Annotated in this window: 60 protein-coding genes and 1 tRNA gene (2 of these 61 cut by a window edge); 8 read left to right on the forward strand and 53 right to left on the reverse strand. The window is 68.8% G+C overall.

What is annotated here, in order from left to right:
* On the reverse strand, positions 1 to 17 hold the 5' end (the start) of the coding sequence (locus EZ216_RS15325; RefSeq protein ID WP_135250656.1) for a lipoprotein-releasing ABC transporter permease subunit. 1240 nt of this gene lie to the left of the window's left edge; the window shows 17 of its 1257 coding nt (coding positions 1-17); its start codon is at positions 15 to 17; its stop codon lies beyond the left edge, outside the window.
* Positions 18 to 79: 62 nt separating this feature from the next.
* Here EZ216_RS15325 and EZ216_RS15330 point away from each other — a divergent pair, with 62 nt between their 5' ends.
* On the forward strand, positions 80 to 1030 hold the full coding sequence (locus EZ216_RS15330) for a phosphoglycerate mutase (protein WP_135250657.1): 951 nt from the start codon (positions 80 to 82) through the stop codon (positions 1028 to 1030).
* Positions 1027 to 2739 (forward strand): single-stranded-DNA-specific exonuclease RecJ, encoded by a 1713-nt coding sequence (gene recJ / locus EZ216_RS15335; RefSeq protein ID WP_135250658.1) that lies wholly within the window; start codon positions 1027 to 1029, stop codon positions 2737 to 2739. The genes EZ216_RS15330 and recJ overlap by 4 nt, the downstream gene beginning before the upstream one ends.
* Positions 2740 to 2743: 4 nt before the next feature.
* On the opposite strand, the gene EZ216_RS15340 is transcribed toward recJ, so the two are convergent.
* Entirely contained in the window at positions 2744 to 3055 is a 312-nt protein-coding gene (locus EZ216_RS15340; protein ID WP_135250659.1) for a hypothetical protein, read from the reverse strand.
* 195 nt (positions 3056 to 3250) lie between these two features.
* Positions 3251 to 3529, reverse strand: coding sequence for a hypothetical protein (locus tag EZ216_RS15345; protein ID WP_135250660.1), 279 nt, complete (start codon positions 3527 to 3529; stop codon positions 3251 to 3253).
* A 98-nt stretch (positions 3530 to 3627) separates the two neighbouring features.
* Between EZ216_RS15345 and EZ216_RS15350 the strand changes: the two genes are divergently transcribed.
* Entirely contained in the window at positions 3628 to 4590 is a 963-nt protein-coding gene (locus EZ216_RS15350) for a delta(1)-pyrroline-2-carboxylate reductase family protein (RefSeq protein WP_135250661.1), read from the forward strand.
* Positions 4591 to 4594: 4 nt separating this feature from the next.
* On the opposite strand, the gene dcd is transcribed toward EZ216_RS15350, so the two are convergent.
* From dcd to EZ216_RS15380, 6 genes are all read right to left on the reverse strand, one after another.
* Positions 4595 to 5161, reverse strand: coding sequence for a dCTP deaminase (gene dcd, locus EZ216_RS15355; protein ID WP_135250662.1), 567 nt, complete (start codon positions 5159 to 5161; stop codon positions 4595 to 4597).
* A 37-nt stretch (positions 5162 to 5198) separates the two neighbouring features.
* Positions 5199 to 6485, reverse strand: a complete 1287-nt coding sequence (gene guaD / locus EZ216_RS15360) for a guanine deaminase (RefSeq protein WP_135250663.1) — start codon at positions 6483 to 6485, stop codon at positions 5199 to 5201.
* Between the two features lie 25 nt (positions 6486 to 6510).
* Positions 6511 to 7581 carry a BMP family ABC transporter substrate-binding protein gene (locus EZ216_RS15365; protein ID WP_135250664.1) on the reverse strand — a complete coding sequence of 357 codons (1071 nt, stop codon included), beginning with the start codon at positions 7579 to 7581 and terminating at the stop codon, positions 6511 to 6513.
* Between the two features lie 74 nt (positions 7582 to 7655).
* Positions 7656 to 8429 carry a type III pantothenate kinase gene (locus tag EZ216_RS15370; RefSeq protein WP_135250665.1) on the reverse strand — a complete coding sequence of 258 codons (774 nt, stop codon included), beginning with the start codon at positions 8427 to 8429 and terminating at the stop codon, positions 7656 to 7658.
* Positions 8430 to 8439: 10 nt separating this feature from the next.
* The gene (locus EZ216_RS15375; protein ID WP_135250666.1) at positions 8440 to 9375 is read right to left on the reverse strand and encodes a hypothetical protein; all 936 of its coding nucleotides are present in this window, start codon (positions 9373 to 9375) and stop codon (positions 8440 to 8442) included.
* 70 nt (positions 9376 to 9445) lie between these two features.
* Positions 9446 to 10120, reverse strand: coding sequence for a helix-turn-helix transcriptional regulator (locus EZ216_RS15380; RefSeq protein WP_135250667.1), 675 nt, complete (start codon positions 10118 to 10120; stop codon positions 9446 to 9448).
* Between the two features lie 123 nt (positions 10121 to 10243).
* Here EZ216_RS15380 and EZ216_RS15385 point away from each other — a divergent pair, with 123 nt between their 5' ends.
* Positions 10244 to 11209, forward strand: a complete 966-nt coding sequence (locus EZ216_RS15385) for a response regulator (RefSeq protein ID WP_135250668.1) — start codon at positions 10244 to 10246, stop codon at positions 11207 to 11209.
* A gap of 26 nt (positions 11210 to 11235) precedes the next feature.
* On the opposite strand, the gene secA is transcribed toward EZ216_RS15385, so the two are convergent.
* Positions 11236 to 14034 carry a preprotein translocase subunit SecA gene (secA, locus tag EZ216_RS15390; RefSeq protein ID WP_135250669.1) on the reverse strand — a complete coding sequence of 933 codons (2799 nt, stop codon included), beginning with the start codon at positions 14032 to 14034 and terminating at the stop codon, positions 11236 to 11238.
* A 113-nt stretch (positions 14035 to 14147) separates the two neighbouring features.
* Positions 14148 to 15092, reverse strand: coding sequence for a M23 family metallopeptidase (locus tag EZ216_RS15395; protein WP_205959686.1), 945 nt, complete (start codon positions 15090 to 15092; stop codon positions 14148 to 14150).
* A 45-nt stretch (positions 15093 to 15137) separates the two neighbouring features.
* Here EZ216_RS15395 and EZ216_RS15400 point away from each other — a divergent pair, with 45 nt between their 5' ends.
* Positions 15138 to 15446 (forward strand): hypothetical protein, encoded by a 309-nt coding sequence (locus tag EZ216_RS15400; RefSeq protein ID WP_135250670.1) that lies wholly within the window; start codon positions 15138 to 15140, stop codon positions 15444 to 15446.
* A 50-nt stretch (positions 15447 to 15496) separates the two neighbouring features.
* On the opposite strand, the gene EZ216_RS15405 is transcribed toward EZ216_RS15400, so the two are convergent.
* From EZ216_RS15405 to petA, 6 genes are all read right to left on the reverse strand, one after another.
* A tRNA-Thr gene (locus EZ216_RS15405) sits at positions 15497 to 15571 on the reverse strand.
* An 89-nt stretch (positions 15572 to 15660) separates the two neighbouring features.
* Positions 15661 to 16170, reverse strand: a complete 510-nt coding sequence (locus EZ216_RS15410; RefSeq protein WP_135250671.1) for a ClpXP protease specificity-enhancing factor — start codon at positions 16168 to 16170, stop codon at positions 15661 to 15663.
* 24 nt (positions 16171 to 16194) lie between these two features.
* Complete coding sequence (locus EZ216_RS15415; protein WP_135250672.1) at positions 16195 to 16806, reverse strand: glutathione S-transferase N-terminal domain-containing protein; 612 nt, start codon at positions 16804 to 16806, stop codon at positions 16195 to 16197.
* Between the two features lie 86 nt (positions 16807 to 16892).
* On the reverse strand, positions 16893 to 17660 hold the full coding sequence (locus EZ216_RS15420; protein ID WP_135250673.1) for a cytochrome c1: 768 nt from the start codon (positions 17658 to 17660) through the stop codon (positions 16893 to 16895).
* Positions 17661 to 17674: 14 nt separating this feature from the next.
* Positions 17675 to 19153 (reverse strand): cytochrome b, encoded by a 1479-nt coding sequence (locus tag EZ216_RS15425; RefSeq protein ID WP_135250674.1) that lies wholly within the window; start codon positions 19151 to 19153, stop codon positions 17675 to 17677.
* Positions 19154 to 19165: 12 nt separating this feature from the next.
* Positions 19166 to 19768, reverse strand: a complete 603-nt coding sequence (petA, locus tag EZ216_RS15430) for a ubiquinol-cytochrome c reductase iron-sulfur subunit (protein WP_135250675.1) — start codon at positions 19766 to 19768, stop codon at positions 19166 to 19168.
* A gap of 138 nt (positions 19769 to 19906) precedes the next feature.
* On the opposite strand from petA, the gene mscL reads away from it, so the two are divergent.
* The gene (gene mscL / locus EZ216_RS15435) at positions 19907 to 20347 is read left to right on the forward strand and encodes a large conductance mechanosensitive channel protein MscL (protein ID WP_135250676.1); all 441 of its coding nucleotides are present in this window, start codon (positions 19907 to 19909) and stop codon (positions 20345 to 20347) included.
* Here the strand turns inward: mscL and pdxA are convergent.
* Positions 20331 to 21368, reverse strand: coding sequence for a 4-hydroxythreonine-4-phosphate dehydrogenase PdxA (gene pdxA / locus EZ216_RS15440; protein WP_135250677.1), 1038 nt, complete (start codon positions 21366 to 21368; stop codon positions 20331 to 20333). The genes mscL and pdxA overlap by 17 nt on opposite strands.
* Positions 21365 to 22123, reverse strand: a complete 759-nt coding sequence (locus EZ216_RS15445; protein ID WP_135250678.1) for a Nif3-like dinuclear metal center hexameric protein — start codon at positions 22121 to 22123, stop codon at positions 21365 to 21367. The genes pdxA and EZ216_RS15445 overlap by 4 nt, the downstream gene beginning before the upstream one ends.
* 87 nt (positions 22124 to 22210) lie before the next feature.
* Between EZ216_RS15445 and EZ216_RS15450 the strand changes: the two genes are divergently transcribed.
* Entirely contained in the window at positions 22211 to 23368 is a 1158-nt protein-coding gene (locus EZ216_RS15450) for a Do family serine endopeptidase (protein WP_135250679.1), read from the forward strand.
* Here the strand turns inward: EZ216_RS15450 and tatC are convergent.
* The 28 genes from tatC to EZ216_RS15590 form a co-directional block, all read right to left on the reverse strand.
* Complete coding sequence (gene tatC, locus EZ216_RS15455) at positions 23365 to 24162, reverse strand: twin-arginine translocase subunit TatC (RefSeq protein ID WP_135250680.1); 798 nt, start codon at positions 24160 to 24162, stop codon at positions 23365 to 23367. The genes EZ216_RS15450 and tatC overlap by 4 nt on opposite strands.
* Complete coding sequence (tatB, locus tag EZ216_RS15460) at positions 24162 to 24623, reverse strand: Sec-independent protein translocase protein TatB (RefSeq protein WP_135250681.1); 462 nt, start codon at positions 24621 to 24623, stop codon at positions 24162 to 24164. Before tatB ends, tatC begins: the two co-directional genes overlap by 1 nt.
* A gap of 28 nt (positions 24624 to 24651) precedes the next feature.
* Positions 24652 to 24894: a Sec-independent protein translocase subunit TatA gene (gene tatA, locus EZ216_RS15465; RefSeq protein ID WP_135250682.1), complete on the reverse strand. Its 243-nt coding sequence runs from the start codon at positions 24892 to 24894 to the stop codon at positions 24652 to 24654.
* Between the two features lie 80 nt (positions 24895 to 24974).
* Positions 24975 to 25337 carry a histidine triad nucleotide-binding protein gene (locus tag EZ216_RS15470; RefSeq protein ID WP_135250683.1) on the reverse strand — a complete coding sequence of 121 codons (363 nt, stop codon included), beginning with the start codon at positions 25335 to 25337 and terminating at the stop codon, positions 24975 to 24977.
* A 3-nt stretch (positions 25338 to 25340) separates the two neighbouring features.
* A complete protein-coding gene (locus EZ216_RS15475; RefSeq protein ID WP_135250684.1) occupies positions 25341 to 25715 on the reverse strand; it encodes a DUF4870 family protein in 375 nt (124 codons plus the stop codon).
* Positions 25712 to 26080 carry a phosphoribosyl-ATP diphosphatase gene (locus EZ216_RS15480; protein ID WP_135250685.1) on the reverse strand — a complete coding sequence of 123 codons (369 nt, stop codon included), beginning with the start codon at positions 26078 to 26080 and terminating at the stop codon, positions 25712 to 25714. Before EZ216_RS15480 ends, EZ216_RS15475 begins: the two co-directional genes overlap by 4 nt.
* A 4-nt stretch (positions 26081 to 26084) precedes the next feature.
* Entirely contained in the window at positions 26085 to 26474 is a 390-nt protein-coding gene (gene hisI / locus EZ216_RS15485; RefSeq protein ID WP_135250686.1) for a phosphoribosyl-AMP cyclohydrolase, read from the reverse strand.
* A gap of 32 nt (positions 26475 to 26506) precedes the next feature.
* Positions 26507 to 27286 carry an imidazole glycerol phosphate synthase subunit HisF gene (gene hisF / locus EZ216_RS15490; RefSeq protein ID WP_135250687.1) on the reverse strand — a complete coding sequence of 260 codons (780 nt, stop codon included), beginning with the start codon at positions 27284 to 27286 and terminating at the stop codon, positions 26507 to 26509.
* A gap of 16 nt (positions 27287 to 27302) precedes the next feature.
* On the reverse strand, positions 27303 to 28487 hold the full coding sequence (locus EZ216_RS15495) for an AAA family ATPase (RefSeq protein ID WP_135250688.1): 1185 nt from the start codon (positions 28485 to 28487) through the stop codon (positions 27303 to 27305).
* 16 nt (positions 28488 to 28503) lie between these two features.
* Positions 28504 to 29244 carry a 1-(5-phosphoribosyl)-5-[(5-phosphoribosylamino)methylideneamino]imidazole-4-carboxamide isomerase gene (gene hisA / locus EZ216_RS15500; RefSeq protein WP_135250689.1) on the reverse strand — a complete coding sequence of 247 codons (741 nt, stop codon included), beginning with the start codon at positions 29242 to 29244 and terminating at the stop codon, positions 28504 to 28506.
* Positions 29245 to 29289: 45 nt separating this feature from the next.
* A complete protein-coding gene (hisH, locus tag EZ216_RS15505; protein ID WP_135250690.1) occupies positions 29290 to 29934 on the reverse strand; it encodes an imidazole glycerol phosphate synthase subunit HisH in 645 nt (214 codons plus the stop codon).
* Between the two features lie 36 nt (positions 29935 to 29970).
* Entirely contained in the window at positions 29971 to 30570 is a 600-nt protein-coding gene (gene hisB / locus EZ216_RS15510; protein WP_135250691.1) for an imidazoleglycerol-phosphate dehydratase HisB, read from the reverse strand.
* Entirely contained in the window at positions 30567 to 31646 is a 1080-nt protein-coding gene (hisC, locus tag EZ216_RS15515; RefSeq protein WP_135250692.1) for a histidinol-phosphate transaminase, read from the reverse strand. The genes hisB and hisC overlap by 4 nt, the downstream gene beginning before the upstream one ends.
* The gene (gene hisD / locus EZ216_RS15520) at positions 31643 to 32962 is read right to left on the reverse strand and encodes a histidinol dehydrogenase (RefSeq protein ID WP_135250693.1); all 1320 of its coding nucleotides are present in this window, start codon (positions 32960 to 32962) and stop codon (positions 31643 to 31645) included. Before hisD ends, hisC begins: the two co-directional genes overlap by 4 nt.
* Positions 32959 to 33606, reverse strand: coding sequence for an ATP phosphoribosyltransferase (gene hisG / locus EZ216_RS15525; RefSeq protein WP_135250694.1), 648 nt, complete (start codon positions 33604 to 33606; stop codon positions 32959 to 32961). Before hisG ends, hisD begins: the two co-directional genes overlap by 4 nt.
* Positions 33603 to 34871, reverse strand: coding sequence for a UDP-N-acetylglucosamine 1-carboxyvinyltransferase (gene murA, locus EZ216_RS15530; protein ID WP_135250695.1), 1269 nt, complete (start codon positions 34869 to 34871; stop codon positions 33603 to 33605). Before murA ends, hisG begins: the two co-directional genes overlap by 4 nt.
* Position 34872: 1 nt before the next feature.
* Positions 34873 to 35121 (reverse strand): BolA family protein, encoded by a 249-nt coding sequence (locus tag EZ216_RS15535; RefSeq protein WP_135250696.1) that lies wholly within the window; start codon positions 35119 to 35121, stop codon positions 34873 to 34875.
* Positions 35122 to 35123: 2 nt separating this feature from the next.
* On the reverse strand, positions 35124 to 35888 hold the full coding sequence (locus EZ216_RS15540; RefSeq protein WP_135250697.1) for an ABC transporter permease: 765 nt from the start codon (positions 35886 to 35888) through the stop codon (positions 35124 to 35126).
* Complete coding sequence (locus EZ216_RS15545) at positions 35885 to 36808, reverse strand: ABC transporter ATP-binding protein (protein WP_135250844.1); 924 nt, start codon at positions 36806 to 36808, stop codon at positions 35885 to 35887. Before EZ216_RS15545 ends, EZ216_RS15540 begins: the two co-directional genes overlap by 4 nt.
* A gap of 87 nt (positions 36809 to 36895) precedes the next feature.
* On the reverse strand, positions 36896 to 37174 hold the full coding sequence (locus EZ216_RS15550) for an STAS domain-containing protein (protein WP_135250698.1): 279 nt from the start codon (positions 37172 to 37174) through the stop codon (positions 36896 to 36898).
* Positions 37174 to 37815, reverse strand: coding sequence for an MlaC/ttg2D family ABC transporter substrate-binding protein (locus EZ216_RS15555; protein WP_205959687.1), 642 nt, complete (start codon positions 37813 to 37815; stop codon positions 37174 to 37176). Before EZ216_RS15555 ends, EZ216_RS15550 begins: the two co-directional genes overlap by 1 nt.
* Before the next feature lie 104 nt (positions 37816 to 37919).
* On the reverse strand, positions 37920 to 38690 hold the full coding sequence (locus tag EZ216_RS15560) for an MlaA family lipoprotein (RefSeq protein ID WP_135250700.1): 771 nt from the start codon (positions 38688 to 38690) through the stop codon (positions 37920 to 37922).
* Positions 38687 to 39178: an outer membrane lipid asymmetry maintenance protein MlaD gene (gene mlaD / locus EZ216_RS15565; RefSeq protein WP_135250701.1), complete on the reverse strand. Its 492-nt coding sequence runs from the start codon at positions 39176 to 39178 to the stop codon at positions 38687 to 38689. The genes EZ216_RS15560 and mlaD overlap by 4 nt, the downstream gene beginning before the upstream one ends.
* Before the next feature lie 10 nt (positions 39179 to 39188).
* Complete coding sequence (gene mlaE, locus EZ216_RS15570) at positions 39189 to 39971, reverse strand: lipid asymmetry maintenance ABC transporter permease subunit MlaE (RefSeq protein ID WP_135250702.1); 783 nt, start codon at positions 39969 to 39971, stop codon at positions 39189 to 39191.
* Positions 39968 to 40792: an ABC transporter ATP-binding protein gene (locus EZ216_RS15575; protein WP_135250703.1), complete on the reverse strand. Its 825-nt coding sequence runs from the start codon at positions 40790 to 40792 to the stop codon at positions 39968 to 39970. The genes mlaE and EZ216_RS15575 overlap by 4 nt, the downstream gene beginning before the upstream one ends.
* Before the next feature lie 117 nt (positions 40793 to 40909).
* A complete protein-coding gene (locus EZ216_RS15580; RefSeq protein ID WP_135250704.1) occupies positions 40910 to 42376 on the reverse strand; it encodes a glutamate synthase subunit beta in 1467 nt (488 codons plus the stop codon).
* A gap of 26 nt (positions 42377 to 42402) precedes the next feature.
* A complete protein-coding gene (locus EZ216_RS15585) occupies positions 42403 to 47133 on the reverse strand; it encodes a glutamate synthase-related protein (RefSeq protein ID WP_135250705.1) in 4731 nt (1576 codons plus the stop codon).
* 131 nt (positions 47134 to 47264) lie between these two features.
* Entirely contained in the window at positions 47265 to 47960 is a 696-nt protein-coding gene (locus EZ216_RS15590; protein ID WP_135250706.1) for a transposase, read from the reverse strand.
* A gap of 133 nt (positions 47961 to 48093) precedes the next feature.
* Between EZ216_RS15590 and EZ216_RS15595 the strand changes: the two genes are divergently transcribed.
* Complete coding sequence (locus EZ216_RS15595; RefSeq protein ID WP_135250707.1) at positions 48094 to 48285, forward strand: hypothetical protein; 192 nt, start codon at positions 48094 to 48096, stop codon at positions 48283 to 48285.
* Here EZ216_RS15595 and EZ216_RS15600 read toward each other — a convergent pair.
* The 6 genes in view from EZ216_RS15600 to EZ216_RS15625 are tightly spaced (at most 27 nt apart) and all read right to left on the reverse strand, a layout consistent with a single transcriptional unit that may run on beyond the window.
* A complete protein-coding gene (locus tag EZ216_RS15600; protein ID WP_135250708.1) occupies positions 48279 to 49121 on the reverse strand; it encodes a class I SAM-dependent methyltransferase in 843 nt (280 codons plus the stop codon). The two genes, EZ216_RS15595 and EZ216_RS15600, sit on opposite strands and share 7 nt — an antisense overlap.
* A complete protein-coding gene (locus EZ216_RS15605) occupies positions 49118 to 49678 on the reverse strand; it encodes a DUF1415 domain-containing protein (protein WP_135250709.1) in 561 nt (186 codons plus the stop codon). Before EZ216_RS15605 ends, EZ216_RS15600 begins: the two co-directional genes overlap by 4 nt.
* A 13-nt stretch (positions 49679 to 49691) precedes the next feature.
* Positions 49692 to 50897, reverse strand: coding sequence for an MFS transporter (locus EZ216_RS15610; protein ID WP_239024405.1), 1206 nt, complete (start codon positions 50895 to 50897; stop codon positions 49692 to 49694).
* On the reverse strand, positions 50894 to 52024 hold the full coding sequence (locus EZ216_RS15615) for a deoxyguanosinetriphosphate triphosphohydrolase (RefSeq protein ID WP_135250710.1): 1131 nt from the start codon (positions 52022 to 52024) through the stop codon (positions 50894 to 50896). Before EZ216_RS15615 ends, EZ216_RS15610 begins: the two co-directional genes overlap by 4 nt.
* A gap of 11 nt (positions 52025 to 52035) precedes the next feature.
* Entirely contained in the window at positions 52036 to 53136 is a 1101-nt protein-coding gene (gene aroB / locus EZ216_RS15620; protein ID WP_135250711.1) for a 3-dehydroquinate synthase, read from the reverse strand.
* A 27-nt stretch (positions 53137 to 53163) separates the two neighbouring features.
* On the reverse strand, positions 53164 to 53594 hold the 3' portion of the coding sequence (locus EZ216_RS15625; protein ID WP_239024406.1) for a shikimate kinase. The gene runs 97 nt beyond the window's last position; 431 of the gene's 528 nt are visible here — the last part of the coding sequence; its start codon lies off the right edge, out of view — the gene reads right to left on this strand; its stop codon occupies positions 53164 to 53166.

The following is a 53594-nucleotide window of genomic DNA, read 5'->3' on the forward strand; positions in this document are numbered from 1 at the left end:
TCGTAAGGAACACGCATTCGGCGGGTTTCGTGGCGGTCAGGGAATGTTGCGGATTGTGGCATCCGCGACAATTCCGCCCATGTCGGACGGTACCCACTTGTTGATCCCCTTCGCGGCCAGCGCCGCCCCGGGGTGCCGCGAGACGCTGGCGGGCCTGCGCCTGCCGCACCTGGAGCGCGTGCTCGCGCGCTTGGCGCCCGCCCAGGACGCCGGCCACGACGAAACCACCCTGTCCATGCCGCACGAGATGGCCGTGGCCCGCGAATGCGGCCTGGGCGGCTCCGATGGGCTGCTGCCTTTCGCGGCGTGGGAACTGGCGCAGGCCGGCAGCGCGGCCGGCGGCCAGGCCTGGGCCTGGGTCACGCCCTGCCACTGGCGCGTGGGCGCCGACCATGTCTTCATGCACCACCCGCAGGAGCTGCGGCTGGACGCGCAGGAATCGCAGGCGCTGCTGGCCGCCATGCGGCCCTACTTCGAGCAGGACGGCTTGCGCCTCGAGTACCAGGCGCCCACGCGCTGGCGGGCGGCCGGGCCACTGTTCGCGCAGCTGCCTTGCGCTTCGCTGGACCGCGTGGCGGGCCGAGTGATCGACCGCTGGATGCCGCGCGGCGACACGGGCAAGCCGCTGCGCCGCCTGCAGCAGGAGATGCAGATGCTGCTGTACACGCACGATGTGAACGAAGAGCGCACGCGCGGCGGCCAGTTGCCGGTGAACTCGTTCTGGGTCAGCGGCAACGGCGTGCTGCCGCAACCCGCGCCCTCGCGGCCCGCGGGCCTGCTGGTCACGCAGGTGCTGCGGCATCCCGCGCTGGCCGAAGACTGGGCTTCGTGGGCCGGCGCGTGGCGCCAGATCGATGAGACACAGGTCGCACCACTGCGTGCCCGCCTGGATGCCGGCGAGCCCGTCGCGGTCACGCTGTGCGGCGACCGCATCGCGCGCACCTGGCGCAGCGCGGGCGCCGGCTGGCCGCAACGCCTGGGGCGCTGGCTGCCGCCCCGCCCCGCCACCACCTGGCTGGAACCATTGTGAAGATCGAAACCCGGGACATCCCGCCTCGCGCCGCCTGGGCGCTGGAACAAGCCGGCGTGCACCCGCTGCTGGCGCGCCTGTACGCCGCACGCGGCGTCATCGCGCGCGAGGAACTGGACGACGGCCTGAAGCACCTGTTGCCGCCCGAAGGCCTGAAGGGCTCGCGTGAAGCCGCTGTGCTGCTGGCCGACGCCATCGCGGCGCAGCGCCGCATCTGCATCGTGGCCGACTACGACTGCGACGGCGCCACCGCCTGCGCCGTCGGCGTGCGCGGCTTGCGCCTGCTCGGCGCGAAGAACGTCGACTACCTCGTGCCCGACCGCGTGGTGGACGGCTACGGCCTCACGCCCGCCATCGCGCGGCGCGTGAAGGAAGCCGGCGCCGACCTGCTCGTGACCGTGGACAACGGCATCGCCAGCGTGGAAGGCGTGGCGGCGGCGCGCGCGCTGGGCCTGGATGTGCTGGTGACCGACCACCACCTGCCCGGCCCGCAATTGCCGGCGGATGCGGTGATCGTCAATCCCAACCAGCCGGGTTGCGGCTTCGACAGCAAGTGCATCGCCGGCGTGGGCGTGATGTTCTACGTGCTGCTGGCGGTGCGGGCCGAGTTGCGCACGCGCGGCGTGTTCGACGCGGCCACGCAGCCCAAGCTGGACGCGCTGCTGCCGCTGGTGGCGCTGGGCACCGTCGCCGACGTGGTGAAGCTCGATGCGAACAACCGCCGCCTGGTCGCGCAGGGCCTCAAGCGCATCCGCGCCGGCAGCCTGCCTTGCGGGCTGGCCAGCCTGTTCACCGCGGCCGGGCGCCAGCACCGCGTGGCGACGACGTTCGACTTCGGCTTCGCGCTGGGTCCGCGCGTGAACGCCGCGGGCCGCCTCTCGGACATGCGGCTGGGCATCGAATGCCTGTTGACCGAAGACACCGCGCGCGCCGCCGAGCTGGCCGGCCTGCTGGACGGCATCAACCGCGAGCGCAAGGGCATCGAAGGCGAGATGCGCGACCAGGCCCTGGAGATCGTGGAAGCGCTGTTCGAGGAAGGCCAGGCGCAGCCCGCGGCCATCTGCGTGTTCGACCCCGACTTCCACGAAGGCGTGGTCGGCATCGTCGCTTCGCGCGTGAAGGACCGCTTCCACCGGCCCACCTTCGTGTTCGCGCCCAGCCAAGCGCCGGGCCGTGAGCACGAGCTGAAGGGCTCGGGCCGCTCCATCGCCGGCTTCCATCTGCGCGACGCGCTGGACCTGGTGGCGAAGCGGCATCCGGGACTGCTGTCGCGTTTCGGCGGCCACGCGATGGCGGCCGGCTGCACGCTCGACGAGGAGCACCTGGAGACGTTCGAGGAAGCCTTGCAGCAGGTGGCCGCCGAATGGCTGGATGCCGCCACGCTCACGCGCCGCCTGCACACCGACGGCCCGCTGTCCCCCGAGTACCGGCGTCCCGAGCTGGTGGACACGCTGCACGAGCAGGTGTGGGGCCAGGGTTTCGCGCCGCCGGTGTTCGCCGAGGAGATGGAGGTGCTGTCGCAACGCCTGGTGGGCGAGCGCCACCTGGCGGTGAAACTGCGCCACCAGGGCCAGCCGGTGGACGGCATCTGGTTCGGCCGCACCGAACCGCTGCCGGCACGCGCGCGCATCGCCTACCGGCTGGAAGCGGACGAGTGGCAGGGCACGCGGCGCGTGCGGTTCCTGATCGAGGGAATGGAAGCGGCCTGAGCCTTCAGGCTCGCGTGCCCCAGCCGCGCGGATCGTCGAAGTAGCCGAACAGGCGCGCCGCCACCTGGTGCAGCTCGTCGTCGGGCAGGGTCTGCGCGCGGGCCAGCTGCCACATCGCGTACTCTCGGTCGCCCAGCATCATCGAAGAGCTGACGCAGCGGCCGTGGCCCGCCATCAGCAGCGTGAAGGTGCCCAGCAATTCCACCGGGCAGTAGTGGGAGCTGCGCGCCGGCAGGTCGAAGTCGTCGCTGGCTTCCAGCGAAGTGGCGTTCTCGCCCAGGGGAGCCTCGAGGACGGCTTCGGTGTGGTAACCCATGGCGTTTTCTCCCGTGCTTCTATGCGATGTTGCTATGCATCAAAGATAGGCAAAGGGCCGAAAAGCGACCGTCGGCGACGGCTTCCTGGACTTGTCGGACGCAAGCTCAACACCGGCGCGGAATTCGTGTCGGTGCGGGGGAGGAAAAAGCAACGCTTCAGCGGGCGATCGCACGCGCACGCGTGCGGCCACGGATCAGCGGATGGCGTAGTCGGGCGGCACGTCGGCGCGCGGGGCGCCCATGGTCCGGGTGGCGCAGCTCGCGATGGTGGACTGCGCCATGTACTGCAGGCAGTCGTTGCTGGCCATGCGCTCGACTTCCACCTGCGCCAGGCGGGCTTCCGCCCGGCGGACCTGGTGCGTGCACACCAGGTAGAACGCGAGCAGCTGCGCGCACACCACCGCCGCGACCACCAGCCAGAACACGGGCTCGCGGGGATTTCCATCACGGGGGTCGAGCAGGCGGTACAGCATGGGCAGGCTCCGTTCTTGTCGCGGTCCATGCTAGGGCTCGCGTTTTCACGCGCGCAGCCTCCGGCAACGCCAACGCTTGTAGGACAAAATCCCACGCGATGGACACGCTGCTAGACGCCACGGCAACGGCCCGGCTGTTGCCCCCGATCGCACTCGCGGACGAGATCGAAGCCTTGCTGCACGACCCCGCCGTGCAGGTGCCGGAGCGCCTGGTGCAGCCGCTGCCCGGCGGTGGCAGCCTGTTCGTGATGCCGGCGCTGGACGCGCATATCGCGATCACCAAGCTCATCACCTTCACGCCGGCGAACGCGGGCACGCCGCGGCCGGCGATCCAGGGTGACGTGGTGGTGTTCGACTCGGCCACGGGCGAGCGGCGGCTGGTGCTCGACGGGCCCACCGTCACGGCGCGCCGCACGGCCGCCGTTTCGCTGCTGGCGGCACGCCGGCTGGCGCCGCGGCCGGAGGGGCCGCTGCTGATCGTGGGCGCGGGCGCGCAGGGGCTCTCGCACCTGGAGGCGTTCCAGGCGGGATTGCCGGTGCGTGAAGTGCTGGTGGCTTCGCGTCGGCGCGAGAGCGCGCAGGCGCTGGTGGACCATGCGCGTTCGCTGGGATTGAAGGCCGAGGTGGTTCCCGATCCCGACGAGGCGTTGCCCCGGTGTTCTCTTGTCGTCACGTGCACGCCGGCCAGCGGCGCGGTGCTGCGCGCGCGGCCATCGCGCGGGACGTTCATCGCGGCGGTGGGATCGTTCACGCCGCGCATGGTCGAACTCGATGCGCAGCTGTGCCGCGACGTCGCGGCAGACGGCACGGTCGTGGTGGACACGCCGGATGCGGCGCACGAAGCCGGCGACCTGCTGCAGGCCGGGTTGGACGTGGCTTCCTTCCCCTCGCTGCGCGACGTGGTGCATGGCCGCGTGCGTGCGCGCGGGCCGGTGCTGTTCAAGAGCTGCGGCTGGGCCGGATGGGACCTGGCAGCGGCGCGTGCCGCGATGAAAGGGATCGGGGTGAACAGCGCCGCGCGGCGGGCTTTCGAAGCCAGCGGGTTCGAGGCTCGCCGCTGAAGGCTCAGGCCTTGGGCAGCGTGACGCCCTTCTGGCCCTGGTACTTGCCGCCGCGGTCCTTGTAGCTGGTCTCGCAGACTTCGTCGCTCTCGAAGAACAGCACCTGCGCGCAGCCTTCGCCGGCGTAGATCTTGGCGGGCAGCGGCGTGGTGTTGGAGAACTCCAGCGTCACGTAGCCTTCCCATTCGGGCTCGAAAGGCGTGACGTTGACGATGATGCCGCAGCGCGCGTAGGTGCTCTTGCCCAGGCAGATGGTCAGCACGTTGCGCGGGATGCGGAAGTACTCCAGCGTGCGAGCCAGCGCGAAGCTGTTGGGCGGGATGATGCAGACGTCGTCGTGGAAGTCGACGAAGCTCTTCTCGTCGAAGTTCTTGGGGTCCACCACCGTGCTGTGGATGTTGGTGAAGACCTTGAACTCGGGCGCGCAGCGGATGTCGTACCCGTAGCTGGAAGTGCCGTAGCTGATGACGCGCTGGCCGTTCACCTGGCGGATCTGGCCGGGCTCGAACGGCTCGATCAGGCCGTGCTCTTCGGCCATCCGGCGGATCCACTTGTCGCTCTTGATCGTCATGCGCTCTCTCCTTGGGCGGCGATTGTAGGCGGCGCCCTCAGGCGGGAGAGCCGGCCAGGTGCACGCGCTCCACGGCGCGGTCGTCGCCCAGCACGATCAGCGAGAACAGCAGTTCGTCCAGGTCCCGCGCGTGCGTGACCTTGCGCGAGAGCAGCGGCGTGGCATGCGGGTTGAGCACCACGAAGTCGGCTTCGCAGCCTGGCTGCAGGTTGCCGATCGTTCCTTCCAGCCCCAGTGCCTGCGCGGCACCTGCGGTGTGCTGCCACCACAGGTTCTGCGGCGAGAGGCTGACGCCCGGCTTGGTCTGGCCTTCGCGGCCCACGTAGTAGGCGGCCAGCATGGTGTGGAACGGGCTGAAGCTGGTGCCCCCGCCCACGTCGCTGGCCAGGCCGTGGCGGAAGCCGATGCGCTGCGCCCCCTCGTAGTCGAAGAACCCGCTGCCCAGGAACAGGTTGCTGGTGGGGCTGACGGCCGCGGCGGCGCCGGTGCTGCGCATCAGGCGGCGGTCGTCGTCGTCGAAGTGGATGCAGTGGGCGTAGATGGCGCGCTCGCGCATCAGGCCGAAGTCGCCGTAGACGGACAGGTAGCTGCGCGAAGCCGGGAACAGCTGGCGCGCCCAGGCGATCTCGTCCTTGTTCTCGGCGACGTGCGACTGGATCCAGACGTCCGGGTACTTCGCTGCCAACTCGCCTGCGCCACGCAGTTGCGCATCGCTGCAGCTGGGCGCGAACCGCGGCGTGACGGCGTAGCCCAGGCGGCCATGGCCGTGCCACTGGCGGATCAGCGCTTCGCTGTCCACCAGCGATTGCTCGGTCTCGTCGCGCACGCCGTCGGGCGAATGGCGGTCCTGCAGCACCTTGCCGGCGATCAGGCGCATGCCGCGCCCCTTCGCTTCGGCCATCAGCGCGTGCACCGAAGCCGGGTGCGAGGTGGCGAAGGTGAGCGGCGTAGTCACGCCGTGCCGCAGCAGCTCGTCCAGGAACACCTTGGCCACGCCGGCGGCGTAGGCGGGATCGGCAAACCGCGCCTCGTGCGGGAAGGTGTAGTTCTCCAGCCAGGGCAGCAGGCCTTCGGCGGGCGAGCCGATCACGTCGGTCTGCGGGAAATGCACGTGCAGGTCGATGAAGCCGGGCGCGAGGATGCGCCCCGGCAGGTGCTCCACCGCCACACCGGGATAGCGATCCGCCAGCGCGGACCACGCGCCCGCCGCGCGGATGAGAGGCATGCCGTCCGGCCCCGGGCCGACCAGCAGCAGGCCGTCTTCGTCGTAGACGGCCTGGCCATGGTCGTCGAATCGCAGCAGGGCGGCGCGGTAGGCTTTCATCGTGGGGTGTCGGGCGGGCGGCGCGTCATTGTGGAAGCTTCCCCTGCACGCCGGATACCAGAAAGTTCATGGAGAGTATCTGCGCGTCCGTCATGGCTGAGCCGGGCGGGACCACGGTGTGGCCCTGGTTGTCGGCCACCGGCCCCGCGAAAGGCCGCAGCCGGCCGGCGGCGATGTCCTTCTCTCGCGCCAGCACTTCGTCCTGCACCGCCTTGGGCACCCTGGGGCCGAAGTGCTCCACGCGCACCATGCCCTCGCGCACGCCGCCCCAGGTGTCGGTGCTGGTCCAGGTGCCGTCCAGCACCTGCCGCGCGCGGCGCGTGTAGTAGTCGCCCCAGTGGTGCGTGACCGCCAGCACCTGCGCGTCGGGCGCGGCGAAGCGCATGTCCGAGTGGTAGGCGATGGCCAGTTTGCCGCGCTCCTGCGCCGCCGTCATCACCGCGGTGGACGCGGTGTGGAAGGAGAGCACGTCCGCATCCTGGTTCATCAAGGTCATCGCGGCTTCGCGCTCGCGCGGCGGATCGAACCAGGCGTTCAGCCACACGACCTTCACCTGCGCCTTCGGGTCGACGGACCGCATGCCCAGCGTGAACGCGTTGATGCCCTGCAGCACCTCGGGGATGGGGAATCCCGCGACGTAGCCGGCCACGTGCGTCTTCGTCAGTCGCCCCGCGGCCACGCCCGCGAGGTAGCGGCCTTCGTAGTAGCGCGCGTTGGCCGTGGCGACATTGGGCGCGCGCTTGTAGCCGGTGATGGATTCGAACTTCACGTTCGGGAAGTCGCGCGCCACCTTCAGCGTGGGTTCCATGTAGCCGAAGCTGGGGGTGAAGATGAGGCCGTAGCCCTGCTGCGCCAGGTCGCGGATGACGCGCTCGGCATCGGGGCCCTCCGGCACGTTCTCGATGGATCTGGTTTCCACGCGCGGGCCCAGCGCGGCCTGCAACGCCTTGCGGCCTTCCTCGTGCTGGCGCACCCAGCCGGCTTCGGTGAGCGGCGCTACCTGGACGATGGCGACCTTCAGCGGCGCGGGGGCCTGCGAAGCGGCGGAAAGGGAAAGCAAGGCGGCCGCGAACGCGGCGGCGAGGTTTTTGTACATGGTGTTCCTCTACATGGCCCCGGGACGAAAAAAGCCGCTGCGGGGCACAGCGGCTGACGTGATTTTACCGGCGGCTAGGAGGCGCCGTAGCGCCTGGCGGCGATCTCCAGCAGGCCGTCGAAGATCAGGCCTTCCACCAGCTCGAAGGGCACCGACATGTGCGGCGCCATCTTCCAGCCCGCGCCGCCGGTCATGAAGCACGCCGGCTCGGCGCCGCAGTGGCGGCGCACGTGCTGGACCATGCGCTCCACCGCACCCGCGATGGCATAGGTGCCGCCGCTGGTGAGCGCGTCACTGGTGTTGGTGGGGAACTCGCGCACCTCGCCGGTGGGTACGTGCAGCCCGGCGGTGCCGGACTCCAGCGCGCGCAGCATGATGCCGTGGCCCGGCAGGATGAAGCCGCCGAGGAAGCGGCCGCCGGTGTCGATGGCTTCCACCGTGACCGCGGTGCCGACCATCACCACGACGATGGGCCGCTCGGGCCCCTGCGCCAGCATGCGATGCCGCGCGCCGACCATGGCCACCCAGCGGTCGGCGCCCAGGCGCGCGGGATGGTCGTAGCCGTTGGTGAGGCCGGACTCCGACGGGCTGGCATGCACCCAGTGCGCGGGCAGGCCCCAGGCTTCCTCGACCTGCTCTTCCGCGCGTCGCCTCACCGCGTCGGCCGCGACGGCGCAGCCCAGCATGAGCTCGGGCGCGGGCAGCGAAGCCCAGGGGCCTTCGGCCAGCCGCTCGATGTGCTCCAGGAACTCGGCGCCCTGCGCCAGCACGGCGGCACCCGGCCGCGCGTGGTCATACAGCGCCCATTTCAGGCGCGTGTTGCCGATGTCGATGGCGAGGAAGGACACGCCTTGCCGGTCAGGCCGCGGCGGCGAGCTGCTCGCCCATGGCGGCCAGGTGGCGCCGCAGCGCTTCCTCGCTGGCGCGCAGCTGGCCGCATTCGTCCAGCAGCTTGGCCACGCGTTTGCCCAGTTCCTCGTGCGTCTCTTTCGCGCCTTCGAGGTTCAGGCCCGCGGCCTTGCCTTCCGCGGCGGCGCCCGCCAGCGTGCCCAGGCGCGAGCGCCATTGCTTGCCTTCGCCGGCCAGGCCCTTGTTCACCGATGCGGCCAGTGAGGCGCGGCGCTCGGCGGTCGCCTTGCAAGCCTGGTGCACCTGCTGCGACGCCGCCGCGCCGGCGCGCAGCAGCTTGAGCCGGCCCACCAGCGTTTCGCAGCGCGCGGCATCGGTGCGGATCTGCGCCAGCGCCTGCTCGTCGGCGCCGGCGGCGGCCTGGCGGGTCTTGAGCTGGTTGCGCATGTCCTGCAGCCAGCGCGCGCCCTGGTCGATGACCTTGTCCAGCGCCGCGTACTCGACTTCGAATTCCACCAGCGCGCGCTCGGTGGCCGCGGCATGCGGCAGATGCTCCTTCTGCGCGGCGGCCGCTTCGGCGGCTGCGGCCTTGACCGCCTCGTCGATGCGCTCCACCTGGGCCGCGAATTCAGCGCCCGCGTTCTTGTTCTTGCCAGTCATGGAAGCCCACAGGCCCTTGCTTTTCAGCAGCGAGAAGTCCAGCGGCGGCAGCGCCGCGGCCAGTTTTTCCAGGGAGGGCCGGGCCGTCGCGGCGGCGGACGCGGCAACCTGCTTGTCCAGGTCCACCCGCAGCTCCAGCAGGCGCTTGACGTGCGCGTGGCCGACGTCGTGGGCCATCGCGTCCAGGTAGGCCGCCGGCGAAACCGGCGCTCTCGCCCCGGAGGCGACCTGGGCCAGCTTGGCCGGCGTCATGAGGGAGGCCGTGCGGTCGTGCGAAGAACTCATGGCTCGAAAGGGGCTGGCAGAGGTGCGCCAATATACCCCTTGGCGGCCGCGGCCCCACGGCAGAAAGGCCCTAGATGGCGCCCATCCAGCAGGCGCGCTGGATGGCGGCCAGCTTGCTCTCCACTTTCAGCTTGGCCATGGCGTTGGAGATGTGCCAGTTGACCGTGCGCTCGGCGCATTGCAGCCGCAGCGCGCTCTCGCGCGCCGTCAGTCCCTGGAACGCCATCTGCAGGCATTCGATCTCGCGCGGGCTGAGCGTGGACCTTTCGGTGGCGATGCAGCGCCGCACCACCGGCCAGACGTTCAGCGCCGACCAAGCCAGCGCCGACGCCTCTGCCCGGTCGTGCAGTTCGCGCGGGCTGAACATGAAGCATTCGAAGGCGCGGTTGGCCGGCAGCGGGAACTCCACCCGCACCACCGTCTGCAGGCCATGGCCCGACCACATCTGGCGCCAGTGGCCGGCGCCCTGCATATCGCCCCGCGCGATGTGCTGCCACGCCACCAGCGGCGCGTCGGAATCCCGCCAGGGCGCGCCGAAGTCGCGGCTGGCCGACAACGCCCGGGCGGCGCCGTCGTAGGCCGGTGGGTACACCGCCATCACTTCCCGGTCTTCCACGGTGCCGAAGGGGTTGGGGCCGAGCACCACGATGGCGTCGACCGGCGGCTCGCGCAAACCGCCGACCCACTCGCTCAGCACCGTGTCGAGGTCGGCACTGTCAAAGTTGGCGGGGGAAGCCGGCGGCATGGTCAAGGATTTGCAAGGGGCTGAGACAATAGCAGCATCGTGTTCCGGACGGCCGTCCCACCCCCGACATTCCTGCCCGTGGCGCCAAAAGGGGGATACTTCCCCGCGGCGCGGCACACCCCGATGAACTTCCCCCTCTTCAACCGGCCCGGCACGATCGTCTTCCTCGACGACGACCCCGATTACCTGGAGATGCTGTCGCTGATGGTGCCGCGCAAGTGGTACGCGCGTCTGTTCACTCAGCCGCGCGAGTGCATCGCGGCGCTGCAAAGCGAGGTGCCGTTCTGGGAAGCGGACGCCTGGACGCAGCAGCAGCTGGTGGACCAGTGGCGCGCCGGCAAGCCGCTGGTGCCGCAGATCCTGGACTACTGGTCGCGCCAGACCGAGCGCTTCGCGCTCACGCGGCTGTTCGTGGTGGATTTCTCCATGCCGGGCATGGACGGCCTGCAGGTGCTGGGCGAACTGATCGATTGGCCGGGCGCGCGGGTGCTGCTCACCGGCCAGGCCGACGACCAGGTGGCCATCAACGCCTTCAACGCCGGCCTGATCGAGCAGTTCGTCCCCAAGCAGACCGCGGACATCTCGCGCCATTTCATCGAGGTGGCCGAGCGCCTGCTGGCCACGCCGCACACCCAGCATGCGCAGACCTGGCGCGCGACGCTGAACCCCGACCAGCTGGCCTTCGTGCGTGATCCGGGGGTCTCGCGCGACCTGGCCAGGCTGGCCGCCTCGCGCTGGGTGGAGCACGTGCTGATCGGCGACCCGTTCGGCATCCTGGGGCTGGACGCGGCAGGCAGCGCCAGCTGGCTGCAGCTGGAACCGACGGCCGGCCTGCACGCGCTGGGCGAGATCGCGCAGTTCGAAGGCATGGACGCGGCCACCGTGGCCGACATCCGCGCGGGCCGCAAGCTGGCCAACCTGGAAGTGGCGCAGTCGCTGCGGCTGGCGCCCAGCCTGGGCGACGCCACGCCGCTGGGCAGCAAAGGCGCCCTGCTGGGCGCCTTCTTCTCGCTGGAAACCGGACCTTCGGGCGACGCGGGCTATGCCCGGTGGCTGGCCCGCCAGCCCCGCCGGCGCATCGCGGGCTGAGCCCGGCGCGCGCAGGCGCGCGGTTTTCAGGTCAGCTGCCCGTGGCAGTTCTTGTACTTCTTGCCGCTGCCACAGGGGCAGGGATCGTTGCGGCCCACTCGCGGCAGCGCGCCTGCGGCAGCCGCCGCGGCCACGGCCGTCGCGGTGCGGGTGGCGGCGGTGGATTCGTCCACGCGTGATTCCGCTTCGCCGCTTTCGTTGGGCGCCGTGTAGGTGACGTTGGAGATGCGCTCGGCGCGCTCTTCCATGTCCTCGGCCGCCTGGTCCAGCTGCTCGGGGGACTGCACCTTGACGGTCATGAGGACCTTGGTGACCTCGTTCTTGACCGAATCCAGCAGCTGGCCGAACAGCTCGAACGCCTCGCGCTTGTATTCCTGCTTGGGCTGCTTCTGCGCATAGCCGCGCAGGTGGATGCCCTGGCGCAGGTAGTCCAGCGCCGCCAGGTGCTCGCGCCAGTGCGTGTCGATGCTCTGCAGCAGCACCACCCGCTCGAACTGCGTGAACTGCTGCGGGCCGATCTCGGCCACCTTGCGTTCGAACGCCTCGTGCCCGGCCTTCACCACGCGCTCGAGGATGTCCTCGTCGGTGACGGCGCTGGCGCTTTCCACTTCCTTGCGCAGCGGGAGTTCGATGCCCCAGTCGTCGGCCAGAGCCTTCTCCAGGCCGGCCAGGTCCCATTGCTCCTCCACCGATTCCGGCGGCACGTACTGGTGCACCAGGTCGGTGAAGCAGCCTTCGCGCAGGGCGGCGATCTGGGCGCCCAGGTCGGCCGCGTCCATGATGTCGTTGCGCTGCTGGTAGATCACCTTGCGCTGGTCGTTGGCGACGTCGTCGTATTCCAGCAGCTGCTTGCGGATGTCGAAGTTGCGCGCCTCGACCTTGCGCTGCGCGCTTTCGATGCTGCGCGTGACGATGCCGGCTTCGATGGCCTCACCCTCGGGCATCTTCAGGCGGTCCATGATGGCCTTGACGCGGTCGCCCGCGAAGATGCGCATCAGCGAGTCGTCCAGGCTCAGGTAGAAGCGCGAGGAGCCGGGGTCGCCCTGGCGGCCCGAGCGGCCGCGCAGCTGGTTGTCGATGCGGCGCGACTCGTGGCGTTCGGTGGCGATGATGCGCAGGCCGCCCTGCTGCACCACGAACTGGTGGTCCTTCTGCCACTGCTCGCGCAGTTCCGCGGTGCGGGCCTTCTTCGCGGCCTCGTCCAGCGACTCGTCGGCATCCACCGCCTCGACCGCCTTCTCCACGTTGCCGCCCAGCACGATGTCGGTGCCGCGGCCGGCCATGTTGGTGGCGATGGTGATCATCTTCGCGCGGCCCGCCTGGGCCACGATGTCCGCCTCGCGAGCGTGCTGCTTGGCATTGAGCACCTGGTGCGGCAGCCCGGCGCTCGTGAGCAGCTGGTCGATGATCTCGGAGTTCTCGATCGAGGTGGTGCCCACCAGCACCGGCTGGCCACGCTCGTGGCACTCGCGGATGTCCTGGATGGCCGCCTCGTACTTTTCCTTGGTGGTCTTGTAGACGCGGTCGAGCTGGTCCCCGCGCTTGCTGGTGCGGTTGGGCGGGATGACCACCGTCTCCAGGCCGTAGATCTCCTGGAACTCGTACGCCTCGGTGTCGGCCGTGCCGGTCATGCCGGACAGCTTCGTGTACAGGCGGAAGTAGTTCTGGAAGGTGATGGAGGCCATCGTCTGGTTCTCCGGCTGGATGGGCACGCCCTCCTTGGCCTCGACGGCCTGGTGCAGGCCGTCGCTCCAGCGGCGACCCGGCATCAGGCGGCCGGTGAACTCGTCGACGATGACCACTTCCATCTGGCCGTCCTCGCCGCGCTGCACCACGTAGTGCTGGTCGCGGTGGAACAGGTGCCGGGCCCGCAGCGCCGCGTACAGGTGGTGCATCAGCGCGATGTTGGCCGGGTCGTACAGCGAGGCGCCTTCGGGGATCAGGCCGTTGACGGACAGGATGCGCTCGGCGTTCTCGTGGCCCTGTTCGGTGAGGTAGACCTGGTGCGACTTCTCGTCCAGCGAGAAGTCGCCGGGCTTGGTGATGCCTTCGCCGGTACGCGGGTCGGCTTCGCCTTCCTGCCGCGTGAGCAGCGGCACGATCTTGTTGATCGCCAGGTACAGGCTGGTCTGGTCCTCGGCCTGGCCGCTGATGATCAGCGGCGTGCGGGCCTCGTCGATCAGGATGGAGTCCACCTCGTCGACGATGGCGTAGTTCAGGCCGCGCTGCACGCGGTCGGCCGGCTCGTACACCATGTTGTCGCGCAGGTAGTCGAAGCCGTATTCGTTGTTGGTGCCGTAGGTGATGTCGGCGCCGTAGGCGGCCTGCTTCTGCTCGCGCGGCATCTGCGGCAGGTTGATGCCCACCGTCAGGCCCAGGAAGTTGTACAGGCGGCCCATCCACTGCGCGTCGCGGTTGGCCAGGTAGTCGTTGACCGTGACCACGTGCACGCCCTTGCCGGACAGCGCGTTCAGGTACACCGGCAGCGTGGCGGTGAGGGTCTTGCCCTCGCCGGTGCGCATCTCGGCGATCTTGCCCTGGTGCAGCGCGATGCCGCCGAGCAGCTGCACGTCGAAGTGCCGCATCTTCATCACGCGCTTGGAGCCCTCGCGCACGACGGCGAAGGCTTCGGGCAGCAGGTCGTCCAGCGCCTCGCCCTTCGCGACGCGGTCCTTGAACTCCTGCGTCTTGGCGCGCAGCTGCTCGTCGTTGAGCTTCTCGAATTGCGGCTCGAGCGCGCCGATCTGCTCCACGGTGCGCCGGTATTGCTTGAGCAGCCGGTCGTTGCGGGAACCGAAAATCTGGGTGAGGAAGTTCTTGGCCATGAACGGGTGCCGCGCCCCGCGCGGGGCGGGGGCAGCGCAATCCTTCGGTGCAGCTGCAGTTGGGGCCGGCGCGCCCGGGTGCAAGCACCGGCGCGGCGGCAAAACGTGTGATTTTACCGCCGCGCGGCGCGCTGCGCGGAGGCTTCGGCCAGGCCCGCGCCGGCGTTCAGGAACTTCTGCGGGTCTTGCGGGATGCCGTCGACCAGCACCTCGAAGTGCAGGTGCGGGCCGGTGGACCGGCCGGTGGTGCCGACCTCGGCGATCTTCTGCCCGCGCTTGACCAGGTCGCCCTTCTTGACCCACACGCGCGAGGTGTGCGCGTAGCGGGTGATCAGTCCGTTGCCGTGGTCGATCTCGATCATGTTGCCGTAGGCCGGGTGGACCTCCTGCGTGACCACCACGCCGCCGGAGGCGGCCACGATGGGCGCGCCGGTGTCTGCCTGGAAGTCCAGGCCCGTGTGCAGGGCCGAGCGGCCGGTGAACGGGTCGATGCGCCAGCCGAAGGATGAGCCCAGGTGGCCCACGCTGACCGGGTGCTGGGTGGGGATCATCGATTTGCGCACCTTCTGGTCGAACAGGCGCGATTCCGCCACCGTCAGCACGTCGGCGCGGTGGTCGGTGAGCTCGTCCAGGTCGGCCAGCGTGGCCTTGAGCTCTTCCATCGACAGCGGACGGCCGCTGACGAGAGCGCCGCCGCGGCCGGGCGTGGCGCGAATCTCGGCGGGGTTCAGGCCCGCCAATCCCGAGACACGCTCACCGAGTGCTTCCAGCTGCACCAGCTTGGCCTGCATCTCGCCGACCTTGCGCGCCATGGCGTCCAGGTTCTCGCGCATGAAGCGGTCCTGCTGTTCCATCTCGTCGCGCACGACGAAACGCACCAGCGTGCTGACCACTGGCCAGCCTTCGCGCGCGCCCTTGAGGAACACCCAGTGGTAGAGCAAGGCCGCCGACAGCATCAGCGCGGTGGAAAGGCCCAGCATGGCCAGCACGAGGCCGGTGCCGCTCAGGTGGATGGCGCGGCTCCTGGCGAGCGACGCGTCCGTGATAATGAAATGCACTGCGCTTCCCCTCGTACCTCTTCTTCACGTCCGACCAACGTCCTCATGGAACGCCGACTCCAGGCCGTGACCCTTCAGCAAGCCGCCGACGAAGCGCCTGCCCTGGCACGGCTGGCCGCGCTGGCACGCGAATCGGGCGAAAGGCTGCGGGCAGTTGAATCCCTTATCCCTGCCGCGCTGCGTCCCGCCGTCAAACCGGGGCCCATCGAGGGGACCTCCTGGTGCCTGCTGGTGGAAGGCAACGCCGCGGCCGCGAAACTGAGGCAGGTGCTGCCTGCGATGCAAGCTCAGCTGTGCGGCCGGGGGTGGGAGGTTACCGCGATTCGCATCAAAGTCCAATCCGGTATCCGCTGAGCTGCCACAGCGCGGATGCAAGGAGTTGTAAGGACTTGAGGAAGAAGTCGTGGTGCCGGTTGTCGGGATCGAACTGACGACCTACCGCTTACAAGGCGGTTGCTCTACCACTGAGCTAAACCGGCGCAGGACGGAATTCTATGGCGCTGCCTTTGGATCCCGGCATTCGCCGGGATGACGTGCGAACGCCGCCACCGGCGTCCTGCCACGCACGTCACTTGATCCGCTTCAGCGCCGGACGCGGGCCTGTGGGCGGCTTGGGCGGCTCGCCTTCCGGTCCCGAAGGGCCGTTCTCGGGCGTGACCAGCTGCACCACCTTGCCTTCCGGCTCGGGGGCGTGGCCCGCGGCCGGAACGCTGGACAGGGGCGAAGGCCGGGCCGGCGTTTCCGCCGCCGCGGACGGCGCGGGCACCGGGAAGGCCATGCCCTGGCCGTTCTCGCGCGCGTAGATGGCGATGACCCGGTTGACCGGCACCATGATCTCGCGCGCCGTGCCGGCGAACCGCGCCTTGAACTCGATGAACTCGTTGCCCAGCTTGAGCGAGCTGGTGGCGTCGAAGCTGATGTTCAGCACGATCTCGCCGTTCTTGACGTACTCGCGCGGGACCTGCACGGTGTCGTCCACCTGCACCGCCACGTAGGGCGTGAGCCCGTTGTCGGTGCACCAGTCGTACAGCGCCCGGATCAGGTACGGGCGCGTCGAAGTGGACTCCAGCGCGTTCATCGTCGGTACTGCCGGCCGCGTGCGTTACTTGCGCATCACCTTCTCGGAAGGCGTCAGCGCCTCGATGTAGGCGGGGCGCGAGAAGATGCGCTCGGCGTACTTCAGCAGCGGCGCGGCGTTCTTGGACAGCTCGATGCCATAGTAGTCCATGCGCCACAGCAGCGGGGCGATGGCGACGTCCAGCATCGAGAAGTTCTCGCCCAGCATGTACTTGTTCTTCAGGAACACCGGGGCCAGCTGCGTCAGGCGGTCGCGGATGTGCGAGCGGGCCTTCTCCAGCGCCTTCTCGTTGCCCTTGTTGGTGCGCGACTCAAGCGTGCTGACGTGCACGAACAGTTCCTTCTCGAAGTTGAGCAGGAACAGGCGCACGCGGGCGCGGTCCACCGGGTCGCCGGGCATCAGCTGCGGGTGCGGGAAGCGCTCGTCGATGTACTCGTTGATGATGTTCGACTCGTACAGGATGAGGTCCCGCTCCACCAGGATCGGCACCTGCCCGTACGGGTTCATGACGTTGATGTCCTCCGGCTTGTTGTAGAGGTCGACGTCGCGGATTTCGAAATCCATCCCCTTCTCGAACAGCACGAAGCGGCAGCGGTGGGAGAAGGGGCAGGTGGTTCCCGAGTAAAGCACCATCATGGTCAATGGCTCCTAACGAAAGTGAAAACACGGTCCGGCGCGCCGCCGGACCGTGTTCCTAGGCAAAACAAAACCGGCGGGCGCGCTTAACGCACGTCCTTCCAGAAAGCGGCGTTCAGGCGCCAGGCGATGACGGTGAACATCAGCAGGAACAGCAACACCCAGACGCCAACGCGCACGCGCGAGTTCTGCGCCGGCTCGGCCATCCACTGCAGGTAACCCACCAGGTGGGCGACCTTCTGGTCGTACTGCACCGTGGTCAGCTCGCCGGGCGTGACCTGCTTCCAGCCCGTGAACACCTTGGTCTGGTGGCCATGCTCGTTGCGGGTCTCGAAGACGGGCTCGCGGTCGCCCTGCAGCTGCCACAGGGCATGCGGCATGCCCACGTTCGGGAACGCCAGGTTGTTCCAGCCGGTGGGCCGGGTGTCGTCCTTGTAGAAGCTGCGCAGGAACGTGTACAGGTAATCGGCACCCGTGCCGCCATGGCCGGCGCGCGAGCGCGCCACCAGCGTCAGGTCGGGCGGGTTGGCGCCGAACCAGTCCTTGGCCTGCTTCGGGTCGATGGCCGCCTTCATGGTGTCGCCCACCTTGTCGGTGGTGAACAGCAGGTTGTCCTTGATCTGCTGTTCGGTCAGGCCGATGTCGCGCAGGCGGTTGAAGCGCATGAACGCGGCCGAGTGGCAGCCCAGGCAGTAGTTGACGAACGTGCGCGCACCGTCCTGCAGCGCGGGCAGGTCGTTCGTCATGTTGGGCGCCTTGTCCCAGTGCAGTTCTTCGCCGCCGGAGGCCAGGGCGGGCAGCGCGGGCAGCAGCGCCGCGGCCGACAGGGCGATGGAGAGGAGGAGCTTCTTCATCATTCTTGGTTTCCTCAGTGCGCCGCGAAGGTGATGCGGTCCGGCACCGGCTTGAACTCGCCCAGGCGGCTCCACCACGGCATCAGCAGGAAGAAGCCGAAGTAGAAGAGCGTGCCCGCCTGCGAGACGCGCTCGCCCACCGGCGAGGGCGGCTGCACGCCCAGGTACCCCAGCACCAGGAACACGACGACGAACACGCCGTACACCCACTTGTGCCAGCTCGGGCGGTAGCGGATGGACTTCACCGGGCTGTGGTCCAGCCAGGGCAGGAAGAACAGGATGATGACCGAGCCGCCCATCACCACCACGCCCCAGAACTTGGCGTCGATGCCGGCCAGCACCGGCACCGCCTTGAACAGGCCGGCCAGCGACAGGTGGAACCAGTTGGCCAGCGCGGGCAGCAGGCCCAGCAGGATGGCGGCGACGATGGCCACGACCCACACCACCGGCTTCAAGATGCCGGGCAGGCGGCGGCCGCCGAAGAAGCCGGCCCCGAGCACGATGATGGCCAGGACACCGGCGAACTCGCTGGTGATGGCGCGCAGCATCGAATAGAACGGCGTGAAGTACCAGACCGGCGCGATGTGCGGCGGGGTCTTCAGCGGATCGGCCGGGATGAAGTTGTTGAACTCCAGGAAGTAGCCGCCGGCTTCCGGGGCGAAGAAGATCACCGCGGAGAACACCATCAGGAACACCGACACGCCCAGGATGTCGTGCACGGTGTAGTACGGGTGGAACGGGATGCCGTCCAGCGGGTGGCCTTGCGCGTCCTTCGGGGCGTTGGGGCCCTTGATCTCGACGCCGTCGGGGTTGTTGGAGCCGACGTCGTGCAGCGCCAGCAGGTGCGCCACCACCAGGCCCAGCAGCACCAGCGGCACCGCGATGACGTGGAAGCTGAAGAAGCGGTTCAGCGTGGCGTCGCTCACCACGTAGTCGCCGCGGATCAGCAGCGCCAGGTCAGGACCGATGAACGGGATGGCGGAGAACAGGTTGACGATCACCTGCGCGCCCCAGTAGGACATCTGGCCCCACGGCAGCAGGTAGCCCATGAAGGCTTCGGCCATCAGCACCAGGAAGATGGCGCAGCCGAAGATCCACACCAGCTCGCGCGGCTTGCGGTAGCTGCCGTACATCAGCCCGCGGAACATGTGCAGGTAGACGACGATGAAGAACGCCGACGCGCCGGTGGAGTGCATGTAGCGCACCAGCCAGCCCCACGGCACGTCGCGCATGATGTACTCGACCGAGGCGAACGCCAGGTTGGCGTCCGGCTTGTAGTGCATCACCAGGAAGATGCCGGTGACGATCTGGATCACCAGCACCAGCAGCGACAGCGAGCCGAAGAAGTACCAGAAGTTGAAGTTCTTGGGCGCGTAGTAGCCCGAGAGGTGCTTCTCGTACTCGGCGAACGCCGTCGGGAAGCGGTTCTCCAGCCAGTTGCCCAGCTTCTGGCCCGCGGTGGCGTTCGGGGAGATTTCCTTGAATTCAGCCATGTCTGCCTCGGGTTACGCCTTGTTGTTCTTGTCCTCGCCGATGATCAGGCGGGTGTCGGACAGGTACATGTGCGGCGGCACCTCCAGGTTGTCCGGCGCGGGCTTGTTCTTGAACACGCGGCCGGCCATGTCGAACGTGGAACCGTGGCAGGGGCACAGGAAGCCGCCCTGCCAGTCGTCGGGCAGCGAGGGCTGCGGGCCGGGCTGGAACTTGTCGGTGGGCGAGCAGCCCAGGTGCGTGCAGATGCCCACGCCGACCCAGAACTCGGGCTTGATGGAGCGCCACTCGTTCTTCGCGTATTCGGGCGTGGGGAAGGCTTTGCGATCGGAGTCCGGATCGGCCACCTCGGAATCGGTCTTCTTCAGCGACGCCAGCTGTTCGGGCGTGCGGCGCACGATCCACACCGGCTTGCCGCGCCATTCCACGGTCACCTTCTCGCCCGGCTTCAGCGCGCCGATGTCCACTTCCACCGGGGCACCCGCGGCCTTGGCCCGCTCGGACGGCTGGAAGCTGCTCACGAAGGGGACGGCGGTGAACGCTGCGCCTGCCGCGCCAGCACAGCCGGACGCGATCAGCCACGTCCTTTTGCTGGTGTCCAAGGGGGTGTCGCTCATGAATTCCTCGAAGGGGGTATCGCTTGGAAGGTCAACCCGCGATTGTAGCGGAGCGTATCGCCGCGATTCCAGTCCGGGAGGGGGCCGCCGCCGACGGGCTGCGCGATACTCCGGCCTCATCGCGCTGGAGGAAGAGGCATGGCCATCATCAAGGAATTCCGCGAGTTCGCGGTCAAGGGCAACGTGATCGACCTGGCGGTCGGCGTCATCATCGGCGCGGCGTTCAACAAGATCGTCGACTCGCTGGTGAAGGACCTGATCATGCCGGTGGTGAGCCTGGTGGTCGGCGACCTGGACTTCAGCAACAAGTTCATCGTGCTGACGAGGAACGTCCCGGCGGGCGTGCCGCACACGCTGGCCGACCTCACCAAGGCGGGCGTGCCCGTGTTCGCCTGGGGCAACTTCCTGACGGTGCTGGTGAACTTCGTGATCCTCGCTTTCATCATCTTCGTGATGGTGCGGCAGATCAACCGGCTGAAGCGGCAGCACGCCGAGCCCGCGGCCGCGGCGCCGGCCGCGCCGCCCGAGGACATCGTGCTGCTGCGCGAAATCCGCGACAGCCTCAGGCAGCCGCGCTGAGCCGGCGCGCCATCCGCACCGCCGCCACCAGGCTGGACGCGTCGGCCCGGCCGGTGCCGGCGATGTCGAAGGCGGTGCCGTGGTCCGGGCTGGTGCGCACCAGCGGCAGGCCCAGCGTGACGTTCACGCCCTGCTCCACGCCCAGGTACTTCACCGGGATCAGGCCCTGGTCGTGGTACATGGCCACGACCACGTCGAACTCGCCCGCTCGCTGCGGCGTCGAGCGCGCGCGCATGAACACCGTGTCCGGCGCGTAAGGCCCACTGGCTTCGATGCCTTCGTTGCGCGCCGCTTCGATCGCCGGCGCGATGGTCTCGATCTCTTCGCGCCCGAACAGGCCGCCCTCGCCCGCATGCGGATTCAGCCCCGCCACGCCGATGCGCGGCGGCCGGCCCAGCAGCCGCGCAAGCGACGCGTGCGTGATGCGCAGCGTCTGCAGAACGTTGCCGCGCGTCACCGCGGCCAGCGCGTCGCGCAGCGAAACGTGGATGCTGACCAGCACGGTGCGCAGCTCGTCGTTGGCCAGCATCATGCGCACCGGCAGCCGTTCCACCGGCACGCCCGCATGCACTGCGGCTTCGGCCTGCAGCAATTCGGTGTGGCCGGGATAAGGCAATCCGGCGGCGGACAGCGCTTCCTTGTTCAAGGGCGCGGTCACCAGTCCGGCGATCTCCCCGCGCAGCGCAGCGCGCGCGGCCCACGACACGGCGTCCGCGGCGATGCGGCCCGCGGCGGCATCCGCTTGACCCCACGGACGCAGCGGCACGTCAGCACTGGTGCGCAGCAGCGGGATGCAGCGCGGCGGAACGTCCGCCAACTGCTCCGGCGAGTCGATCACCGCGATCGGCAAGGGCACGCCGTCCGGCGCGGCAGCCGCAGCGGCGCGACGCAGGTGCGCCAGCTCACCGGCGACGAAGCAGCCCGCCAGGTCGCTCGCGTGGTCGCGAAAAGCCTTGGCGATGATCTCCCCGCCGATGCCGGCCGGGTCGCCTTGCGTGATGGCCAGCGGCGCGCTGCTCATGCCGGGTTGTCCACGTCGATGAAGCGATGCTCCAGGCCCAGCTGCGCCGCGACATGCGCGGCGACGGCCGGGGCGCCGTAGCGCTCGGTGGCGTGGTGGCCGCAGGCGAGGAAGCTCACGCCGCATTCGCGCGCGTAGTGCGCCTGCGGCTCCGAAATCTCGCCGGTGAGGAATGCCTGGGCGCCCGCCGCGATGGCGCCCTCGAAGTAGCCTTGCGCCCCGCCCGTGCACCACGCGACGCGGTTGATCGGCCCCGAGGCGCCCTCCACCAGCATCACGCGGCGGCCGAGCACCTTCCCGGCGTGCGCGGCCAGCTCGCCCGCATTCGCGAAAGCACCGCCCGCATCGCGGCCGCCCAGGAAGCCCAGGTCCTGCTCGCCAAAGCGTGCATCCGCGCGCAGCCCCAGCACGCGCCCGAGCTGCGCGTTGTTTCCCAGCTGCGGGTGCGCGTCCAGCGGCAGGTGGTAGGCGAACAGGTTCACGTCGCGCCCGAGCAGCAGCGCCAGGCGCTGCTTCATCCAGCCGGTCACGCGCCCATCCTGGCCGCGCCAGAACAGCCCGTGATGCACGAAGATGGCGTCGGCTTCCGCCGCGATGGCCGCCTCGATCAGCGCCCGGCTGGCGGTCACGCCGGAGACGATGCGCCGCACCTCGGCGCGGCCCTCCACCTGCAGCCCGTTGGGGCCGTAGTCGCGGAAGCGCTCCGGCTGGAGCAGCTCATCGAACGCGCGCAGGACATCGGTGCGGTCAGCCATGCTCCGATTCTGCTACGGCCGGGCGCGGCGCCCCCGCCCGGGGCACCGGATGTCTACACTCGAGGCATCGCGTCTTCCCTTCCCGCCATGCGCCGCTTCTGGCTCCTGTTCTCGCAATCCGTCACCGTCCTGCTGGCCGCGTACTTCATCGTCGCGACGCTCAAGCCCGAATGGATCCGCAGGCCGGCGCTGGTGACGCAGGGGACCGGCGTCACGCTGGTGGAATCGCCCTCGGCGGCCAATTCGCCATCGCCCCCGGGCAGCTTCCGCGCCGCGGCGCAGAAGGCGTCCGGCGCGGTGGTGAGCATCAACACCAGCAAGGCCGCGCCGCGCGGGCCGCAGGCCAACGACCCGTGGTTCCGCTTCTTCTTCGGCGACCAGGGCTCGCAGCCGCAGATGGGCCTGGGCAGCGGCGTGATCATCAGCCCCGACGGCTACATCCTCACCAACAACCACGTGGTGGAAGGCGCCGACGAGATCGAGGTCACGCTGAACGACAGCCGCACCGCGCGGGCCAAGGTGATCGGCACCGATCCCGACTCCGACCTGGCGGTGCTGAAGATCGACCTGGACCGGCTGCCCATCATCACGCTGGGCAACTCCGACGCGCTGCAGGTGGGCGACCAGGTGCTGGCCATCGGCAACCCGTTCGGCGTGGGGCAGACCGTCACCAGCGGCATCGTCAGCGCACTCGGCCGCAACCAGCTGGGCATCAACACCTTCGAGAACTTCATCCAGACCGACGCGGCCATCAACCCCGGCAACTCGGGCGGCGCGCTGGTGGATGTCAGCGGCAACCTGATGGGCATCAACACCGCGATCTACTCGCGCTCGGGCGGCAGCATGGGCATCGGCTTCGCCATCCCGGTGTCCACCGCCAAGCAGGTGCTGGAGGGCATCGTCAAGGAAGGCGTGGTGCGGCGCGGCTGGATCGGCGTCGAGCCGGCCGACCTGTCGCCGGACCTGTCGGAAACGTTCGGCGTGAAAGCCAAGCACGGCGTGCTGATCACCGGCGTGCTGCAGAACGGCCCGGCCGCGCAGGCGGGCATCCGGCCCGGCGACGTCATCACCGACGTGGGCGGCAAGCCCGTCGCCAATGTGTCGGAACTGTTGACCATGGTGGCCGCGCTGAAGCCGGGGCAGGCCGCGCAGTTCCAGGTGCAGCGGCGCGACGACACGGTGAAGCTGTCGGTCACGCCCGGGCTGCGGCCGCGGCCGCAGGCGACCGGGGCCGGGGGACGTTAAGAGGAAGGCTTGTCGGCGGTGCCCGGCTCTTCGCCGGGTGCGCGCGAGGCCTTGACGAACCAGCGCGATGCGACGATGCCCACCTCGTACAGGATGCACATCGGCACGGCCAGCGCCAGCTGCGAGATGACGTCCGGCGGCGTCACCACCGCGGCGACCACGAACGCCACCACGATGAAATAGCCGCGAAATTCCTTGAGCTTCTCGACGGTAACCATCTCGAAGCGCACCAGCAGCATCACGACGATGGGCACCTGGAAAGCCAGGCCGAACGCGAGGTACAGCGACAGGATGGCCTCGACGTAGGACGCGATGTCCGGCGTGGCCTGCACGCTGGGCGGCGCGAAGCTCTGGATGAAGCTGAACATGCGGTCCAGGACGAAGAACTGCACGAAGCCGATGCCGCAGTAGGCGAGAAAGCTGCCGAAGATGATGAGCGGCAGCGCGAACTTCTTTTCGTGGCTGTACAGGCCGGGCGCGACGAAGGCCCACAGCTGGTACATCAGCCAGGGCAGCACCACCAGCACGGCCACCAGCAGCAGCACCTTCAACGGCACGAACACCGGCGAGAAGACGCCGGTGGCGATGAGGTGGGTGCCGGGCGGCAGGTGCGCCTGGATCGGCCTGGCGATGAAGTCGATCAGGCCGCTGGGGCCGGGCCAGATGGCCAGCAGGATGACCGCCGCCGCGATGCCGTAGACGCAATACAGCAGCCGGTCGCGCAGCTCCATCAGGTGGGCGACGAACGGCTGCTCGGTGCCGGCGAGCTCGTCTTCCTTGTCGGGCTGGGACATCAGTTCAGTTTCTTGGGCCGGTAGCGGGCCACGCGGGCGGCGCCCGAAAGCGCGCGGGTGCGCACGCCGTTGCGGGCCTTGTACCACTGCGGCGTGGCGCCGCGCTTCAAGCGCCACTTCTTCTTCGGGTTCTTGTATTCGGGAAAGGCTGGCGTGGGCTCGACGGGCTGTGTGGCCGGATCAGCGAGCGCCTCGGACCACTGCTTCTCGAAGTCGGAGGCGCCGGTGCGCACGGACTGTTCGACGTCGCGCGCGGCGGTCTCCACGCTCTCCTTCATCTTCTTGAGCTCGTCCAGCTCCATGGAGCGGTTGACTTCGGCCTTGACGTCGTTGACGTAGCGCTGGGCCTTGCCCAGCAGCGTGCCCACCGTGCGGGCCACGCGCGGCAGCTTCTCCGGCCCGATGACGATCAGCGCCACCGCGCCGATCAGCGCCATCTTGGAAATGCCGAGGTCGATCACCCTGTCAGGCCCTCACGCGAGCGGCGGGTCACGACTTGTTGCGAGCCTCGACGTCGATGGTCGTCTTGTCGGCGCCGGGCGCCGGGTTGCTGGTGACCTGGCTGGACGGGGGCACCGGGGTGTCGGGCTGCGAACCGTCCTTCATGCCGTCCTTGAAACCCTTCACCGCGCCGCCGAGGTCGGAGCCGATGTTCTTCAGCTTCTTGGTGCCGAAGACCAGCACGACAATGACCAGCACGATCAGCCAGTGCCAAATCGAAATGGAACCCATGGATCACTCCTGAATGAATCGCCTGATTTTAGTCGGCGGCCCACCATGGACCGCCTGTAGTCATCGGGCGCGAAGGGCCGTCAGCCCTTGAGCCACGGACGCGGTCCGCCAATGACGTGGATGTGCAGGTGGTGCACTTCCTGGCCGCCCTGGTCACCGGTGTTGATGATCACGCGGTGGCCGCCCTGCGGGTAGGGCTCGCAGCCTTCCTGCAGCGCCAGCCTGGGCGCCAGCGCCAGCATGCGGCCCAGCAGCGGCGCGTGTTGGTCGCTCACCTGCGCCAGCGACGGGATGTGCGCCTTGGGGACCATGAGGAAGTGCACCGGCGCCCACGGGTGGATGTCGTGGAACACGAACATCTCCTCGTCCTCGTAAACCTTCTTCGAAGGGATCTTGCCTTCGACGATCTTGCAGAAGATGCAGTTCGGGTCTTGCGTGCTCATGGTTCAGTAAGGCGGGCGGCCGTCGGTGAATCGCAGCCAGCCGCGGATGCAGCGGTACAGGTACCACAGGCCGACGAGCGCGGGCGGCACCCAGGCCAGCCAGAACAGGATGATGGTGGCGAACAGCACGAAAGAGGCGATGCCGGCCGGGATCAGCATCAGCAGCGACCACCAGCACGTGCTGATCATGTAGTTGTGGTGGGCCGCGTAAACGGCGTCCAGCTCGTCGCCACGCTTGATGTAGTTGACGATCATCGCGATCACCGCGAGCGTCCAGGCGGTGAACGGCGCCAGCGTGTGCATGGCGTACAGCACGTGCATCACCGTGCGGTCGCCCGCCTCCTTGCGTTCGAACGCCGCGAAATCGGTCTCGCTCATTCGCCTGCTCCTTCGCGCTGGCGCGCCTTGCGAAGCGCCTTCTCCTCGATGCCGCTGGTGCCCTCGCGGCGCTCCAGCTCGGCGAGCACGTCCGCCGGCGCGAGGCCGTAGTGCGCCAGCGCGATCATGCTGTGGAACCAGAGGTCGGCCACTTCGTTCACGATCTTCGCGGGATCGCCGCCATGCGTGGCGTCCTTGGCCGCCATCACCACTTCGGTGGCCTCTTCGCCGATCTTCTTGAGGAAAGCGTCGGGCCCCTTGTGCAGCAGGCGCGCGACGTAGCTGGCCTCGGGGTCGCCCCCGCGGCCGGGCTTGCGGCTCTCGATCACGGCCGCCAGGCGGGCCAGGGTGTCGTTGGCGCTCATGTCTTCACTTGTAGATGTCGGCCGGGTCTTTCAAGACCGGTTCCACCGCCGTCCATCGGCCGCCCTCGTACTTCTGGAAGAAACAGCTGTGGCGTCCGGTGTGGCAGGCGATCGACGGATCATGCCCCAGCTGCGTGACCTCGAGCAGCAGCACGTCGTTGTCGCAGTCCATGCGGATCTGGTGCACCTGCTGCACGTGGCCCGACTCCTCGCCCTTGGCCCACAGCTTGCCGCGCGAGCGGCTGAAGTACACGGCGCGGCCCAGCTCAGCGGTACGCTGCAGCGCCTCGCGGTTCATCCACGCGAACATCAGGACGTCGCCGGTGCCGCGCTCCTGCGCGATGACCGGCACCAGCCCATTGGCGTCCCACTTGACTTGTTCGAGCCAATCCATGGGCCGATTGTCGGCCATCCGGCCGCGCGCGGTCAGTGGCGCACCGGAATCCCGCGTTCGGCCATGCGCGCCTTGGCCTGGCCGACCGTGTACTCCCCGTAGTGGAAGATGCTGGCGGCCAGCACCGCGTCGGCGCCACCCTGCTGCACGCCATCGGCCAGGTGGTCGAGGTTGCCCACGCCGCCGGAGGCGATGACGGGCACATCCACCGCATCGCTCACGGCACGGGTCAGCGCCAGGTCGAACCCTGACTTGGTGCCGTCGCGGTCCATGCTGGTCAGCAGGATCTCGCCGGCGCCGCGCCGCGCCATCTCCACCGCCCACTGCACCGCGTCCAGGCCGGTGTTCTTGCGGCCGCCGTGGCTGTAGACGTCCCAGCCGGGACCGCGCGCCTTCTCGTCGTCGCCACTGCGCTTCTTGGCGTCGATGGCCACCACGATGCACTGCGCCCCGTACTTGCCGGAGGCAGCGTTGATCACGTCCGGGTTGGCGATGGCGGCCGAGTTGAAGCTGGTCTTGTCCGCGCCCGCGTTCAGCAGCCGGCGCACGTCTTCCACCGTGCGCACGCCGCCACCCACGGTCAGCGGGATGAACACTTGCGAAGCCACGGCTTCGATGATGGGCAGGATCAGGTCGCGGCCGTCGCTGGTGGCCGTGATGTCCAGGAAGGTGAGTTCGTCGGCGCCCTGCTCGTTGTAGCGGGCGGCGATCTCCACCGGGTCGCCGGCGTCGCGCAACTCGACGAAGTTCACGCCTTTGACGACGCGGCCGCCGGTCACGTCCAGGCACGGGATGATGCGTTTGGCGAGCATGGCTCGATTCTAGGTGTCAGCGCGCGGGCCAATGCCACTGCGGGAGCTCGTCCGCCGCGAGGTTCAGGATGCGCGTCTCGCCCAGCGACTTCTCCAGCACGACGCTGCGCACGTCGACGTCGTGCAGGTCTTCCAGCGCCGCTACCAGGCGCGACGCGTGCGACACGACGATCACCTGCGCTTCGCGCGCCGCGCGGCCCACCAGCCGAGCGAGCGCCGGCAGCAGGTCGGGGTGCAGGCTGGCCTCGGGCTCGTTCAGCACCAGCAGCGGCGGCGGCCGCGGCGTCAACAGGGCCGCGATCCACAACAGGTACCGCAAGGTGCCGTCGGACAGCTCCGCGCTGCGCAGCGGCCGCAGCAGGCCCGGCTGGCGCATGAGGACTTCGAACTGGCCGTCCTGCACGCGCACTTCCAGCGATGCGCCCGGGAAAGCATCGTCCACCGCGGCTTCCAGCGCCTGCGCATCGCCTACCTCGCGGATGGTGGCCACCGCGGCCGCGAAATCGGCGCCGTCGTGCCCCAGCACCGGCGTGCGCGTGCCCACCTGCGGCCAGCGCGCCGGCGCCTCGGCGTCGGTGCGGAAATGGTCGTAGAAGCGCCAGCCACGGATCTGTTCGCGCAGCGCCAGCATCTCCGGCGCCGTGCGCGGGTCCACGAACTCGGCCAGCATGCTGGCGTACGGCGGCAGCATGCGCTCGACGGCGGCCCAGCGGCCGGTGTCGCCGCGCGTTTCGAGCAGCGCGTTGTGGCGGCGGGCCAGCTCGGCGCTGGGCCGCAGCACCGGGCCGCTCCAGACCGTTTCCACCTTGATCTCGGGATCGTGGTCGAACAGCGAGCCGCCCGGGATGGGCACCGGCATGCCGACGTCGATGGCGTAGCCGAAGTCTTCGGGCGTCTCGCCAGCGAAGCCCAGGCGCAGGTTCACCGGCTTGTTGCGACGCGTGCCTTCGACGGGCTGCTCGCCCCGGCGCATCGCCGCCGAGAACTGCTCGGGGCCGGCCCACAGCACCGAAGGCAGACCGCCTTCTCGCGCCAGCGAGCGCACCACGCCGCCGTACGCCGTGTCGGCCAGCAGCCGCAGCGCGCGGTAGACGCTGGACTTGCCGCTGCCGTTGGGACCGGTGATGAGGGTGAGTCGCCCGAGCGGGACGCGCAGGTCGCGCAGCGAGCGGTAGTTGGCGACGGCCAGCGTTCGCAGCACGCGGCGGGCCGGCGTGTCAGGCGCCGAGTTCGTCCGCCCGCGCCTGCGCCTTCGCGAAGTCCAGGTCGCCGGAGTAGATGGCGCGCCCGCAGATCACGCCTTCGATGCCCTCTTCCTCCACCGCGCACAGCTTCTCGATGTCCGCGATGTTCGAAAGGCCGCCCGAGGCGATCACCGGGATGTGCAGCGACTGCGCCAGCTTGACGGTGGCATCGATGTTGATGCCGGTGAGCATGCCGTCGCGGCCGATGTCGGTGTAGATGATGGATTCGACGCCCCAGTCCTCGAACTTGCGCGCGAGGTCCACCACTTCGTGGCCGGTGAGCTTGCTCCAGCCATCGGTGGCCACCTTGCCGTCCTTGGCATCCAGGCCCACGATGATGTGGCCGCCGAAGGCGCTGCACGCGTCCTTCAGGAAACCGGGGTTCTTCACGGCGGCGGTGCCGATGATCACGTAGCGCAGGCCGCCGTCGATGTACTTCTCGATGGTGTCCAAGTCGCGGATGCCGCCGCCCAGCTGCACCGGGATGTCGTCACCCACGGCCTTCAGGATGGACTTCACCGCGGCGAAGTTCTGCGGCTTGCCCGCGAAGGCGCCGTTCAGGTCCACCAGGTGCAGGCGCCGCGCGCCGCGCGACAGCCAGGTGGAAGCCATGGCGGCCGGGTCTTCGCTGAAGACGGTGGCCTGGTCCATGTCGCCCTGCTTCAGGCGGACGCATTGGCCGTCCTTCAGGTCGATGGCGGGAATGAGCTGCATGGAAAGGTCGGCGGGGCTTGAGCTGCTGGCGACGCCCGCGGGGCGTCAGGGGTTCCAGCGGAGGAAGTTTCGGTACAGGGCCAGGCCGGCGTCGGCGCTCTTTTCGGGGTGGAACTGGGTCGCAAAAATATTATCCCGGGCCAGCGCGGCGGTAAAGCGCCCACCGTAGTCGGCCTCACCCACGCTGTGGCGCGCATCCGACGGCGCGGCGTAAAAGCTGTGAACGAAGTAGAAGTACGCGCCATCGGTCACGCCGTCCCACACCGGGTGGGGCTGCATCTGCCAGACGGAATTCCAGCCCATTTGCGGCACCTTGAAGCGGCTGCCGTCTTCCTGCAGGCGGCCGGCCAGCTGGAACTTGCGCACTTCGCCGGGGAACAGGGCCAGCCCCTGGCTGGGACCTTCCTCGCTGCGTTCCAGCAGCATCTGCATGCCCACGCACACGCCGAACATGGGCTTGGACCCTGCCGCCTCCAGCACCGCTTCCTGCAGGCCGGACTCGCGCAGTTCACGCATGCAATCGGGCATCGCGCCCTGCCCCGGCAGCACCACGCGCTCCGCCGCGCGCACTTCCTCGGCGCGCGAAGTCACCAGCGCCTGGAAGCCCATGTCGCGGGCCGCATGCTGCACCGCCTGCGACACCGAACGCAGGTTGCCCATGCCGTAGTCGACGACCGCTACCGTTTTCATTGCTCGATGGGCCCGGGCACGCACCCGGGCGGTGCTTCAGAGGGAACCCTTGGTGGACGGGATGGTGCCGGCGGCGCGCGGGTCCATTTCCACGGCGCCGCGCAGCGCCCGGGCGAAAGCCTTGAACACCGTCTCGCACTGGTGGTGGGCGTTCTCGCCGCGCAAATTGTCGATGTGCATGGTGACGAACGCGTGATTGGCGAAGCCCTGGAAGAACTCGTGCGCCAGCTGCGTGTCGAAGGTGCCGATCATGCCGCTGCGGAAGGGCACTTGCATCACCAGGCCGGGCCGGCCGGAGAAGTCGATGACCACGCGCGACAGCGCCTCGTCCAGCGGCACGTAGGCGTGGCCGTAGCGGCGGATGCCCTTCTTGTCGCCGATGGCCTTGGCCACCGCCTGCCCCAGCGTGATGCCCACGTCTTCCACCGTGTGATGGCCGTCGATGTGCAGGTCGCCCTTGGCGTCGATGTCCAGGTCGATCATCCCGTGGCGGGCGATCTGCTCCAGCATGTGATCGAAGAAGCCGATGCCGGTGGCCAGCTTGTTCGTGCCGGTGCCGTCCAGGTTCACGCGGACGGTGATCTGGGTCTCGGCGGTCTTGCGGGTGACTTCCGCGGTGCGTGCGGCGGTGCTCATAGGCTTTCCTGCAGGGCCTTCAGCTGCTGCGCATTCTCCTCGGCGGTGCCGACGGTCAGGCGCAGGCACTGGGCCAGCAATGGGTGCATTCTAGAAACGTTCTTCACCAGCACCCCGCGGCCCTTCATGCCCTCGAAAGCCTGGGTGGCGTCCGGCACCCGCACCAGGATCATGTTGGCGTCGCTGCGCCAGGCCTTCACCCCCGGCAGTTTCGACAGTCGCTCCAGCAGCAGGCCGCGCTGGCGGCGCAGCTCGGCGGCCTGGTCCTCGAACACTTTCGCATGCTCCAGCGCGAACAGCGCGGCTTCGCAATTGAGGACGCTGACGTTGTACGGGGGGCGCACCTTGTCGATCTGCGCCACCAGCGCGCTGCGGCCGATCATGTAGCCGATGCGCACGCCGGCCAGGCCGAACTTGCTCATGGTGCGCATCAGCAGCACGTGGTCATGGCGCGTGATGCGGTCGGCGTACGTGCGGCTGGCGAACGGCTGGTACGCCTCGTCGATGACCACCAGGCCGGGCGCGGCCTGCACGATCTTCTCGACCACCGCGTCGTCCCACAGGTTGGCCGTGGGATTGTTCGGGTACGCCAGGTAGACGATGGACGGCTGGTGCTGCTCGATGGCGGACAGCATGGCGCGCTCGTCCAGCTCGAAGTCCGGCGTCAGGTCCACCGGGATGAACTTCAGGCCTTGCAGCTGGGCGCTCATGGCGTACATCACGAACCCCGGCATGGGCGCCAGGATGGACGCGCCCGGCACGTCGCAAGCCATCGCGATGAGCGAGATGATCTCGTCCGAGCCGTTGCCCAGCATGAGCGAGAAGCCTTCCGGCATGCCGGCGTGGCGCGCGAGCGCCTGCTTCAGCGTGTCGATGCGTTCGCCGGGGTAGCGATTCAAGGCGACGGCGCCCAGGCGTTCGCCCAGCTCGCGCTGCAGCTGCGGCGAAAGCCGGTGCGGGTTCTCCATCGCGTCCAGCTTCACCAGGCCGATGGACGGCTGGACGGCATAGGCGTGCATGCCCTGCACGTCCTGGCGGATCAGGCGCGCCAGGCGCTGCGGCAGCGGGGCGTTCATGGTTTCAGCCTCATCTCGGCGGCGCGCGCGTGTGCCTGCAGGCCTTCGCCGTGCGCCAGCACGGAAGCGATACGGCCCAGCGACTGCGCGCCCTGCTCGCTCACCTCGATGAGGCTGCTGCGCTTCTGGAAGTCGTACACGCCCAGCGGGCTGGAAAAGCGCGCGGTGCTGCTGGTGGGCAGCACATGGTTGGGTCCGGCGCAGTAATCACCCAGGCTTTCGCTGGTGAAGCCGCCCAGGAAGATGGCGCCGGCATGCTTCAGCAGCGGTTCCCAGCGGTGCGGCTGCGAACTGGCGATCTCCAGGTGCTCGGGCGCGATGCGGTTGCTGATGGCGCAGGCCTCGGCCATGTCTTTCGTCACGATCAGCGCGCCGCGGCCGCTGAGCGACTTGGCGATGATGTCCGCGCGCGGCATCTCCGGCAGCAGGCGGTCGATCTCCTTGTGCACCTGGTCGACGTACGCGGCGTCGGGGCACAACAGGATGCTTTGCGCCAGCTCGTCGTGCTCGGCCTGCGAGAACAGGTCCATCGCCACCCAGTCGGCCGGCGTGCTGCCGTCGGCCAGCACCAGGATCTCGCTGGGGCCCGCGATCATGTCGATGCCCACCAGGCCGAACACGCGGCGCTTGGCGCTGGCGACATAGGCGTTGCCGGGGCCGGTGATCTTGTCCACGCGCGGCACGGTGGCGGTGCCGTAGGCCAGCGCGCCGACGGCCTGCGCGCCGCCGATGGTGAAGGCGCGGTGCACACCCGCGACGTGGGCGGCCGCCAGCACCAGCGGGTTCTTCTCGCCGCGCGGCGTGGGGACCACCATCACGATCTCGCCGACGCCCGCGACCTGCGCGGGAATGGCGTTCATCAGCACCGACGACGGGTACGCGGCCTTGCCGCCAGGCACGTAGATGCCCACACGGTCGAGCGGCGTGACTTTCTGGCCGAGCAGCGTGCCGTCGGCGTCGCGGTACGACCAGCTCTCGCCGGAAGCGCGCTTCTGCGCCTCGTGGTAACTGCGCACGCGCTGGGCCGCGGTCTCCAGGGCCTGGCGCTGCACGGCCGGCAGCGAATCGAAGGCGGCCTTCAGTTCCGGCGCCTTCAGCTCCAGTGCCGCGATGCCGCCGGCCTGCACGCCGTCGAAGCGGCGCGTGTATTCCAGCACCGCCTCATCGCCGCGCGTGCGCACCGCTTCGAGAATGTCCGTGACCGCCTGCTCCACCTGCGTGTCCGTGTCGGCCGACCAGTGCAGGCGGGCCTGGAACGCGGCCTCGAAGCCCACATCGGCGGTGGACAATCGAAGGGGACGGGCGGCGAGCGTCATGCGCGGTTGCCCTCGGTGGCGCGGGCGAAGGCGTCGATCAGCTCGCGCATCGGCGCCTGCTTCAGTTTCAGCGCGGCCTGGTTCACCACCAGGCGCGAGCTGATGTCCATGATGCGCTCGACCTCGACCAGCTGGTTGGCCTTGAGCGTGCCGCCGGTGGACACCAGGTCCACGATGGCGTCGGCCAGGCCGGTGAGCGGCGCCAGTTCCATGCTGCCGTACAGCTTGATCAGGTCCACGTGCACGCCCTTGGCGGCGAAGAACTCGCGCGCGATGGAGACGTACTTGGTGGCCACACGCAGGCGCGAGCCCTGGCGCACGGCGTTGGCGTAGTCGAAGTCGGACCGCACGGCCACGCTGACGCGGCAGCGCGCGATGCCCAGGTCCAGCGGCTGGTACAGGCCCTGGCTGCCGTGCTCGATGAGCGTGTCCAGGCCGGTGACGCCCAGGTCGGCGCCGCCGTACTGCACGTAGGTGGGCACGTCGGTGGCGCGCACCAGCACCACACGCACGTTGTCACGATTGGTGGGCAGGATCAGCTTGCGCGACTTCTCCGGGTCCTCGAGCACGCGCACGCCCGCCGCTTCCAGCAGCGGCATCGTCTCGTCGAAGATGCGTCCCTTGGAGAGCGCCAGGGTGATCATGAGGACACCCGCTCGATGTCGGCGCCCAGCTGGCGCAGCTTCTTTTCCATGCTGTCGTAGCCGCGGTCCAGGTGGTAGATGCGGTCCACCAGCGTCTCGCCTTCGGCCACCAGGCCGGCGATGACCAGGCTGGCGGAAGCGCGCAGGTCGGTGGCCATGACGGTGGCGCCCGACAGGCGCGGCACGCCTTCGATGACGGCGACCTTGCCGTCGACCTGGATGCGGGCACCCAGGCGCACCAGCTCGTTCACGTGCTGGAAGCGGTTCTCGAAGATGGTCTCGGTGACGTGCGAGGCGCCTTCGGCGATGACGTTCAGCGTCATGAACTGCGCCTGCATGTCGGTGGGAAAGCCCGGGTACTCGGTGGTGCGGAAGGTCTGCGCCTTCAGGCGTCCCTGCGATTGCACGCGGATGCCTTCAGGCACGGATTCCACCTGCGCGCCCGCGGCGCGCAGCTTCTCGATCACCGATTCCAGGTGGTCGGCGCGCGCGTCACGCAACAGTGCCCGGCCGCCCGCCGCGGCCACCGCGCACAGGAAGGTGCCCGCTTCGATGCGGTCGGCCACGACGCGGTACGTGCAGCCCGACAGGCGGGGCACGCCCTGGATGCGGATGCGGCTGGTGCCATGGCCTTCGATCTTCGCGCCCATGGCGATCAGCATCTCGGCCAGGTCGGTGATCTCGGGCTCCTGCGCGGCGTTCTCCAGGATGGTTTCGCCATCGGCCAGCGTGGCGGCCATCATCAGGTTCTCGGTGCCGGTGACCGTCACCATGTCGGTGGCGATGCGCGCGCCGCGCAGGCGCTGCTGCCCCTTGGGCAGCTTGGCGATGATGTAGCCGTGCTCCACCACGATCTCGGCGCCCATCTGCTGCAGGCCCTTGATGTGCTGGTCCACCGGACGCGAGCCGATGGAGCAGCCGCCCGGCAGCGACACGGTGGCTTCGCCGAAGCGTGCGAGCAGCGGGCCCAGCGCCAGGATGGACGCGCGCATGGTCTTCACCAGCTCGTACGGCGCTTCGGGCGAGCTGAGTTTCCCGGCGTCGATGCGCACGGCGCCGTCTTCGTCGCGGTCCACCTGCACGCCCATGTTGCGCACCAGCTTGAGCATGGTGGCCACGTCCTGCAGGCGCGGCACGTTCCGGACCGTGACGGGTTCGCCGGTCAGCAGCGCGGCGCACAGCTCGGGCAGGGCCGCGTTCTTGGCGCCGGAAATGCGGACCTCGCCGTTCAACGGGCGGCCCCCGCGGATCAATAGCTTGTCCATCTCAGGATTGGTGGTCTTGCGCGGCCCACTCGGCCGGCGTGAGCGTCTTCATCGACAAGGCGTGGACCTCGTCCGTGTGCATTCTCGCACCCAGCGTGGCGTACACCCGCTGGTGGCGCTGGATGGGGCGCTTGCCCTCGAATTCGCGCGAAACGATCACGGCCGACCAGTGGCGGCCGTCACCGGCCACCTCCAGGTGCTCGCAGGGCAGGCCCGCGGCGATGATCGATTGGAGTTCGTCTGGCGTCATGTTCAACCGCGGATCTTGTAGCCGATGCGAAGCAGGTGCACGGCGACGGCGCTCACGGCCACCATCGCCGTGCCGACGATGCCCAGGCTGAGCCAGGGCGACACGTCGCTCACGCCGAAGAAGCCGTAGCGGAAGCCGTCGATCATGTAGAAGAACGGGTTGAGATGGCTGACCGCCTGCCAGAACGCGGGCAGCGAATGGATGGAATAGAAAACGCCGGAGAGGAACGTCATCGGCATCACGATGAAGTTCTGGAACGCGGCCATCTGGTCGAACTTCTCGGCCCACAGCCCGGCGATGAGGCCCAGCGCGCCCATCATGCCCGCGCCCAGCACCGCGAACACCAGGATCCACAGCGGCGCCGCGAAGCCCGGCCGCGCGAACAGCGCCGTCACCACGAACACGCCCAGGCCCACGGCCAGGCCGCGCGCGATGGACGAGCCCACGTAGGCGATGAACCAGCTCCAGTGCGACAGCGGCGTGAGCAGCACGAACACCAGGCTGCCCATGATCTTGCTCTGGATCAGGGACGACGAGCTGTTGGCGAAGGCGTTCTGCAGCACCGACATCATCACCAGCCCCGGCACCAGGAAGGCGGTGTAGGGGATGCGGTCGTAGACCTTGACGTGGTCTTCCAGCACGTGGCCGAAGATCATCAGGTACAGCACGGCCGTCAGCACCGGCGCGGCCACGGTCTGGAAGCTCACCTTCCAGAAGCGCAGCACTTCCTTGTACAGCAGCGTCTGCCAGCCGGCGGTGGAGATCATGCGGCCACCTTGTCCTGGTACTCGGGCGACATCACGTCGAGGAACACGTCCTCGAGATCGGCCTTGCGGATTTCCACGTCCTCGACGCGCAGGCCGGCCTGGCGGATGGCGGCAAGGTAGTTCTCGATCTCGTGGGCGTCATGCGCGGGCAGCTGCACGATGCGGCCGGTGACGCGCGCCTTGTGCGCGAACTCGGCCGGCAGCTGCTGGTCGATCTTGAAGCGCAGCACATTGCTGGACGCGGCCTTCAGCAGGTCGCTGGTGCGTTCCAGCGCCACCACGCGGCCGGCCTTGAGCATGGCGATGCGGCCACACAGCGCTTCCGCTTCCTCCAGGTAGTGCGTCGTCAGCAGCACCGTGTGGCCCTGCCGGTTCAGGCGGGCGATGAACTGCCACAGCGTCTGGCGCAGCTCCACGTCCACGCCGGCGGTGGGCTCGTCCAGCACGATGACCGGCGGCTTGTGCACCAGCGCCTGCGCCACCAGCACGCGGCGCTTCATGCCGCCGGAGAGCTGGCGCATGTTCGAGTTGGCCTTGTCGGCCAGTCCCAGGCTGTCCAGCAGCTCCTGGATCCACGCATCGTTGCCGCGCACGCCGAAGTAGCCGGACTGGATGCGCAGCGCCTCGCGCACGGTGAAGAAGGGATCGAACACCAGTTCCTGCGGCACCACGCCCAGCTGGCGGCGCGCGCTGGCGTAATCGGCAAGCACGTCGTGCCCGCGGACCGACACCTTGCCGGCCGTGGCGCGCGCCAGGCCGGCGAGGATGCTGATGAGGGTGGTCTTGCCCGCGCCGTTGGGGCCGAGCAGGCCGAAGAACTCGCCTTCCTCGATGTCGAAGCTCACGCCGTCGAGGGCGGTGAAGGGGCCACGCGGGGACGGGAAGGTCTTGGAGACGGACTGGAACGAGATCGCGGGCATGGCAGGCAAGCCCGCCATTTTAGGCGGCAGGGGCTGCCTCTGCCGGAGCCGGGGGGGAAGTCCTTTTCCCCGGGGGAATGCGGCCGGTCAGGCCGCGCCAGGCGCGGGCAGCAGTTCCGCCACGCCGTACACCCCGGCCAGCGCCCGCAGCCGTGCCGGCAGGTTGGCCACGGCGAACGACTTGCCCATGGCCAGCGCCTCGCGCCGGCAGTCCAGCAGGACGGCCAGCGCGGAGGAATCGAATTGCTGCAGCGGCGACGCATCGGCCACCGCCTGCGGCTCACGCTCGGTCCGCAACGCCTGCGCCAGCATGCGGGCGCAGGCGGCCGCGTCCTCGTGCGTCAGGCGTTCGGGCAGGACCAGCATCAGCTCTTCTTGCCCGCGTTGGTCTTGTTGCGCTCGGTCAGGGACGCGATCAGGCCGTCCACGCCCTTGGCGTTGATCTCCTGCGCGAACTGGCTGCGGTAGGTTTCCACCAGCCACACGCCCAGCACGTTCAGGTTGTAGATCTTCCAGCCCGAGCCTTCGCCCGGCGTCTTCTCCAGCCGGTAGTCCAGTTCGATCGGGTCGCCGCGGCCGCGGATTTCGGTGCGCACGACCAGCTCCTTGTCGTCGGGCGAGGCCCGCAGCGGCTTGACCGAGATGGTCTGGTCGTTCACCTGCGACAGCGCGCCCGAGTAAGTGCGCACCAGCAGCGTCTTGAACTCCTCCTGCAGGCGCTTCTGCTGCTCCGGCGTGGCCTGGCGCCAGGCCGGGCCGACCGCCGCGGCCGTCATGCGCTGGAAGTTCACGTTCGGCATGATCTTGCTGTCCACCAGCGCGATGATCTTGCTCAGGTCGCCGGACTGGATGGACTTGTCGGACTTGATGGCCGACAGCGTGTCCTCCGACAGCCGCTTGATCATGGCGTCAGGCGCCTCGTCGGCAGCGCGGGCCGGCAGCGCGGCGCCCAGGGCGCCGAAAGCCAGGAAGGCGGCGAGCACGCGGCCGAAGAATCGTCTTTGCATCTGGTTTCCTTTCATTGCGGGGCCAAAGCCCCTCCTGCCGTGTTCGAATGCCGCCGCGCGGCCGGGTTCCGGTGCCTGCGCGGCGCTTGCAACGAGGTGCAACCCTAGCGGGCGGGCGGTTTCGCCTCCGGCTCGGCGTCGCTGCCTTCGTTGGGATCGTCGGTGCGGCCGCTGCCTTCGAATATCTCGGCTCGCCGCCGCTGCAGGTACGCGTCGCGGGTGAAGCTGTACTTGTCCAGCGCCGCGCCTTCCAGCACGTCGCCCGCGCGCAGCAGGTTGGACCGCACGTCCACGACGCGCAGGCCGATCAGGCCGTTGCGCGCGCTGTCCGGCTCCACGTGCGTGACGAGGTCGCCGCGCCAGTCCACCGGCAGCGCCAGTGTGTCGCGCACCGTCGACGGGCCCAGCAGCGGCAGCACCAGGTACGGGCCCGCGGGCACGCCCCAGCGGCCCAGCGTCTGGCCGAAGTCTTCCTTGTGGCGGTCGATGTTCGCTTCGCTGGCGATGTCCAGCAGGCCGCCGAAACCCAGGAAGGTGTTGACCGAGAAACGCATCATGTTCTCGGCCGCGTTGGCGATCTTCAGTTGCAGCAGGCTGTTGACGGCGGACCAGGCGTCGCCCAGGTTGCCGAAGAAGTTCGACACGCCCGTGCGCACGGGCGCCGGCACCTTCTCGCGATAGAAGGTCGCGGTCGGCTTGAGGATCACCGCGTCGACGTTCTCGTTGAACTGCGACACGCCGCGGTTCCACGGCTCCAGCGGGTCGGTGGGGTTGCGGTTCGGGCCGCTGGCGCACCCTTCCAGCACGCACAGCAACGCGAAGGCCGCCAGGAATGCGGCGGGCCTCCGGCCCGCCGCCCGATGGTGATGGCTCATTTCTTGTTGTTCCCTCCCGCGGGCGCTTCCTTGCCTTCAGCAGCCTTGTTGTACAGGAACTGGCCGATCAGGTTTTCCAGCACCACCGCCGATTGCGTGGTGGTGATCGTATCCCCCGGCGCCAGGTTCTTGTCGTCGGCGCCCGCTTCGATACCGATGTACTGCTCACCCAGCAGGCCGCTGGTCAGGATTTTGAGCGAACTGTCCTTGGGAAATTGGTATTGGTTCTCCAGCGCCATCACCACCCGGGCCTGGAAACTCTTGTCGTCAAAGTTGATGGACTCGACACGGCCGACCACGACCCCGGCGCTCTTCACGGCCGCCTGGCGTTTCAGCCCGCCGATGTTGTCGAACTTGGCCGTGATGCGGTAGGTCGGCTGGAAGCTCAGGCTGAGCAGGTTGGCCGACTGCAGCGCCAGGAAGAGGATGGCGGCCGCGCCCAGCAGCACGAAAAGCCCCACCCAGACATCGTTCTTGGATCGTTCCATGTTGTATCCCTTACAGGCTGAACATCATCGCGGTCAGCACGAAATCGAGGCCGAGCACCGAGAGCGAGCCCACGACCACCGTGCGGGTGGTCGCGCGCGACACGCCTTCCGGCGTGGGCTGCGCCTCGAAGCCTTCGAGCAGCGCGACGAAAGTGACGGTGACCGCGAACACCAGGCTCTTGACGATGCCGTTGCCCACGTCCTTCCAGACGTCCACGCCGCCCTGCATCTGGCTCCAGAACGCGCCCGGGTCCACGCCGATCAGCAGCACGCCCACCACCCAGCCGCCCAGGATGCCGACGGCGCTGAACACCGCCGCGAGCAACGGCATGGCGATGACGCCGCCCCAGAAGCGCGGCGCCAGGATGCGGCGCACGGGGTCCACCGCCATCATCTCCATCGCCGACAGCTGCTCGCCCGCTTTCATCAGGCCGATCTCCGCCGTCAGTGAAGTCCCCGCGCGGCCGGCGAACAGCAGGGCCGTGACCACCGGGCCCAACTCGCGCACCAGCGACAACGCCACCAGCAGGCCCAGGGCTTCCGAGGAGCCGTACCGCTGCAGCGTGTAGTAGCCCTGCAGCCCCAGCACGAACCCGACGAAGAGCCCGGAGACGGTGATGATGGCCAGCGAGTAGTTGCCCAGGAAGTTGATCTGGTCGCGCACCAGGCCGAACCGCCGCAGCGCCGGCCCGGTCAGCGCCAGCAACCGCAGGAACAGGCGCGCGCCATGGCCCAGGTCGCCCAGCAGGCGGCGGGTGGCATAGCCGACGTCGGAGGGGCGCCACCAGCTCATCGCGCCAGCCCTCCGTCGAAGTCCTGCGCCACGGTGGGACCGGGATAGTGGAACTGCACGGGGCCCTCGGCCCGCGCGTGGACGAATTGGGCGACCAGCGGATCGTCCGAAGCCATCACCTGCTCGGGCGTGCCCTGCGCGGCGATGCGGCCGTTGGCCAGCACGATCACCTGGTCGGCGATGCGGAAGGTCTCTTCCAGGTCGTGCGACACGACGATGCTGGTGATGCCCAGCGAATCGTTCAGGCGCCGGATCAATTGCGCGGCCGTGCCCAGCGAGATGGGGTCCAGGCCGGCGAAGGGCTCGTCGTACATCACCAGCTCGGGATCCAGCGCGATGGCGCGGGCCAGCGCGATGCGGCGAGCCATGCCGCCCGACACCTCGCTGGGCATCAGGTCGCGCGCGCCGCGCAGGCCCACCGCGTTGAGTTTCATCAGCACGATGTCGCGCACCAGCGACTCGGGCAGCGAGGTGTGCTCGCGCAACGGGAAGGCCACGTTGTCGAACACGGACATGTCGGTGAAGAGCGCGCCAAACTGGAACAGCATGCCCATGCGCCGGCGGATCTCGTACAGCTCGCGCGCGTCCAGCGACGCCACTTCGCGGCCGTCGAACGTCAGGCTGCCCTGCTGCGCGCGGACCTGCCCGCCGATCAGGCGCAGCACGGTGGTCTTGCCGCCGCCCGAAGCGCCCATCAGCGCCGTGACCTTGCCCCGCGGCACCGTGAAGCTCACGCCATCGAGGATGCGGCGCGCGCCGTAGCCGAACACAAGGTCGCGGCATTCGACGAGGGCGGTGTCGATCGGTTCGGTGGTTCGCAAATGGAAAAAGCCGGGGCAGGCCCGGCTGTGCGTGGCGGGAGGCCGATGATACGGCCTGGTCCCGCCGGTCGCTTACCTGCGGATGAGGTAGTGCGCGTCGGTCACGCGCACCGGGCGCTAGCGCGGAAGGTCGCTGAATCCCATCAGGAACTCATCCACGGCCCGGGCGGCCTGGCGGCCTTCGCGGATCGCCCAGACGACCAGCGACTGGCCGCGGCGCATGTCGCCGGCGGCGAAGACTTTGGTTACGTTGGTCGCGTAACCACCTGTGAATTCGGTATTCGCCTTGGCGTTGCCGCGGGCGTCCTTCTCCACGCCGAACGCTTCGAGGATGGTGCCCACCGGACTGACAAAGCCCATGGCCAGCAGCACCAGGTCGGCCTTCAGCACCTTTTCGGAGCCCGGCACCTCGGCCATCTTGCCGTCCTTCCACTCGACGCGGACGGTCTTCAGGCCGGTGACCTTGCCGCCTTCGCCGATGAATTCCTTGGTGGCGATGGCGAACTCGCGCTCGCAGCCTTCCTCGTGCGACGACGAGGTGCGCAGCTTGTACGGCCAGTACGGCCAGGTGAGCGGCTTGTTCTCTTCCTCCGGCGGCATCGGCATCAGCTCGAACTGCACGACACCGGCGGCGCCATGGCGGTTGCTGGTGCCCACGCAGTCGCTGCCGGTGTCGCCGCCGCCGATGACGATGACGTGCTTGCCGTCGGCGCGCAGCTGGCCCTTGACCTTGTCGCCCGCGTTGACCTTGTTCTGCTGCGGCAGGAATTCCATGGCGAAATGGATGCCGTCCAGATCACGGCCCGGCACCGGGAGGTCGCGCGACTGCTCGGCGCCGCCGCACAGCAGCACCGCGTCGAAATCCTTCTTCAGCTGCTCGGGGGAGACCGTCTCCTTGGCCCAGTTGATGACCTTGGAACCCTTGGGCAGTTCGCCCACCATGACGCCCGTGCGGATGGTCACCCCTTCGGCCTTCATCTGCTCGGCGCGGCGGTCGATGTGGTGCTTCTCCATCTTGAAGTCGGGGATGCCGTATCGCAGCAGGCCGCCGATGCGGTCGTTCTTCTCGAACAGCGTGACGTCATGGCCGGCGCGCGCCAGCTGCTGCGCCGCCGCCATGCCCGCGGGGCCGGAGCCGACCACGGCGACTTTCCTGCCCGTCCTGATCTTCGCGACGCGCGGCTTCACCCAGCCGTTCTCCCAGGCACGGTCGATGATGGCGTGCTCCAGCGACTTGATGCCGACCGCATCGTCGTTCACGTTCAGCGTGCAGGCCGCCTCGCACGGGGCGGGGCAGATGCGGCCGGTGAACTCCGGGAAGTTGTTGGTCGAATCCAGCACCGTCCACGCGCCCTGCCAGTCCTGGCGGTACACCAGGTCGTTGAAGTCGGGGATGACGTTGTTGACCGGGCAGCCCGAGTTGCAGAACGGCGTGCCGCAGTCCATGCAGCGCGCGCCCTGGACTTTCGCCTGCGCGTCGTCCAGCCCGATGACGAATTCCTTGTAGTGCTTCACGCGCTCGCCGACGGGCTTGTAGCCCTCCTCGACGCGGTCGAATTCCATGAAGCCGGTGATCTTTCCCATGCTCTTGCTCCGTCTTCTCTTCGGCTTCAGGCGGCGGCGACGCCGTCGGTCTTGACGCCCAGCTTGGCGTCGTTGCCCGTGCTGGCGGCGGCCACCTCGCGCTCGTGCATCTCGGCCAGCGCGCGCTTGTACTCGTTGGGGAACACTTTCACGAACTTCGCGCGGGCGTTCTTCCAGTCGTCCAGGATCTCGCGGGCGCGGCGGCTGCCGGTCCAGCGGTTGTGCTCCTCCAGCAGCTTCTTCAGCTGGGCTTCGTCGGTCTGGTCGCCGTGCAGCTTGGTGCGCGGCGCCAGCGCCTTCTGCTCGCCCGAGGGCAGCACGTGCTCCAGCGCCACCATCGAGGTGTTGCAGCGGCTGGCGAACTGGCCGTCCTCGTCGTACACGTAGGCGATGCCGCCGGACATGCCCGCCGCGAAGTTGCGGCCGGTCTTGCCCAGCACGACGACGGTGCCGCCGGTCATGTACTCGCAGCCGTGGTCGCCCGTGCCTTCCACCACCGTGGTCGCGCCCGACAGGCGCACCGCGAAGCGCTCGCCCGCGACACCGGCGAAGAACGCCTCGCCGGTCGTCGCGCCGTACAGCGCGGTGTTGCCGATGATGATGTTCTTGGTGGCTTCACCGCGGAAGTCGATGCTGGGCCGCACGATCACGCGGCCGCCGGACAAGCCCTTGCCGGTGTAGTCGTTGGCGTCGCCGATCAGGTACAGCGTGATGCCGCGCGCGAGGAAAGCGCCGAACGACTGGCCGCCCGTGCCTTCCAGCTGGATGCGGATGGTGTCGTCGGGCAGGCCCTCAGCATGCGCCCGGGTCACTTCGCCGGACAGCATGGCGCCGACCGAGCGGTTGACGTTGCGCGCCACCTCGATGAACTGCACCTTCTCGCCGCGTTCGATGGCGGGCTTGCTGCGCTCGATCAGCACGCGGTCCAGGCTCTTGTCCAGGCGGTGGTCCTGCTCCTCGACCTGGAAGCGCGCCACGTCGGCCGGCACGTTGGGCCGCGCGAACAGGCGGCCGAAGTCCAGGCCGCGCGCCTTCCAGTGCTCGATGCCCTTCTTCATGTCCAGCAGGTCGGTGCGGCCGATCAGGTCGTCGAGCTTGCGGATGCCCAGCTGCGCCATGATCTGGCGCACTTCCTCGGCGACGAAGAAGAAGTAGTTGACGACGTGCTCGGGCTTGCCCGCGAACTTCCTGCGCAGCACCGGGTCCTGCGTGGCCACGCCCACCGGGCAGGTGTTCAGGTGGCACTTGCGCATCATGATGCAGCCCTCCACCACCAGCGGCGCGGTGGCGAAGCCGAATTCGTCCGCGCCCAGGATGGCGCCGATGGCGACGTCGCGGCCGGTCTTCATCTGGCCGTCGGCCTGCACGCGGATGCGGCCGCGCAGGCGGTTGAGCACCAGCGTCTGCTGCGTCTCGGCCAGGCCGATTTCCCACGGGCTGCCCGCGTGCTTGATCGACGACCACGGCGAAGCGCCGGTGCCGCCGTCATGGCCGGCGATCACCACGTGGTCGGCCTTGCACTTGGCCACGCCCGCGGCGATGGTGCCCACGCCCACTTCCGACACCAGCTTCACGCTGATGGACGCGTGCGTCGCCACGTTCTTCAGGTCGTGGATCAGCTGCGCCAGGTCTTCGATCGAATAGATGTCGTGGTGCGGCGGCGGCGAGATCAGGCCCACGCCGGGCACCGAGTAGCGCAGCTTGCCGATGTACTTGGACACCTTGCCGCCGGGCAGCTGGCCGCCTTCGCCCGGCTTGGCGCCCTGCGCCATCTTGATCTGCACCTGGTCGGACGACGACAGGTATTCCGCCGTCACGCCGAAGCGGCCGGAAGCGACCTGCTTGATGCGCGAGCGCAGCGAATCGCCGTCCCGCAGCGGGATGTCGACCTCGACCACTTCCTTGCCGATGATGTCGGCCATGGTCTGGCCGGTCTTGATCGGGATGCCCTTCAGCTCGTTGCGGTAACGCGCGGGGTCCTCGCCGCCTTCGCCGGTGTTGCTCTTGCCGCCGATGCGGTTCATGGCGATGGCCAGCGTGGCATGCGCCTCGGTGCTGATGGAGCCCAGCGACATCGCGCCGGTGGCGAAGCGTTTGACGATCTCCTTGGCCGGCTCGACTTCGTCGACGGGGATGGCCTTGCTGGGATCGACCTTGAATTCGAACAGGCCGCGCAGCGTCATGTGGCGGCGGCTCTGGTCGTTGATCAGCTGCGCGTACTCCTTGTACGTGCTCCAGTTGTTGGCGCGCGAGGCATGTTGCAGCTTGGCGATGGCGTCGGGCGTCCACATGTGCTCTTCGCCGCGCGTGCGCCACGCGTACTCGCCGCCGGCGTCCAGCATGTGGGCCAGCACGGGGTCGTCGCCGAAGGCGGCGCGGTGCGTGCGGATGGCTTCCTCGGCGATCTCGAACACGCCGATGCCTTCCACGCGGCTGGCGGTGCCGGTGAAGTACTTCTCCACCGTGTCGCTGTTCAGGCCGATGGCTTCGAACAGCTGGGCGCCGCAGTACGACATGTACGTGCTCACGCCCATCTTGGACATGATCTTGGACAGGCCCTTGCCGATCGCCTTGACGTAGTTGTAGATCGCCTTCTCGGGCGACAGGTCGCCCGGCAGTTCCTTGTGCAGGGCCGCCAGCGTCTCCATCGCCAGGTACGGGTGCACGGCTTCGGCGCCGTAGCCGGCCAGCACGCCGAAATGGTGCACCTCGCGTGCGGAGCCGGTCTCCACCACCAGGCCGGCGGTGGTGCGCAGGCCTTCACGCACCAGGTGCTGGTGGATGGACGACAGCGCCAGCAGCGCCGGGATGGCCACGCGGTCGGCCGCGACGGCGCGGTCGCTGATGATCAGGATGTTCTTGCCGCCCTTGATGGCGTCCACGGCTTCCGCGTTCAGCGAAGCCAGCTGCGCTTCCACGCCCTCGTGGCCCCAGGCCAGCGGGTAGGTGATGTCCAGCGTGGCGCTGCGGAACTTGCCCTGCGTGATCTTCTCGATGCCGCGCAGCTTGGCCATGTCCTCGAAGTCGAGGATGGGCTGGCTGACTTCCAGCCGCATCGGCGGGTTCACCTGATTGATGTCCAGCAGGTTCGGCTTCGGGCCGATGAAGGACACCAGCGACATCACGATGGCTTCGCGGATCGGGTCGATCGGCGGGTTGGTCACCTGCGCGAACAGCTGCTTGAAGTAGTTGTACAGCGGCTTGTTCTTGCTGGAGAGCACGGCCAGCGGGCTGTCGTTGCCCATGGAGCCGATGCCTTCCTCGCCGGCCACCGCCATCGGCGACATCAGGAACTTGATGTCTTCCTGCGTGTAACCGAAGGCCTGCTGGCGGTCCAGCAGCGCGACGTCGCTGGGCTGCGCCTGGCCGGCCGTCTCCGACAGGTTGTCCAGCTTGATGCGCAGGTTCTCGATCCACTGCTTGTACGGGCGGCTGTTGGCGAGGCTGGCCTTGAGTTCCTCGTCGTCGATCATGCGGCCCTGTTCCAGGTCGATCAGGAACATCCTGCCGGGCTGCAGGCGCCACTTGCGCACGATGCGGTTCTCGGGCACCGGCAGCACGCCGGATTCCGACGCCATGATCACCAAGTCGTCGTCGGTCACGCAGTAGCGCGAGGGACGCAGGCCGTTGCGGTCCAGCGTGGCGCCGATCTGGCGGCCGTCGGTGAACACGATGGACGCGGGACCGTCCCACGGCTCCAGCATGGCCGCGTGGTACTCGTAGAACGCCTTTCGCCGCTCGTCCATCAGCGTGTGCTGCTCCCACGGCTCGGGGATCATCATCATCACCGCCTGGGCCAGCGGGTAGCCGGCCATGGTGAGCAGTTCCAGGCAGTTGTCGAACGTGGCGGTGTCGGACTGGCCGGCGAAGCTGATGGGGTACAGCTTCTTCAGGTCGGCGGCCAGCACCGGCGAGGACATCACGCCTTCGCGGGCGCGCATCCAGTTGTAGTTGCCCTTGACCGTGTTGATCTCGCCGTTGTGCGCGACGTAGCGGTACGGGTGCGCCAGCGGCCACTCGGGGAAGGTATTGGTGGAGAAGCGCTGGTGCACCAGGGCCAACGCGGACACGCAGCGCGAATCCTTCAGGTCCAGGTAATACGTGCCTACCTGGTCGGCCAGCAGCAGGCCCTTGTAGACCACAGTGCGGCTGGACATCGACGGGACGTAGTACTCCTTGGAGTGCTTCAGCCGCAGGCTCTGGATGGCCGCGCTGGCCGTCTTGCGGATCACGTACAGCTTGCGCTCCAGCGCGTCCTGCACGATGACGTCGTTGCCGCGGCCGATGAACACCTGGCGCAGGATCGGCTCCTTCTGGCGCACGGCGGGCGACATGGGCATGTCGCGGTCGACCGGCACGTCGCGCCAACCCAGCAGCACCTGGCCTTCGGCCTTGATCGCGCGCTCCATCTCCTGCTCGCAAGCCAGGCGCGAGGCGTGTTCCTTGGGCAGGAAGATCATGCCGACGCCGTATTCGCCCGGCGGTGGCAACTCCACGCCCTGCTTGGCCATTTCTTCGCGGTACAGCGAATCGGGCAGCTGAATCAGGATGCCCGCGCCGTCACCCATCAGCTTGTCGGCACCGACGGCGCCGCGATGGTCCAGGTTCTCCAGGATCTTCAGGCCCTGGCTGATGATCGCGTGGCTTTTCTCCCCCTTGATGTGGGCGACGAAGCCGACGCCGCAGGCGTCGTGCTCATGGGCCCCGGAATACAGGCCCTTTTCTTGCAGGTGGGAAATCTCGGCAGCCGTCGTCATGGCTCGCCCTCCAAGGTGGGAAATCAGGGTTTGCGAGCATATTGCAGCGCAGCGCGACTGCCAAGCGAAATAATTGGGGTCGGAACCCGATATTAAACCATTATTTCTAGCCGAATAAAAATCGGGGACAGCTAATTAGCCACAGCTTTCCGCGGCCGTCCGGCCGGCTTGGGCGCGGTCCGGCGGGCCCCGAGCCGTTCCAGCTCGTCCAGGTAACGCTGGTCACCCAGCGCCCAGCCCCGATGGGTGGCGTTGGTGAGCGCCTGCTGCATTTCTTCCCCCAAGCCCGCGGTCACCAGCTGCGCATAGGCTTGTTCGCGAGCGAACGGCGTGTCGCCCAGCGCCCAGAACGCCGGATGCGGCGTCACGAGCCGGTCGTTGCCGATCCCGGTGTAGTGCCGATGGCTGGACCAGGGATAGCCGGCGGGTTCGGCCGCAAGGCCGCCTCGCACCGGGTTCAGGTCCAGGTAGGCCATGCAGGGCAGCAGGTAGCGGTCCGCTTGCAGCAGCGTGGAGCGGTACCGGCCTTCCCAGAGCGTGCCGGTGCGCCCCTGCTTCGCGTTGAAGTAGCGCACGTAGCGCCGGCCCACTGCCTGCATCAGTTCCGGCAGGCCGCGGTCGGTTTCCGGCGTGGCCAGCAGGTGGAAGTGGTTGGGCATCAGCACGTAGGCATGCACCGCCACCTTCAGCTCGCTCGCGTGCGACTCCAGCAGCGAAAGCAGCTGCCGGTAGTCTTCCTCGCCGGCGAACACCGGCTGCCGGTTGTTGCCTCGCTGGATGACGTGGTGCGGGTGGCCCGGCAAGGTGAGCCGGGGAAGTCTGGCCATGGCGTGAAGGAAGTCGCGCGGATTATCCGGCGGCGCAGTGTCTGGTCAGCGCGCGCCGACTCCGCCGCGCGTGCGGGGCCGACAGCGGACGCGGACGAGCCGTCCAAGAATGACTGATCGAACGGAGAACGCCATGCCTTTCGCGCTGTACATGATCGGTTTCCTGGTGTTCATGGCCGCCGTCGTGTGGGCCGCCGTCGTCGTCGGCGTGCCCCAGCTGTACCTCACCTTCGGCGCGCTGGCGCTGATCGTGATCGGCGCCATCGTGGGGCTGGTGCGCTCGCGCTCGCGCCGGCGCGAGATGCACCGCCAGCACCCCTACTGATCGGGCAAACCGGGGAACCGCTCGGCTTCCAGGCCTTCGAGCCCGAATTCCGCCAGCAGCGCGCGCAGCCTTTGCGCCGCGCTGCGCTTCTTCTGCCCCGTGTGGCGGGCGATGATCAGCTCGTTCTTCATGCTGTGTTCCCAGCCGACCAGTTCGGTGACCGTGACCTGGTAGCCGGTCGCTTCCAGGTACAGGCAGCGAAGCACGTTGGTGAGCTGGCTCCCGATCTCGCGGGTGTGCAGCGGATGGCGCCACAGCTCGGCCAGGGGCGTGCGCGACAGCGACAGCGCCTTGCTCTTGCGAAGGTGCGAGGCCACCTCGGCCTGGCAACAGGGCACCAGCACCATCGCCCTCGCCTGCTTCTGCAGGCCGAACGCGATCGCGTCGTCCGTCGCCGTGTCGCACGCATGCAGCGCCGTGACCACGTCCACTTGGTCCGGCAGCGCTTCGTCGGTGGCGGCATCGGCGGCGCTGATGTTGAGGAAGGACATGCGCTCGAAGCCCAGCCGCTGCGCCAGTTCGCGCGAACGCGCCACCAGTTCCGGCCGCGTTTCGATGCCCCACACGCGACCCTTGCCTTGCGGCTTGAGCGACAGGTCGTAGAGGATGAAACCGAGGTACGACTTGCCGGCGCCGTGGTCGGCGATGGTCGGGCCGCCGTCCTGCTCGGGCAATTCGCGCAGCAGCTGGTCGATGAACTGGTGCAGGTGGTAGACCTGCTTGAGCTTGCGGCGAGAGTCCTGGTTGAGCTTGCCCTCGCGCGTGAGGATGTGCAGCTCCTTCAGCAGCTCGGCGGACTGGCCGGGCCGCAGGTCGGGTTCACGCGCCGTGCTCATGACTTTCCCACGCCGAGGGCGTGCCAGCCTTCGGCTCCCAAGGCCGACAACGCGCGGATGTTGGCTTCGTAGATCGCATCGGCTTGCGGGAACGCCGCGACCGCGCGATCCATGCTGTCCTCGCGCAGCAGATGCAACAAGGGCCAGGGCGAGCGGTTGGTGAAGTTCGCGATCGCGTCTTCGTCCTCGCCCGCGAACACGAAGCGAGGATGGAAGCTGGCCAGCTGCAGCACGCCTTCCAGGCCGCGGCGGGCGAGCCGGCGTTCGGCTTGCGCCACCAGCGCGTCGAACACGAGGAACTCGTCGAAGCCTTGGGGCACCGCCAGCAGAGTGGTGTCACGCTCCGCCGGTGCGCACGCAAGCAGGCCGTCGATCTCGGCGTCGAGCCGCTCCAGCACCGGCGCGAAATCGGCGCCTTCGCAGCACGCCAGGCGCACTTGGTGCTTCACGTACACGGCCTTCGCGAAGGGACACAGGTTGAGCCCGATCACGGCACGCTCCAGCCAGCGCCGCGTGTCCTGCAGCACCTTGTCATGCAAGCCGGTGTCGTTCGCCATGGGGAGCGGGATTCTAAGAGCGGGCCGCCGCGCCGCGCGGGGTGAGCGCCGAACATCCCCACGCCAGGAGCAGGCCGGCCAATGCGCACGCGCCGGTCACGGTCCAGCTCCATTGCCAGCCGCCGGTTCGCGCGGCCACCCAGGCGACCAGGGGCGGTCCCGAGAACTGCCCGAACGCGGACCACTGCTGCATCCAGCCGACGGTGGTGGAGACCGTGGTCTCGTCGGGGGCGAAGCGCACTGCCAGCGAGAACAAGGTGCCCGGGATCACGCCGCCGACGGACGAGAACGCCAGCACGGCCGCGAAGCGCGCGAGCGCTCCCGTGCCTTGCATGGGCAGCACTTCGGCGAAAGCGAGCGTGCTGCCCACGCCCATGGTGACGAAGCCGATCGCCAGCAGCCGCGCGGCGGGAACACCACGCTGCAGCAGCCGGCCCGACGCCATGTTGCCGGTCATGTTCACCGCGGCGGCCAACGCCGTGGCGATGGCGGCGGTGCCCGGCGCGATGCCCGCGGCGCGGTAGATCGAAGGCAGGAACCCGATGACCGAGAGCCACTGCGCGGAATAGACGCCGAACGCCAGCGCCACCAGCCAGGGGCCGCGCGCCGTCACTGTCCTGAGAATGCGCGCGCGCCACGACGACACGGAAGACGCCATGCGCGGATCCGGCGGCAGCGCCCGCGCAAGCCACAAACCCATCGCCAGCGAAACGCCGCCCAGCAGCCACCACCACGCGGGCCAGCCCGCCCATGCCATCCACGCGGGGCCGCACAGCAGTGCGAGCGCGGTGGCGAATGGCATGTACGCGCCCCACACGCCGAGCATGGCGCTCATGCGTTGCGGTGGCACAAGCCGGCGGATCAGCGCCGGCGCGGGCATGGAGGCGAGCAGGAAGCCCAGGCCTTCGACCGCACGCAACGCGAGCAGCGGCGCCGCGCCGTGCGCGAAACCGCCCAGCACGCTGGCCCCACCCGCAAGCAGCAGGCCGGCCACCATCGTGCGCTTGAGGCCCACCGCATCGGCCGCCAATCCGCAGACCAGCCCCAGCGCCATGCCCGCGAACTGCACCAGCGACAGCAGGAACCCGGCCTGCACGAGCGAGAGCCCGAGTTCCGCCTGCAGCAACGGCAAGGCCGGCGGCAGCTTGCCCACGTGCACGGCCGCCGCCACGCCGCCCAGCACCACCAGCCAGGCCTGCGCGATGCCGCGGCCCGTCACGGGAGCGCCCGCCGGCCGGTCAGCCGCTCGTGCTCGCGCGCGGCGAAGCGGTCCGTCATGCCGGCGATGTAGTCGGCGACCGCGCGCTCGCGGTCTTCGCGCGCATCGAAGCCGCCGCCCATCTCGGCCGGCGCCTGCAGGAAAGCGGCGAACAGCTCGCGCACCACGTCCTTGGCGCGCCCGGTGGTCTCCATCACCTGCGGGTGGCGGTACAGGTTGCGCAGCAGGAACTGCTTGAGCACGCCCGATTCGGCCTGCATCGCGGGGCTGAAGCGCACCAGCGGGCCGGCGAGACGCGCTTCGTCGGTGCTGGACAGGCCCGCGTCCATCAGGGCCTGGCCGGTGGCGGCGATGACGTCATACACCTGCGCGCTGAGCATGCGCCGGATGGATTCGTACAGCACGCGGCGGCCCTGCAGGTTCGGGTGCTCGGCCAGCGCGCGGTCGCGGTAGCGCGCGAAGAGCGGCACCGCTTCCAGCTGCTCCAGCGTGATGAGGCCCGAGCGCACGCCGTCGTCGATGTCGTGCGCGTTGTAGGCGATCTCGTCGGCCAGGTTGCACAGCTGCGCCTCCAGGCTGGGCTGCGTGCGCTCGAGGAAGCGGCGGCCGACGCCGCCCGGCTCGTGCGCTTCCAGCTTCTGCGCGTTGGCGCGCGAGCAGTGCTTGAGGATGCCTTCGCGGCTCTCGAAACTGAGGTTCAGGCCATCGAAGGCCGGGTAGCGTTCCTCCAGCTTGTCGACCACGCGCAGGCTTTGCAGGTTGTGCTCGAAGCCGCCGTGGTCCTGCATGCATTCGTTCAGCGCGTCCTGGCCGGCGTGGCCGAAAGGCGTGTGGCCCAGGTCGTGCGCCAGCGCGATGGCTTCGACCAGGTCCTCGTTCAGGTCCAGTGAGCGCGCCACCGAGCGGCCCAGCTGCGCCACCTCCAGCGAATGCGTCAGCCGCGTGCGGAACAGGTCGCCTTCGTGGTTCAGGAAGACCTGCGTCTTGTAGACCAGCCGCCGGAAGGCGGTGGAATGCACGATGCGGTCGCGGTCGCGCTGAAAGGCCGTGCGCGTGGGCGCCGGCGCTTCGGGGTGGCGCCGGCCGCGGGAGCGGCTGGGGTCGCAGGCGTAGGAAGCCAGGGCCATGCCGCGCGCGCTCAGGCCGTGCAGTGCGCCAGCACCTCGCGCACCATGGCTTCCGGCGCGGGCCGCATCGCCGCGCGGCCGGGCTGCTCGATGACCACGAAGCGGATGTCGCCGCCCTCGGCCTTCTTGTCCAGGCGCATCAGGTCCAGGTAGCGGTCCTCGCCCAGCCTGGGGCCGCGCACGGGAAGCTGCGCACGCTGCAGCAACGCGGTGAGCCTCTGCGCGAAAGCGGCATCCACCAGGCCGAGGCGCCGCGACAGCTCGATGCCCATCGCCATGCCGCAGCCCACGGCTTCGCCGTGCAGCCACTCACCGTACCCCAGGCCCGCTTCGATGGCATGGCCGAAGGTGTGACCGAAATTCAGGATGGCCCGCAGGCCGCCTTCGCGCTCGTCCTGCGCCACGACCCTGGCCTTGATCTCGCAGCTGCGGCGCACCGCGTGCGCCACGGCCGCCGGTTCTCGCCGCATCAGCGCGTCGAGGTTGGCCTCGATCCAGTCGAGGAACTCCATGTCGGCGATCGGACCGTACTTGATCACTTCGGCCAGGCCCGCGCTGAACTCGCGCGCGGGCAGCGTGTCCAGCGTGTCGAGGTCGCACACGACGCGCACCGGCTGGTAGAACGCGCCGATCATGTTCTTGCCGAGCGGGTGGTTGATCGCGGTCTTGCCGCCGACCGAGGAATCCACCTGCGCCAGCAGCGTGGTGGGCACCTGCACGAAAGGCACGCCCCGCATGTAGCAGGCGGCCGCGAAGCCGGTCATGTCGCCGACCACGCCGCCGCCCAGTGCGAACAGCACGGTCTTGCGGTCGCTGTGGCGCGACAGCAGCGCGTCGAACACCAGGTTCAGCGTCTGCCAGTCCTTGTGCGATTCGCCATCGGGCAGGGTCACCTGGTGCACATCACGGAAGTGCGGCTTCAGCGCTTCGGTGAGCGAACGCAGGTAGAGCGGCGCGACCGTGGTGTTGGTCACCACCATCGCACTCGACGCCTTGGGCAGGCCCGACCAGGTGCCGGCGGCGCCCAGCAGCCCATGACCGATGACGATGGGGTAGGCGCGATCGCCCAGATCGATGGGGACTTCGTGCAGGACGGCAGGCGCGGCGGACATGGGCCGCAGTTTAAGCGGCGGCGCGGATCAGCCGGCCGGCAGCACGCCCGCCAGTTCCAGTTGCATCAGGACCATGTTCACCAGCGTGGGCACCGAAGGGCGCCCGGTCTCGATGGTGAAGTGCGCGACCTCGCGGTACAGGGGGTCGCGATCGGCGTGCAGCTGGCGCAGGCGCGCCAGCGGGTCCGCCACCTGCAGCAGCGGGCGCTGCGTGTCGTGCCGCAGCCGCCGCCACAGTTCCTCGGGCGAGGACCGCAGGTAGATCACGTGGCCGGCCGAGTGCAGCACCTGGCGGTTGGCATCGCGCAGGACCGCGCCGCCGCCGGTGGCCAGCACCGTGTCGGGCGCACCGGCCAGTTCTGCCAGCACCTGCTGCTCCAGGTCGCGGAAGGACGCCTCGCCTTCGCGTTCGAAAAACTCGCGGATCGAGCAGCCGATGCGGCGCTCGATCTCGTGGT

The organism is Ramlibacter humi (genome assembly GCF_004681975.1).
Classification (GTDB): Bacteria; Pseudomonadota; Gammaproteobacteria; order Burkholderiales; family Burkholderiaceae_C; genus Ramlibacter; species Ramlibacter humi.

Excerpts from the sequence above, each read along its gene's own strand:
- EZ216_RS15330 (WP_135250657.1), top strand. The coding sequence starts at position 80 with ATGTCGGACGGTACCCACTTGTTGATCCCCTTCGCGGCCAGCGCCGCC.
- EZ216_RS15340 (WP_135250659.1), bottom strand. The coding sequence starts at position 3,055 with ATGGGTTACCACACCGAAGCCGTCCTCGAGGCTCCCCTGGGCGAGAAC.
- EZ216_RS15345 (WP_135250660.1), bottom strand. The coding sequence starts at position 3,529 with ATGCTGTACCGCCTGCTCGACCCCCGTGATGGAAATCCCCGCGAGCCC.
- EZ216_RS15350 (WP_135250661.1), top strand. The coding sequence starts at position 3,628 with ATGGACACGCTGCTAGACGCCACGGCAACGGCCCGGCTGTTGCCCCCG.
- dcd (WP_135250662.1), bottom strand. The coding sequence starts at position 5,161 with ATGACGATCAAGAGCGACAAGTGGATCCGCCGGATGGCCGAAGAGCAC.
- guaD (WP_135250663.1), bottom strand. The coding sequence starts at position 6,485 with ATGAAAGCCTACCGCGCCGCCCTGCTGCGATTCGACGACCATGGCCAG.
- EZ216_RS15365 (WP_135250664.1), bottom strand. The coding sequence starts at position 7,581 with ATGTACAAAAACCTCGCCGCCGCGTTCGCGGCCGCCTTGCTTTCCCTT.
- EZ216_RS15375 (WP_135250666.1), bottom strand. The coding sequence starts at position 9,375 with ATGAGTTCTTCGCACGACCGCACGGCCTCCCTCATGACGCCGGCCAAG.
- EZ216_RS15380 (WP_135250667.1), bottom strand. The coding sequence starts at position 10,120 with ATGCCGCCGGCTTCCCCCGCCAACTTTGACAGTGCCGACCTCGACACG.
- EZ216_RS15385 (WP_135250668.1), top strand. The coding sequence starts at position 10,244 with ATGAACTTCCCCCTCTTCAACCGGCCCGGCACGATCGTCTTCCTCGAC.
- secA (WP_135250669.1), bottom strand. The coding sequence starts at position 14,034 with ATGGCCAAGAACTTCCTCACCCAGATTTTCGGTTCCCGCAACGACCGG.
- EZ216_RS15400 (WP_135250670.1), top strand. The coding sequence starts at position 15,138 with ATGGAACGCCGACTCCAGGCCGTGACCCTTCAGCAAGCCGCCGACGAA.
- EZ216_RS15410 (WP_135250671.1), bottom strand. The coding sequence starts at position 16,170 with ATGAACGCGCTGGAGTCCACTTCGACGCGCCCGTACCTGATCCGGGCG.
- EZ216_RS15415 (WP_135250672.1), bottom strand. The coding sequence starts at position 16,806 with ATGATGGTGCTTTACTCGGGAACCACCTGCCCCTTCTCCCACCGCTGC.
- EZ216_RS15420 (WP_135250673.1), bottom strand. The coding sequence starts at position 17,660 with ATGAAGAAGCTCCTCCTCTCCATCGCCCTGTCGGCCGCGGCGCTGCTG.
- EZ216_RS15425 (WP_135250674.1), bottom strand. The coding sequence starts at position 19,153 with ATGGCTGAATTCAAGGAAATCTCCCCGAACGCCACCGCGGGCCAGAAG.
- petA (WP_135250675.1), bottom strand. The coding sequence starts at position 19,768 with ATGAGCGACACCCCCTTGGACACCAGCAAAAGGACGTGGCTGATCGCG.
- mscL (WP_135250676.1), top strand. The coding sequence starts at position 19,907 with ATGGCCATCATCAAGGAATTCCGCGAGTTCGCGGTCAAGGGCAACGTG.
- pdxA (WP_135250677.1), bottom strand. The coding sequence starts at position 21,368 with ATGAGCAGCGCGCCGCTGGCCATCACGCAAGGCGACCCGGCCGGCATC.
- EZ216_RS15445 (WP_135250678.1), bottom strand. The coding sequence starts at position 22,123 with ATGGCTGACCGCACCGATGTCCTGCGCGCGTTCGATGAGCTGCTCCAG.
- EZ216_RS15450 (WP_135250679.1), top strand. The coding sequence starts at position 22,211 with ATGCGCCGCTTCTGGCTCCTGTTCTCGCAATCCGTCACCGTCCTGCTG.
- tatC (WP_135250680.1), bottom strand. The coding sequence starts at position 24,162 with ATGTCCCAGCCCGACAAGGAAGACGAGCTCGCCGGCACCGAGCAGCCG.
- tatA (WP_135250682.1), bottom strand. The coding sequence starts at position 24,894 with ATGGGTTCCATTTCGATTTGGCACTGGCTGATCGTGCTGGTCATTGTC.
- EZ216_RS15470 (WP_135250683.1), bottom strand. The coding sequence starts at position 25,337 with ATGAGCACGCAAGACCCGAACTGCATCTTCTGCAAGATCGTCGAAGGC.
- EZ216_RS15475 (WP_135250684.1), bottom strand. The coding sequence starts at position 25,715 with ATGAGCGAGACCGATTTCGCGGCGTTCGAACGCAAGGAGGCGGGCGAC.
- EZ216_RS15480 (WP_135250685.1), bottom strand. The coding sequence starts at position 26,080 with ATGAGCGCCAACGACACCCTGGCCCGCCTGGCGGCCGTGATCGAGAGC.
- hisI (WP_135250686.1), bottom strand. The coding sequence starts at position 26,474 with ATGGATTGGCTCGAACAAGTCAAGTGGGACGCCAATGGGCTGGTGCCG.
- hisF (WP_135250687.1), bottom strand. The coding sequence starts at position 27,286 with ATGCTCGCCAAACGCATCATCCCGTGCCTGGACGTGACCGGCGGCCGC.
- hisA (WP_135250689.1), bottom strand. The coding sequence starts at position 29,244 with ATGCAGCTCATTCCCGCCATCGACCTGAAGGACGGCCAATGCGTCCGC.
- hisH (WP_135250690.1), bottom strand. The coding sequence starts at position 29,934 with ATGAAAACGGTAGCGGTCGTCGACTACGGCATGGGCAACCTGCGTTCG.
- hisB (WP_135250691.1), bottom strand. The coding sequence starts at position 30,570 with ATGAGCACCGCCGCACGCACCGCGGAAGTCACCCGCAAGACCGCCGAG.
- hisC (WP_135250692.1), bottom strand. The coding sequence starts at position 31,646 with ATGAACGCCCCGCTGCCGCAGCGCCTGGCGCGCCTGATCCGCCAGGAC.
- hisD (WP_135250693.1), bottom strand. The coding sequence starts at position 32,962 with ATGACGCTCGCCGCCCGTCCCCTTCGATTGTCCACCGCCGATGTGGGC.
- hisG (WP_135250694.1), bottom strand. The coding sequence starts at position 33,606 with ATGATCACCCTGGCGCTCTCCAAGGGACGCATCTTCGACGAGACGATG.
- murA (WP_135250695.1), bottom strand. The coding sequence starts at position 34,871 with ATGGACAAGCTATTGATCCGCGGGGGCCGCCCGTTGAACGGCGAGGTC.
- EZ216_RS15535 (WP_135250696.1), bottom strand. The coding sequence starts at position 35,121 with ATGACGCCAGACGAACTCCAATCGATCATCGCCGCGGGCCTGCCCTGC.
- EZ216_RS15540 (WP_135250697.1), bottom strand. The coding sequence starts at position 35,888 with ATGATCTCCACCGCCGGCTGGCAGACGCTGCTGTACAAGGAAGTGCTG.
- EZ216_RS15545 (WP_135250844.1), bottom strand. The coding sequence starts at position 36,808 with ATGCCCGCGATCTCGTTCCAGTCCGTCTCCAAGACCTTCCCGTCCCCG.
- EZ216_RS15550 (WP_135250698.1), bottom strand. The coding sequence starts at position 37,174 with ATGCTGGTCCTGCCCGAACGCCTGACGCACGAGGACGCGGCCGCCTGC.
- EZ216_RS15555 (WP_205959687.1), bottom strand. The coding sequence starts at position 37,815 with ATGCAAAGACGATTCTTCGGCCGCGTGCTCGCCGCCTTCCTGGCTTTC.
- EZ216_RS15560 (WP_135250700.1), bottom strand. The coding sequence starts at position 38,690 with ATGAGCCATCACCATCGGGCGGCGGGCCGGAGGCCCGCCGCATTCCTG.
- mlaD (WP_135250701.1), bottom strand. The coding sequence starts at position 39,178 with ATGGAACGATCCAAGAACGATGTCTGGGTGGGGCTTTTCGTGCTGCTG.
- mlaE (WP_135250702.1), bottom strand. The coding sequence starts at position 39,971 with ATGAGCTGGTGGCGCCCCTCCGACGTCGGCTATGCCACCCGCCGCCTG.
- EZ216_RS15580 (WP_135250704.1), bottom strand. The coding sequence starts at position 42,376 with ATGGGAAAGATCACCGGCTTCATGGAATTCGACCGCGTCGAGGAGGGC.
- EZ216_RS15585 (WP_135250705.1), bottom strand. The coding sequence starts at position 47,133 with ATGACGACGGCTGCCGAGATTTCCCACCTGCAAGAAAAGGGCCTGTAT.
- EZ216_RS15590 (WP_135250706.1), bottom strand. The coding sequence starts at position 47,960 with ATGGCCAGACTTCCCCGGCTCACCTTGCCGGGCCACCCGCACCACGTC.
- EZ216_RS15595 (WP_135250707.1), top strand. The coding sequence starts at position 48,094 with ATGCCTTTCGCGCTGTACATGATCGGTTTCCTGGTGTTCATGGCCGCC.
- EZ216_RS15600 (WP_135250708.1), bottom strand. The coding sequence starts at position 49,121 with ATGAGCACGGCGCGTGAACCCGACCTGCGGCCCGGCCAGTCCGCCGAG.
- EZ216_RS15605 (WP_135250709.1), bottom strand. The coding sequence starts at position 49,678 with ATGGCGAACGACACCGGCTTGCATGACAAGGTGCTGCAGGACACGCGG.
- EZ216_RS15615 (WP_135250710.1), bottom strand. The coding sequence starts at position 52,024 with ATGGCCCTGGCTTCCTACGCCTGCGACCCCAGCCGCTCCCGCGGCCGG.
- aroB (WP_135250711.1), bottom strand. The coding sequence starts at position 53,136 with ATGTCCGCCGCGCCTGCCGTCCTGCACGAAGTCCCCATCGATCTGGGC.